The sequence below is a fragment of the Streptomyces sp. PsTaAH-124 genome (assembly GCF_000373685.1).
GTDB classification, from domain to species: domain Bacteria; phylum Actinomycetota; class Actinomycetes; order Streptomycetales; family Streptomycetaceae; genus Streptomyces; species Streptomyces andamanensis.
In genome coordinates this window covers 112,973-170,371 of record NZ_KB892166.1, presented here as the reverse complement: position 1 = coordinate 170,371, position 57,399 = coordinate 112,973, and the positions used below count along the sequence as shown (strand labels likewise).

The following is a 57,399-nucleotide window of genomic DNA, read 5'->3' as shown; positions in this document are numbered from 1 at the left end:
TACAGGGCCGGTACGCCACCGGTCGATCCGCTTCCGCATGTCTCCTGCCCGACCGATCCCGCGGAACACCCCCTGTTTCGTGCCACACGGGAAAGAAAGGAGGGGAAGGGGTCTGCGGAAGGGGACAGGGTGACGGCACCGCCGTCGGTTCAGCCGGTCCCGCCGGCCTCCCCGGCCCGTCCGGCCGCGCCGGATCCGCCCCGCTCACCGGCCAGCGCGTCGTCGAGCGTGGCGTGCACGGTGAACACCGCGTCCGCCCCCGTGATCTCGAACACGCGCGCCACCACCGGCAGCATCCCCGCGAGATGCACACCTCCCCCGGCCGCCTCCGCCTTCAGCCGCGCCCCCAGCAGCACGTTCAGCCCCGTGGAATCGCAGAACTCCAGGCGCGAGCAGTCCACCACCAGACGCGAGCGCCCCTTGTCTAGGCACTCCTCCAGCGGCTCGCGCAGAAGGTCGGCCGTGTGGTGGTCCAGTTCACCCGCCGGTGTCACGACGGCACTGGAGCCCTCTTGCCGCACCTCCACCAGAAGCCGGCCCGACTGTGCGCTGCCGACCGTCCCGCGGTCCATGCCGTCTCTCTCCCAGGAGTCGTGGCTGCTGACTGATGCCCTCGAACACTACGCCTTCCCCGACCGCCCCAACACCCGAACAACCGCACACAAACGGACATATACCGACAGAACGCACTTGCGATCGCCTCGGGAAAGCGGGTAGGGCTAGTAGGGACACGTAACCGACACGGCCGGCTTTGGAGGCGCCGCACACCGCAGTGCACGAATTGGCTTCGGCAGCCATATGCCGAGAACGATGGAGGACATCATGTCACCCCGGCTCGACGCCTCGCATACCCAGACGGCGACGTCGACACCCGCTCCGGAGTACCTGGACCCCCTCGCCGCGCTGGCCGGCCTCCCGGACATCCCGCCGTACGACGAAGTGGCCCCGGACGACGCCAGGGCCCTGTCCAAGACCCTCTTCGAGCGACTGGAGTGCCTTGAGGAAGGCACCCACGAGTACGCGTACGTACGCAACACGCTCGTCGAACTCAACCTGGCGCTGGTCAAGTTCGCCGCCTCCCGCTTCCGCTCCCGCAGCGAGCCGATGGAGGACATCATCCAGGTCGGCACCATCGGCCTGATCAAGGCGATCGACCGCTTCGAACTGTCCCGCGGCGTCGAGTTCCCGACTTTCGCGATGCCTACCATCATCGGCGAGATCAAGCGCTTCTTCCGGGACACCTCGTGGTCCGTGCGCGTGCCGCGGAGGCTCCAGGAGCTGCGGCTCGACCTGGCCAAGGCCGGCGACGAGCTGGCCCAGCGCCTGGACCGCGCGCCCACGGTGGGCGAGCTGGCCCGCCACCTCGGTCTGACCGAGGACGAGGTGGTGGAGGGTATGGCGGCCTCCAACGCGTACACCGCCTCGTCGCTGGACGCCCAGCCCGAGGACGACGACTCCGAGGGCGCCCTCGCGGACCGCATCGGCTACGAGGACCACGGGCTCGAAGGCATCGAGTACGTCGAGTCGCTGAAGCCGCTGATCGCGGAGCTGTCCGCCCGGGACCGGAAGATCCTCTCGCTGCGGTTCGTGGCCAACATGACCCAGTCGGAGATCGGCGAGGAGCTGGGCATCTCCCAGATGCACGTCTCACGGCTGCTGTCGCGCACGCTGGTGCGGCTGCGCAAGGCGCTGACGGTCGAGGAGTGAGCCCCGGGCGGGAGGGCCCGGCCAGCATCCTGCGGCCCGGGGCCTTCCCGCCTGTCTCCCGCCTGACGCCTCGGTGGCTCAGACCTCGCGCACGCCCCGACGCCACACCTGGTCCACCAGCGGCACGCCCGGCCGGTAGGCCAGGTGGACATGGCTCGGGGCGTCCAGGACGACCAGGTCGGCGCGGGCGCCGGGGGTGAGCCGGCCCACGTCGGTGCGGCGCAGCGCCGCCGCCCCGCCCGCCGTCGCCGACCAGACGGCCTCGTCGGGCGTCATGCCCATGTCCCGCACGGCCAGGGCGACGCAGAACGGCACCGAGGACGTGTACGAGGACCCCGGGTTGCAGTCGGTGGACAGGGCCACCGTGGCGCCCGCGTCCAGCAGGCGGCGGGCGTCCGGCCACGCGGCCCGGGTGGAGAACTCGGCGCCGGGCAGCAGCGTGGCGACCGTGTCGCTGTGCGCCAGCGCGTCGACGTCCGCGTCCGTCAGATGCGTGCAGTGGTCCGCGCTGGCCGCGTCCAGCTCCACGGCGAGCTGCACCCCGGGGCCGTAGGAGAGCTGGTTGGCGTGGATGCGCGGGTGCAGGCCCCTGGCCCGGCCCGCGGTGAGGATCGCGCGCGCCTGGTCGCCGTCGAAGGCGCCCTGTTCGCAGAAGACGTCGATCCAGCGGGCGTGCGGGGCGCAGGCGTCCAGCATCTCGCCGGTGACCAGGGCCACATAGGCCGCCGGGTCGTCGGCGTAGTCCGGGGAGACGATGTGGGCGCCGAGGTAGGTGACCTCGTCGGTGTGCGCGGCGGCGACGCGCAGGGCGCGGGCCTCGTCCTCGACGGTCAGGCCGTAGCCGGACTTCGTCTCGAACGTGGTGGTGCCCTGCCGCAGGGCCTCGGCCAGGTGGCGGGTGAGGTTGGCCTCCAGTTCCGCGTCGGTGGCGGCGCGGGTGGCGGCGACGGTGGTGCGGATGCCGCCCGCGCTGTAGGCCCGGCCGGACATCCGGGCGTTGAACTCCTCGGTGCGGTCGCCCGCGAAGACCAGGTGGGAGTGGGAGTCGACGAAGCCCGGGAGCACCGCGCGGCCACCGGCGTCGAGGCGGTTGTCAGTGGCGGGTGCTTTGCTTGATTCACCGGTCCACGCGACGCGGTCGCCGTCGATGACGAGCGCCGCGTCCCGGATCAGTCCGAGAGGGGAGTTGTCGCCGAGGGAGGGGTCGTTGGTGACCAGCGTGGCGATGTGGGTGATGACGGTGCTGGTGCTCATGGTGTCCTCGTGGGGGGCGATGGGGGTCAGCGCAGGGCTTCGACGGCGGCGGCCAGCGCCCGCGGCACGTCCGGCACGAGCGTGTGCGCGCCGTCGCGTACGACCTGCCGGCCGCCCACGACCGTATGCCGTACGTCGGCCGCGCCCGCCGCGAATACGGCCGTCTCGGCGCCCAGCCGGGGCTCGGGCCCCGCTGTCCTGACGGAGTCCAGCGCGACGGTGGTCAGATCGGCGGGCGCGCCGGGTTCGATCCGGCCGGCCTCCGCCCAGCCGAGGGCCGCGTGGCCGTCGGCGGTGGCGGCGCGCAGCAGGGCGGCGGCGGTCCAGTGGCCGCGGGTGCGGGTGCGCAGCCGTTCGTCCAGCTCCATCGCGCGGGCCTCTTCGAGCAGGTCGATGACGGCGTGGCTGTCGGAGCCCAGGGAGAGCGGGGAGCCGGCCCGCTGGAGGGCCGCGGCCGGTCCGATGCCGTCCGCGAGGTCCCGTTCGGTGGTCGGGCACATGCAGGTGCCGGTGCCCGTGGAGCCGAGCAGCGCGATGTCGTCGTCGGTCAGGTGCGTGTTGTGCACGCCGGTGGTGCGCGGGCCGAGCACGCCGTGGTCGGCCAGCAGCCGGGTGGGGGTGCACCCGTGGGCGGCGAGGCAGGCGTCGTTCTCGGCGGTCTGCTCCGAGAGGTGCACGTGCAGCGGGGCCCGCCGCTCCTCGGCCCACCGCGCCACGGTCGCCAACTGCCCGGCGGGCACCGCCCGTACGGAGTGGACGGCGGCACCGATCCGCGCGTGATCCCGTTCCTTGAGAACTGCACAGCGTTCGGCCCAGGCTTCGGCGCTGGTGTCGGAGAAGCGGAGCTGGTGGGCGTTGGGCGGCTCCCCGAAGCCTGCGGCGAGATAGCAGGTGTCCAGGAGGGTGATCCGGATGCCCGCCTCGGCGGCGGCCGCGATCAGAGCCTCGCCCATGGCGTTGGGGTCGGTGTAGCGGGCGCCACCGGGGGCGTGGTGCAGGTAGTGGAACTCACCGACGCAGGTGATCCCGGCGAGGGCCATCTCGGCGTACACCGCGCGGGCGAGCGCGTGGTAGGTGTCCGGGGTCAGCCGGTCGGCCACGGAGTACATGACCTCGCGCCAGGTCCAGAAGGTGCCGGAGCCGACCTGGACGGTGCCGCGCAGCGCCCGGTGGAAGGCGTGGCTGTGCGCGTTGGCCAGGCCCGGCAGGGTGAGCCCGCGCAGCACCTCGGCGCCGGGCGGCGGGGCGGCGGTGCCCGTGCGCACGGCGGTGATCCGTCCGTCCGCCGTCTCGACCGCCACGCCCGGCTCGACGCGGGTGCCGAGCCAGGCGTGCTCCAGCCAGTAGGTCGCCTCGGTCACGCGCACGCCAGTCCTTCCAGTACGTCGGCCAGTGCGCGCACCCCGGCCGCGCAGTCGTCCTCGGCGGCGGACTCGGCCGGGGAGTGCGAGACACCGGTGGGGTTGCGCACGAACAGCATGGCGGTAGGGACGCTTCCCGAGAGGATCCCGGCGTCGTGTCCGGCGCCGGTGCCGAGCACGGGCACCCGCAGTCCGGTGTCCCGGCCCAGGATGCGCCCGAGTTCGTCGCGCAGGGCGTGGTCGAACTCCACGACGGGCGTGAAGGACTCCCGGACGACGGCGAGGTCGATGCCGTGGGCGTCCGCGTAGGCGCGGGCCGCCTTCTCGACGCCGCCGACCACCGTGTCCAGGGTCTCCTGGTCGGCGGCGCGGGAGTCGAGCCAGCCGCGCACCAGGGACGGGATCGCGTTGACCCCGTTCGGTTCCACGGCGATCTTGCCGAAGGTGGCGACGGCACCGGCGAGTTCGGCCTCGCGGCGGGCGGCGAGCACCGTCTCGGCGTAGGACAGCATCGGGTCGCGGCGGTCGGCCAGGCGGGTGGTGCCCGCGTGGTTGGCCTCGCCGCGGAAGTCGAACCGCCACCGTCCGTGCGGCCAGATCGCGCTGGCCACGCCGACGGCGTCGCCGGTGAGATCGAGGGCGCGGCCCTGCTCCACATGGAGTTCGACGAACGCCCCGATGCGGGCGAGGCGCTCCGGGTCGGGGCCGATGGCGTCCGGGTCGTACCCGGCGGCCTCCATGGCCTGCGGCAGGGTGGTCCCGTCGCCGTCGGTGAGCCGGTGCGCCTGTTCGACGGTGAGCTGCCCGGCGGTCAGCCGCGATCCGACGCAGGCGAGTCCGAACCGGGCGCCCTCCTCGTCGCCGAAGTTGACGACGGCGAGCGGTCGGGTGAACCGCGCTCCCCGGTGGCGCAGTTCGTCCAGTGCCGCGAACGACGAGACCACGCCGAGGGGTCCGTCGAAGGCGCCGCCGTCCGGTACGGAGTCCAGGTGCGAGCCGGTGACGACGGCGTCCCCGGCGGCCGGGTCGCCGAGCCAGGCCCACTGGTTGCCGTTGCGGTCGGTCTCGTGGGCCAGACCGCGGTCCTCGGCCTGCTGCCGGAACCAGGCCCGGCAGTCGGCGTCGGCACCGGTCCAGGCGTAGCGGCGGTAGCCGCCGGAGGCGGAGCTGCGGCCGACCGGCAGCAGCTCCGCCCACATGCTGTGGAAGCTCACGCCTGGTCACCCTCGCGCATCGGGATCCGCACGCCCCGCTCGCCGGCCACCGACTCGGCGATGTCGTACCCGGCGTCCACGTGCCGGATGACGCCCATCCCGGGGTCGTTGGTGAGCACCCGGCGGATCTTCTCGCCCGCCAGCGCGGTGCCGTCGGCGACGGTCACCTGCCCGGCGTGGAGGGAGCGGCCCATGCCGACGCCGCCGCCGTGGTGCAGGGAGACCCAGGAGGCGCCGGAGGCGACGTTCACCATGGCGTTCAGCAGCGGCCAGTCGGCGATGGCGTCGGAGCCGTCGAGCATGGCCTCGGTCTCGCGGTACGGGGAGGCGACGGAGCCGCAGTCGAGGTGGTCGCGGCCGATGACGACCGGCGCCTGGAGCTCACCGCTCGCGACCATGTCGTTGAACCGCTCGCCGGCCTTGTCGCGCTCGCCGTAGCCGAGCCAGCAGATACGGGCGGGCAGCCCCTGGAAGTGGACGCGCTCACCGGCCAACTTGATCCAGCGGGCCAGCGACTCGTTCTCCGGGAAGAGGTCGAGGATCGCCTTGTCGGTCTTGGCGATGTCGGACGCCTCGCCGGACAGCGCGGCCCAGCGGAAGGGGCCCTTGCCCTCGCAGAACAGCGGCCGGATGTAGGCGGGGACGAAGCCGGGGAAGGCGAAGGCGCGCTCGTACCCGGCCAGTCGGGCCTCGCCGCGGATGGAGTTGCCGTAGTCGAAGACCTCGGCCCCGGCGTCCTGGAAGCCGACCATCGCCTCGACGTGCCGGGCCATGGACTCGCGGGCGCGGGTGGTGAAACCGGCCGGGTCCTTGGCCGCGGCGTCCGCCATGTCCTCGAAGTCGACGCCGAGCGGCAGATAGGCCAGCGGGTCGTGGGCGCTGGTCTGGTCGGTGACGATGTCGATGGGCGCGCCCATGGCGAGGAGCTGCGGGACCAGTTCGGCGGCGTTGCCGAGGACGCCGATGGACAGCGGCCTGCGCTGGTCGCGGGCCTCGGTGGCGAGCTGGAGGGCGTGGTCGAGGGAGTCGGCGCGTACGTCGAGGTAGCGGTGCTCGATACGGCGGTCGATGGCGCGCGGGTCGCAGTCGATGCAGAGGGCGACGCCGTCGTTCATGGTGACGGCCAGCGGCTGGGCGCCGCCCATGCCGCCGAGGCCGGCGGTGAGGGTGATGGTCCCGGCGAGGGTGCCGTCGAACTTCTTCGCGGCGACGGCGGCGAAGGTCTCGTAGGTGCCCTGGAGGATGCCCTGGGTGCCGATGTAGATCCAGGAGCCCGCGGTCATCTGCCCGTACATGGTCAGGCCGAGGGCCTCCAGGCGGCGGAACTCCTCCCAGTTGGCCCAGTCGCCGACGAGGTTGGAGTTGGCGAGCAGGACGCGCGGCGCCCACTCGTGGGTCTGCATGACGCCGACCGGGCGGCCGGACTGGACGAGCATGGTCTCGTCGGCCTTGAGGGTGCGCAGCGTGCGGACCATGGCGTCGAAGGAGCGCCAGTCGCGGGCGGCCTTGCCGGTGCCGCCGTAGACGACGAGCTTGTCGGGGTGCTCGGCGACCTCGGGGTCCAGGTTGTTCTGGAGCATCCGCAGGGCGGCCTCCTGCTGCCATCCCAGGGCGCTCAGTTCCGTACCGCGCGGTGCTCGAACAGGGCGGGGTCCTGACATGGGCTGCCTCCTGGCGGTTGCTCCCGAGGGATGTGTTACGGCTTCTATTCACATCCTGGACCGCTGAATAGAGCTAGTCAATACGCCGCGGTGACGCGGTGGCGGCGAGGGCGGGCGGCGGAGCGCACCCCGGGGCCCGGCGCGGGGGCGGGCGGGGGCTCAGCCGACCCACACTAGTTCCCGGGACGCATGTTCCACCGGAAAATGCCAGAACCCTCCATCGCCCCCGCACACCCTGCGTAGCGTCCCCCCTCACTCAGCCGAAACCGCAGGCGGGAGGGGAACGAGCGTGCCCGGAATCGACGAGTGCCTGTTGGAAGCCATGCGGCTGCCCGGTGCGCGGGGTGCCGCGCTGGTCGACTGGACGAGCGGACTCGCCCTGGGCGCGGTCGGGGAGCCGCCGGGCGGCGACCACGAGACCACGGCGGCCGAGGCGGCGGAACTGGCGCGGCTGGCCGCCGAACACGGAGCGTTCGCCGCCACCTCCACCGGCACCTCCACCGGCACCGGCACCTCCACCGGCACCGCGGACGACGGACGCCCGCCCGTCGAGGACCTGATCGTCAGCAACCGGGACAGCTACCATCTGCTGCGGTTCGTGGACACCGGCTTCGACAGCACCGTGTTCCTGCACCTGTGGCTGACCCGCGCCGAGGGCAACCTCGCGCTGGCCCGCATACGCCTGGGCGAGATGGCCGAGCGGCTGGTGCTGGGATGACCGCGGTCGACACCCCCGCCCCACCGCCGCCCCCGCCCCCGCTGCCGGTGCGGGACCGGACCCGCGGCGAGCGCGCCCCGGCCGGCCTCTCCCCGATGCTGACCCGGCTGGCCGCCGAACGGGCCACCGGCGTCCTCGTCCGCGAACACGGCACGCTCCACCTCGACGAGGGCCGCGTGGCGTACGCCGAGAGCCCGCTCGCCCCCGGCCTCGGCGTCCTGCTCACCACGCACGGCACACTGCGGCCCGAGATCTGGCAGGAGGCCGTCTCCCGGGCCGGCGGCCAGGGCGGCGCCGCGCGGGTCCTGCTGGCCGACGGCCGCCTCGCCGAGGGCGCCCTGCATCTGTGCTACCTGAGCGCGCTCTACGACGCCGCCTACTTCGTCCTCGCCCCGAGCAGCACCCCCGGCCGCTTCCGCTACGGCACCGGCCACCGGTCCGGCCCCTTCCCCCCGGTCCCGGTCGACGCCCTGGAGCGGGAGACCCTGCGCCGCCGGGCACTGCTGGACCGCATCTGGCCCGACGCCCGGCCGGACAGCGCCCCGCTGCTGCGCACACCCACCGCCGCCGCGCCGCGCCCCACCCCCCGCCGACAGGACCTGCTGGACCGGACCGACGGCGTCCGCACCGCCGCCGACCTGGCCCGGGACCTGGGGCGGCAGACGTTCCACACCCTGGTGGACGTGCGGCGCCTGGCCGCCGCGGGCCTCCTCGCCCCGCGCCCGGGACCGGAACCGCCGCCCGCGCGGGACCCCGCACCACCCCCTCCCGCTCCGTACGGCCGAGGAGACCGGGCAGGGCAGGGAGCCGGTCCCGCACGCGCGGACCCCTGGCCCCCCGCGCCGGACCAGGGCACCGAAGACCCCCACATCACGCTGCTGAAGAGGCTCAGGGATGCGCTGGAGGCCCTTTGAGAGGAGACACCGGATGGCGGCCGAGCCCGAGATCCTGGAGGAGCTGCGGCGGGTGCGGTTCCGCGTGCCGCAGCTCACCGGCGCCCTGGCCGCGAGCGTCGACGGCCTCGTCCTGGCCCACGACACCCCGGGCGTGGAACCGGAGGGCCTGGCGGCGCTCACCGCGACCGCGCTCGGCGTGGCCGTGCGCATGGCGGACGTGACCGGCCGGGGCGAGCTGCGCGAGGTACTGCTGCGCGGCGTCCACGGTTACGTCGCCACCTACGCGGCGGGCCGCGGCGCCGTGCTGACCCTGCTCGCCGAGGACCGCGTCAACGTCGGCCGCCTCCATCTGGAGGGCCGCCGGGCGGGCGCCCGCATCGGCGAACTCACCGACGTCCCGCGCACCACCGGCGGCGGGCACCCGGCCGCCGGACCTGACCACCGGCACCCGAGAAAAAGCCAGAGAAGCTGAGAACCAGAGAAGCCGAAGGAGACCGACCGGCCATGGCCAACACCGAGACCTGTCTGAAGGAAGCGCTCGCCTCCATCGAGGGCGCCACCGGAGTCGCGCTCGTCGACTACACCAGCGGTATGGCGCTGGGCACGATGGGCGGCAGCAAGACCTTCGACCTGAACGTCGCCGCGGCGGGCAACACCGACGTCGTACGGGCGAAGCTGCGCACCATGGAACACCTGGGCCTCAAGGGGGAGATCGAGGACATCCTGATCACCCTGAGCGACCAGTACCACGTCATCCGCCTGCTCGGCGGCCGCAGCGGGAACGGGCTCTTCCTCTATCTGGTCCTGGACGCGAAGCGGGCCAACCTCGCGATGGCCCGCCATCAGCTGAAGCGGATCGAACAGGACCTGGAGGTCTGAACCACGGCCACCCCGGGCTGCGGTGACGGCGGATCAGACGAGCGCGGCGGTGCGGCGGCGGGACCCTCCGGGGGCCGCGTCGCCCGCCGCGATGCCGGTACTGCGGTACGCCTTGACCGCCCTGCCCGCCGGACACCCGCCGCGTCGGCCGAGCCAGTCCACCCGCACCCACAGCAGCACGTCCCCGGACCGCTCCAGCCGCCCGAGCCAGGCGGCCTTGAGCCGCAGCCCCGCCCCGGCGCCCGCCAGGAGCATGCCGCCCGCCGCCGGCAGGGCGAAGGAGGAGCCGAGCGCGGCCGCGAACGCCGCCAGCAGCCACCAGCGGTGCCCGCGGCGCCAGGCGCGGGCGCTGACCGCCCGGTCCTGGAGCACGTCGTGCCGTCCGGCGCGGGCGGCCGAGCGGGCGAGGCCCGTGTAGCGGCGGCGCCGGACACCGGCGACGGCGGGCGCGGCCACCAGGAACAGCGCGGCGCCCGCGAGGACGCCGATCCGCCTCCCGGTCAGCCCCGGCACCAGCACCCCCGCGCCCGCCGCGACCACCCCGAGCCACCACATCGGCGCCGCCCCGGCCCGTACGACGACGGCCACCCGGGCCAGTCCCCTGCCTCCGCGGTCGCCTCCCCGGTTGCCCCCGCGGTTGCCTCCACCGTCCTCGCGCGTTCCGCGTGCCACGTGCTGCCTCCTCCGCTTCCCGGCACACTCCTGTCCGTCCGGGCGGGAGGCTAGCGAGCGTTCGTGAGACGAGTCTGAGAGCGCGTCCGGGCCGTCCGGACGTCCGTTCAGTCCTCGAAGAGGCCGCGTGTCAGTCCTCTCAGTCCTCGAAGAGGCCGCGCGCCGCCGCCTTCGCGTCGAACTCCTCCAGGCGCGCCTGCGCGTCGGGCAGGTCGTCGCACATGGCCTCCAGGAGCACCCGGCCCAGCAGCATCGGCGCGCAGGCGGTGTCGAAGGCGAGCCCGGTGCCGACGGCGGCGGGCAGCAGCAGGTCGCTGTGGCGGGCGACCGGGGCGAACGCCGAGTCGGCGACGGTGACGACGGCCAGCCCGGCCTCCTTGGCGTGGGCGAGGGTGTCCACCACCTCCCGCGGATGGCGCGGCAGCGCGAAGCACAGCAGCGCCGACGCCCCGGCCCGTACGGCGCCGTCGATACGGTCCTCGATCATCGAGCCGCCCTCGTGGAGCAGCCGTACGTCCGGGTGCACCTTGGCCGCGAAGTACGCGAAGCCGTACGCCTGGGAGGCCGCGGCGCGCAGGCCGAGGACGGGCAGCGGGCGCGAGGCCGCGAGCAGGCGCCCGGCCTCGCGCACCGGGCCCGGATCGGCCAGCGCCTCCGCCAGGTGCCGCAGGTTCTCGATCTCCGCCTCGACGGCCTGCTGGTACTCGTTGGCCGACTCCGCGCGCGCCGCCGGCTCGGCGGGCGCGACCTCGCGCAGATGGCGGCGCAGCGCCGGGTAGCCGTCGAAGCCGAGGGCGACCGCGAAGCGGGTGACCGACGGCTGGCTGACCCCGGCCAGTTCGGCCAGCTCGACGCTGGACAGGAACGGCACGTCGGCGGCGCGCCGCACCATGCTGTGCGCGATGCGCCGCTGGGTCGGTGTCAGCCGGTGCCCTTCGAAGAGCGCCTGCAACCGCGCGGCAGGACTCTCGGTCACGCTCATGACGTGCTCCCCCTCCAGAAGTCGTCGACGCCCCGGGAGAGTACTCCCCGACCAGTTCCTATTCAGACACCAAGAACTCTGCATGACCCCATACAGACGAGGCAAGGGAACCGCCAAGTGTCGCCCTATCGGCACGGAAAGCGACCGTTCGCATGCTAATCGTGACCGTACGCGGTGCACGCGACCCCTGTGCCCGCGCTCCGGCCCCCACCCGGGGCCGAGGTGACGGCCGCCGCCGTCGGTGCGCCCGCCGCAGCCGCAGTCCGGGTGGCACCGGCGGCGGACGGCCCCCGGGCGGGGCGGGGGGCTAGCACCAGTGCGGGCGCGCGGGCTCCTCTCTAGCCTGGTGCGCATGAGCGGAATGGACGCGCGGGACACCGACCTCAAGAAGGAACTCGACGCCACCTTGCAGGCTCGCAGGGAGCTGGGGTCGGAGTACGAGTCGGAGCTGGTCGACTCGTTCCTGGAGAAGGTCGACCAGCGCATCGACGGCGCTGTCGAGCGGCGGATGCGGCGCCATGTGGCCGAGCAGCAGATGGCGTCGACCCGCGACGCCCGCTCGCCGCGGCCCACGGACACCTTCGGTGAGCGGTTCGGCTTCGGGATCGTCTCGCTGGTGCTGGCCGTCCCGCTCTCCGCGATCGGCGGCGGGCTCGCCCATCTGCCCGGCCTGATCGCCGCCTGGGCCGGGATCGTCGGCGTCAACGCCGTGCAGGCGGCCCGGACCAACCCGGACCTGTTCCGGCGGCGGAGGCCCTCCTCGGACGACTGGAGCGACTGACCGGCCGACCGGCCGGGCCCCTCGGCAAGCAGAGCCCCCAGCTCCCGGCAAGGGGCGTAAGGGACGTACGAAGCGGGACGTACGGCGAAGGAGGTGTGCGCGGGGACCGCCGCACCCCCAGCACTGGGGGGCGGGACGACGGCGGTCCCCGCGAGGGACGCGGGCCGGGTCAGGCCGGGCCCTGCGTCCGGGGCGTCCATGGAGGTCCGGGAGCCGCTCCGGTTGTCCTTGACGCCGCTCGGGCGCCGGCCAGGAGGAGAGGTCCGGGGCGTGAATCCCGGGGGCTCCGCCTCCCTGCCGACGACCACCACTGTGGCGGACGCGTGTTAAGCGGGTGCTGCGGGCACGTGACACGCGCGTACCACTTGTACGACGGATGCTCGGCCGCAGGTCACCGCGTGTTCCCGCGGCGTCCGGCGGACACCGGGCGGCGGCCGGGCGCTACTGCTTGCCGCCCTTGGCCAGGAAGGCGAGCAGGTCCTGGCGGCTGACCACACCGGTCGGCTTGCCCTCCACCAGGACGATGGCCGCGTCGGCGGTGCCGAGCACGGTCATGAGGTCGGCCACCGGCTCACCGGAGCCGACCTGCGGCAGCGGGGCGCACAGGTGCTTCTCCAGCGGGTCCTCCAGCGAGGCCCGCTTGGTGAACAGCGCGTCCAGCAGCTCCCGTTCGACCACGGAGCCGACCACCTCGGCGGCCATGACGTCGGGGTGGCCCGCGCCCGGCTTCACGACGGGCATCTGCGAGACGCCGTACTCGCGCAGCACCTCGATGGCCTCGCCGACGGTCTCGTCCGGGTGCATGTGGACGAGCGAGGGAATGGAGCCGCCCGCCTTGTCCTCCAGCACGTCGCCGACGCGGGCGCTGGGGCCCTCGTCCTCCAGGAAGCCGTAGTCGGCCATCCACTCGTCGTTGAAGATCTTCGAGAGGTACCCGCGCCCGCTGTCCGGCAGCAGCACCACGACGACGTCGTCCGGGCCGAGCCGCTCGGCCACCTCCAGGGCCGCGACGACCGCCATGCCGCAGGAGCCGCCGACGAGCAGGCCCTCCTCCTTGGCGAGGCGGCGGGTCATCTGGAAGGAGTCCTTGTCGGAGACGGCGACGATCTCGTCGGCGACGTCCCGGTCGTAGGCGGTGGGCCAGAAGTCCTCACCGACGCCCTCGACCAGGTACGGCCGCCCGGAGCCGCCGGAGTAGACGGAGCCCTCGGGGTCGGCGCCGACGACCTTGACCCGGCCGTCGCTGGCGTCCTTCAGATAGCGGCCGGTGCCGGAGATGGTGCCGCCGGTGCCGACGCCCGCCACGAAGTGGGTGATCCGGCCCTCGGTCTGCTCCCACAGCTCGGGGCCGGTGGAGTGATAGTGCGAGAGCGGGTTGTTGGGGTTGGAGTACTGGTCGGGCTTCCAGGCGCCGGGGGTCTCACGGACGAGGCGGTCGGAGACGTTGTAGTAGGAGTCCGGGTGCTCCGGTGCCACGGCGGTGGGACACACCACCACCTCCGCCCCGTACGCGCGCAGCACGTTGATCTTGTCGGTGGAGACCTTGTCCGGGCAGACGAAGATGCACTTGTAGCCCTTCTGCTGGGCCACGATCGCGAGGCCCACCCCGGTGTTCCCGCTGGTCGGCTCCACGATGGTGCCGCCGGGCCGCAGCTCTCCGCTGCGCTCGGCGGCCTCGATCATGCGCAGCGCGATGCGGTCCTTCACCGAGCCGCCCGGGTTGAAGTACTCGACCTTGGCCAGGACGGTCGCCTTGATGCCCTTGGTGACGCTGTTGAGCCGTACCAGCGGGGTGTTGCCGACGAGGCTGATCATCGAGTCGTGGAATTGCACCGTTGTCTCCGGTCGCTGCACAGATGGGTCGGGGTGTGCCGCCAGCCTAAGGCCCGGGGACCGCCCGCGACGGGCGTTCACTCCCCGTCGCGATTGGGCGACGGTCGGTACGGGGCAAGGACTGGGTGGACGGCTATGCGGGAGGTGGCGGCGGCATGACGAGCATGTCGAGGGCGCGGGTGGCCCGGCGGATCGCGGCCGGCGCGGCGTACGGCGGCGGGGGGCTCGGACTGGCCGGCGCCGCCGCGCTCGGGCTGCTGGTGGCCGAGGCGCAGCTGGCCAGGCGCCAGGTGGCGGGCGGCACGGACCACCACGTGCCGGCCGCGGCCGGGCTGTACGGCCGGGAGTACGAGGCGCCCGGCCAGGAGCCGCTGCTGCTGGTCATGGCCGGGGACTCCACGGCGGCGGGGCAGGGCGTGCACCGAGCGGGCCAGACGCCGGGCGCGCTGCTGGCGTCCGGGCTCGCCGCGGTCGCCGAGCGTCCGGTGCGGCTGCGCAACGTGGCGGTGCCCGGCGCCCGCTCGGACGATCTGGACCGGCAGACGGCGCTGGTCCTGGCCGGGCCGGACCAGGTCCCCGACGTCTGCGTGATCATGATCGGCGCCAACGACGTGACCCACCGGATGCCGCCGACGCGCTCGGTGCGCCATCTGTCGGCGGCGGTGCGGCTGCTGCGGACGGCCGGTGCCGAGGTGGTGGTGGGCACCTGCCCCGACCTGGGCACGCTCGAGCCGGTGCAGCAGCCGCTGCGGTGGCTGGCCCGCCGCGCCTCCCGGCAGCTCGCGGCGGCGCAGACGATCGGGGTGGTGGAGCAGGGGGGCCGCACGGTGTCCCTGGGCGACCTGCTGGGGCCGGAGTTCGCGGCCAACCCGCGCGAGCTGTTCGGTCCCGACAACTACCACCCGTCCGCCGAGGGGTACGCGACGGCGGCGATGGCGGTGCTGCCGACGGTGTGCGCGGCGCTGGGCCTGTGGCCGGCGGAGGAGGAGCGGCCGGACGTGTCGCGGCGCGAGGGCTTCCTGCCGGTGGCGCGGGCGGCGGCGCAGGCGGCGTCCGAGGCCGGTACGGAGGTCACGGCGGCGATGCCGACCGGGCCGCGCGGCCCGTGGGTGCTGCTCAAGCGGCGCCGCAGGCGGCGGGTGCCGGAGCCGCAGCCGAACCAGATCACCCCCTCGCCCTGACACCGCCCGGCGGCGGTCCGGCGGAGGCGCCCGGCGGCGGCCCGGTGGCGGCCCGTCCCGGCAGGCCAAGCAAGCGCTTAGAAAACTGCGGCCAGGGTCACACCGCGATCCCCGTGACCCGGACCATACGGACCGGTAACTTCCCATCCAGCCCTGCCCGCCCTCCCCCTCGTGGAGCCGTGATGCCCGAAGCCGTCATCGTCTCGACCGCCCGCTCCCCCATCGGCCGCGCCGGCAAGGGGTCCCTCAAGGACCTGCGCCCCGACGACCTGACCGCGACGATCGTCCGGGCGGCACTGGCCAAGATCCCCGAGCTGGACCCGCGGGACATCGACGACCTGATGCTCGGCTGCGGGCTCCCGGGCGGCGAGCAGGGCCACAACCTCGGCCGGATCGTCGCCGTGCAGATGGGCATGGACCACCTGCCGGGCTGCACGATCACCCGCTACTGCTCCTCCTCGCTCCAGACCTCCCGGATGGCACTGCACGCCATCAAGGCGGGCGAGGGCGACGTCTTCGTCTCGGCCGGTGTCGAGATGGTCTCCCGCTTCGGCAAGGGCAGCTCCGACGGCCTGCCGGACACGCACAACCCGCTCTTCGCCGAGGCCGAGGCCCGTACCGCCGCCGTGGCGGAGTCCGAGGGCTCCACCTGGCACGACCCGCGCGAGGACGGCCTGCTCCCGGACGCCTACATCGCGATGGGCCAGACCGCCGAGAACCTGGCCCGCGCCAAGGGCGTCACCCGCCAGGACATGGACGAGTTCGGCGTCCGCTCGCAGAACCTCGCCGAGGAGGCCCTCAAGAACGGCTTCTGGGCGCGCGAGATCACGCCGGTGACGCTGCCCGACGGCACCGTCGTCGGCAAGGACGACGGCCCGCGCGCCGGGGTCACCATGGAGGGCGTGTCCGGCCTCAAGCCGGTCTTCCGCCCCGACGGCCTGGTCACCGCGGGCAACTGCTGCCCGCTCAACGACGGCGCCGCCGCGCTGGTCATCATGTCCGACACCAAGGCCCGCGAGCTGGGCCTGACGCCGCTCGCCCGGATCGTCTCCACCGGGGTGTCCGCCCTGTCCCCGGAGATCATGGGCCTGGGCCCGGTGGAGGCGAGCAAGCAGGCGCTGAGCCGGGCCGGTCTCACCGTCGGCGACATCGACCTGGTGGAGATCAACGAGGCGTTCGCCGCCCAGGTGATCCCCTCCTACCGCGACCTCGGCATCGACCTGGACCGGCTGAACGTCAACGGCGGCGCCATCGCGGTCGGCCACCCCTTCGGCATGACCGGCGCGCGCATCACCGGCACGCTGATCAACTCGCTCCAGTTCCACGACAAGCAGTTCGGCCTGGAGACGATGTGCGTGGGCGGCGGCCAGGGCATGGCGATGGTCGTCGAACGCCTCAGCTGACCCTCGCGCCCCGTGCGCACCACCAGTTGAGACACCGTCAGTGCCCGGCGTGGCACCCAGCGTGAACGAGCGGCCCGGAATCCGGAAAACTCCCGGATTCCGGGCCGTTCTGTGATCCAATCTCCCCCAGAGTGTGACCTATCTCCCTCGGGGAGGAGATCTCCGCAGGTCAGCGATAGCTCCACAGGGGGCACAAGCACCTCTCACGCCACATTCCTGTCCGTTTCGTGACGTTACGCACTGACAGCTTGATAGTCCACCCTTCAAGCTGATGTAGGAAGTCGGGGGTCGACCTTGAACCCGGGAGTACGTCAGTGAGCGCCATGCCCATCGCCCTGCTGCTCACCACGGCCGCCACCGGCGCCGTGGGCGTCGCCGTCCTGCGCACCCTCTTCACCCTGCGCCGCCAGGTCACGGCTCTGGAGCGGCAACTCGCCGAGAACCACGCCGCCACCGCGCGCGCCCTGCTGCCCGCCGCCCGCGGCCACGCGGACGCCGAGCAGATACGCACCGCCGTCGTGCAGGCACTCGCCGAGGAGCGGGAGCGGGAACTGGCCGAGGCGCGCGCCTTCTGGGCCGCCCAGGAGGCCCGGGACGCGGCCGACACGCCCTCCCTGCTCGGGCTGCCCGACAGCGAGCTGTTCCTGCCGCGCCAGGCCGATCTGGCCGGTCTCGAACACCTGGAGCCGGTGACCGAGTCGGGCGCCGAGGCCGACGAGTTCTCCGGTCTGCCCGGCAAGGACACCGCGGCCGGCACCGCCGCAGACTCCCCCGAACTGGCCGCGGCCCGCCGCCGCCACCCCTCGCACCCGGACTTCACCCCGCATCCGTCCCCGGTCGTGGGCGACCACGAGCGCACCGTCGCCACGCTGGAGGAACTGGCCGACGCCAAGGTGGCGCTGGCCGATGTGCGGCCCGGCCCGCTGGGCACCCTCGACGTCTACGTCTTCTCCGACGGCACGACCCTGTGCATGACCCCCGGCCACCGCGAGACCGCCGAACGGCTGGCCGCGGCCCTGCACGCGGGCGAGACCCCGGTGCTGCTGGGCGGTTCGGGCGTGTCCGGCGCCTACACCCTGACCTTCGCCTGCGGCGAGGAGAACGTGTACATCCTGGCGGACCGCGTCATCGCCTCGCTCTGACCCTCCGGTCCGGGCCCGCGCCCCGGCCTCTGGGGTCCGGTCCCGCTCAGGCCCGTCGACCGGGCCGGCCCGGCGTACGGACCGTTTCCCGCGCGCGGGCGCTCACACGCCCGCGCGTTTCTGCGCCTCCTCCACCAGCCGTACCGCCTCGGCGACCTCGGCGTCGGTGGTGAGGACGAGCGCCAGGTCGTGTCCGGCGACGGTGATCTGGTCCGCGGCGGCGAACATCCCGGCGTCGGGCATCTCGCGCGGTTCGGCCGCGGGGTCCTCCAGCAACTGCGCCCGCCGGGACAGCTCCCGGGCCAGCCCCAGCGCCTCGGTGGCGCCCGCCCGTTGCAGCCGGCTCTGCGGCGCCGCCCTCAGACGGTCGGCGAAGTGATCCACTGCCCGGGTCAGAGATGTCGTGTCAACCACGCCGCGAGACTACGCGTCGTCCCCGGACTGTTGCCAACGCGCCGACGCTCAGGCACGGTGACGTGAAGGACCGGCTTCACAGCGTCCGGAGGCGCCGATGTCCCAAGTCTTCTCCGAAGAGACCCACCGCAACCTGCTCGCCCGCATCCCCCAGTGCACCGGCCGTGAGCTCGCCGACTGGCTGCGCACCGTCGACGAAGGCCCCGCGCTCTGCTTCGAGGAGCGGCTCAGCTGGCTCCGGCAGGAACACAACCTCGCGTACGGGCACGCGAAGGCGATCATCCACGAGTACGACCTGCGCCGGGCCGCGCGCAGACTGCTCTAGCCGCCGCACCGGCCGCCCCGGCCCCGAGGTGCCGCTGCACACGCGAGGGCCCCGGCCGGAGCCGGGGCCCTCGCGTGTGCGGGCGTATCGCGGAGCGGTGCGGTGACCGCCGACCGTCGTCGCTACCGCTAGTCGTTGCTGTTGAGGATCGCGATGAGCCGCAGGAACTCCAGGTAGATCCACACCAGCGTCAGCGTGAGGCCGAAGGCGGCGAGCCAGGCCTCCTCGCGCGGGGCGCCGTAGGCGACACCGTCCTCGACCTGCTTGAAGTCCAGGGCGAGGAAGCAGGCGCCGAGCAGCACGCCGATGATGCCGAAGACGATGCCGAGGCCGCCGCTGCGGAAGCCGAGGCCGTCACCGCCGCCGAACACGGCGAACAGCGTGTTGACCACCATCAGCAGCACAAAACCGAGCGCGGCGGCCATCACGAAGCCGTAGAAGCGCCGGTTGACGCGGATCCAGCCCGCCTTGTAGGCGACCAGGACGGCGACGAAGACCGCCATCGTGCCGAGCACGGCCTGCATGGCCGCGCCGCTGGCGATGCGGTTGTCGACGACGCTGGAGAACATCCCGAGGAAGACGCCCTCGAAGGCGGCGTAGCTCAGGATCAGCGCGGGCGAGGCCGTGCGCTTGAAGGACTGGACGAAGCCGAGCACCATCGCGATCAGCGCGGCGCCGATCCCGATGCCGTAGGAACGGCTGAGGTGCGCGTCGTCGACCGGCAGCAGCGCCCAGGCGAGGGCGGCCGTGACGACCAGCACACCGAGCGTGGACGCGGTGCGCGCGACGACGTCGTCCATCGTCATCCGGCCGGGGGCGGCCGGGGCCTGCGGCGGCGTGCCGGTCTGCACGTCCTGCTGGCCGTAGGGGTTCTGAGCGTAAGGGTTCTGCGCGTAGGGGTTGCCGCTCGGCTGGGCGTACGGATTGCCCTGCGCGTACGGGTTGCCCTGCGTGCCGACTGCGGGACCCCCGGCCTGCGGCGCGGTGTTGAAGCCCGCGTAGCCGTTGTCGCGGCTGAACCCCCGTCGCGAGAAGACCGGGTTTCTGCTCCTCATCTCACTCCTCCATGGCCGCACGTCGCGGCCTTGGCTCAAGAGTAATGGAAAGGCAAAGGATCGACCCTACTACCTGGGAAGGATCTTTCCCTCCTTCTGCTGACGAACACGCTACGCGGACAGGTGATTCCCGGCCATGGCCGGGGCCTTTCCTGACCGAGCCGCGACCTGCCCGGAACCGGCCGGAGATCATCGGGCGCGCCGGCGGCCGGGACGCCCGCGCGTGTCAGCCGACCGGGAAGCCCGTGTACGCCTCGGCGAGGTCCGCCCCGGCGGACCGGCAGGTGGCGATCCGGTCGAGCCGGGCCAGGTGCAGCCGCTCCTCGAAGCCGTCCGCCTCCGGCGAGCGGTGCAGCATCGTCGTCATGTCGTAGCTGAAGTGCTCGGCCTGCCAGACGCGCCGCAGACAGGTGGCCGAGTAGGCGTCCAGCAGTTCGTCGGAGCCGGTGTCGCGCAGGTGGACCAGCGCCCGTGCGAGGGTGACGACGTCGCCGACGGCGAGGTTGAGCCCCTTGGCGCCGGTGGGCGGGACGATGTGGGCGGCGTCACCGGCCAGGAAGAGGCGGCCGTGGCGCATCGGCTCGTGGACGTAGGACCGCATCGGGGTCACCGACTTCTGCGTGATCGGCCCGCGCTCCAGACGCCGCCCGCCGGGGATCTCCAGCCGGCGGTCCAGCTCGTCCCAGATCCGCTCGTCCGGCCAGGCGGCCGGGTCGGTGTCCGCGGGCACCTGGAGGTAGAGGCGGGAGACGGCGGGCGAGCGCATGGACAGCAGGGCGAAGCCGCGCTCGTGGCGGGCGTAGACCAGTTCGTCGTGCGAGGGGGCGACGTCGGCGAGGACACCGAGCCAGGCGAAGGGGTACGTCCGTTCGAACACCTGGGAGAGCGCGGCGGGCACGGCCCGGCGCGCCACCCCCCAGAAGCCGTCGCAGCCGACGACGTGGTCGCACTCCAGGACGGACTCGCGGCCCTCGTGCCGGAACCGTACGGAGGGACGGTCGCCCTCGGCCCCCTCCACGGCCAGCGCCTCCGCCTCGAACAGCAGCGGGCCGCCGTCCTTCAGCCGGAGCGCGACGAGATCCTTGCAGACCTCCGTCTGCGCGTACACGAGCACGGACTTCCCGCCGGTCAGCGCCGGGAGGTCGACGCGGTGGCGGCGTCCGGCGAACCGCAGCTCGATGCCGTCGTGCCGCAGCCCCTCGCGGTCCATCCGCTCCCCGGCCCCGGCGGCGCGCAGTACGTCGGCGGTGCCCTGCTCCAGGATCCCGGCGCGCTGGCGCCGCTCGACGTAGGCGCGGTCGCGGCTCTCCAGGACGACCGAGTCGATCCCGGCGTTGTGGAGCAGCCGGGCCAGGAGGAGACCGGCCGGACCGGCTCCGATGATGCCGACGGTGGTGCGCATCGGTCGTCCTCTCGGGTGGGCGTCGTTGCCGCGGGGCGGGTCCTCGTGCCCTCGACGGGCCCGCGTGTTCGCCTGGTGAAGTTTTCTTCACCGATGCGGGACCGAGTTTCCGCCCGCCCCGAGGCGATGTCAATGGCCCCGGGGCGGGCGCGGACGGCTCCCCCGGTGAGCGTCGCCGTCACCGGACGGCGCTCACTCGGCGACGATCACGTGCCGGCCGGACACGTCCACGGCGGGGCCGGGCAGCGGGACACGCACCGGCACGGCGGTGCCGCCCGGGGCGTTCGGGGCGAGCGCCAGGCCGGAGCCCCAGCCCCACAGCCCGCCCTCGGTGTCGATGGCGTACCCGGTGAACTGGTACGCGGCGATCCGGCTGATCCGGGGCAGGCCGGCCACCCGGACCGGCCGCGCGGAGACGTGGTCGGAGGTGTCGCCGTCGCCCAGTGAGCCGCTCGCGCCCCGGCCCCACGCCCACACCGCGCCGTCGCGGTCCAGGGCGTACGCCACGTTCTCCCCGCCCGCCACCTGCACCGCCCCGCGCACGACCGGCACCCGCACCGGCCGCCCGCTCTGGCCGCCGCGCGGCTCGACGCCCAGCAGGCCGTGCGCGTTGTTCCCCCAGGCGCAGACCCGGCCGTCCGCCTTCACCGCGACCACGGCCTCGCCCGCCGAGGCGACGCCGACGGCGCCGGAGACACCGCGCACGGCCGTGAGGCGGGTGCCGTCCGTGTCCCCGAGCACATCGGTCAGGTTGACGCCCCAGCCCAGGACCCGGCCGTCGCCGCGCAGGGCGAAGGAGTTGAGCAGCCCCGGGCCCATCGCGACCACCCCCTTCACACCGGGGACCGACTGCGGGACGCTCACCCCGTCGTGGCCGCGCCGCCGCCCGGCCTCCACCAGGAACCGGTCGGCACCCCAGCCCAGGACCCGGCCGTCGCGCAGGACGGCGTAGAACGTCGAGCCGCTGTTGTAGACGGCGCGCGCCGGGCCGATCCCGGTCACCTGCCGGGGCGTCGCCTCGTACACGCGTTCGCGCGTGCCGTGCCCCAGGGAGCCCTCGACATTGACGCCGTAGGACCAGACGGTCCCGTCCGCCCGGACGGCCACGGTGGTGTATCCGCTGTCCGCGACCGAGACGACGTCGCTCCAGCCGGGCACCGCCCGCCGGGCGGGGGTGCCCTCGGGTGCCTGGAAGTGCGGCGCCCAGGTCCACACGGTCCCGGCCCGCGCCGGTGCCGGTGCCGGTGCCGGGCGCGCGGCCGGTCCTTCCGGGCAGCCCGGCGCGCCGAGCACCGCGCGGTCGGCCTTGCTGCACCCGGCCAGCGCGAGGACGGCGGCACCGGCGACGAGCACACGCAGCCAGGACATGGCAGCCATGGGACGCTCCTGTCTGGTTCCTGACCCGCACGGCGCGTGGCGTGCGGGCCGGGGGCGACCGCTCGCCCCTGCCGCCCACGGTGCCGCCCCCGGCCTGCCGGGCGGCAGCCGTACGCCCACTCATCCGCACCGGCCCGGTGCCCAGGCGGGGCTGAGCAGGTGCGCGGGGGTGCGCCGGGGCCGGTCTGAGTACGGCGACTCAGAAGCCGGGGCGGGAGCCCGTCAGTAGCCCGTCAGTGTCCGCCGCCGGTACGGTCGGCGCCGGTACGGGGGCGTTCCGGCCCGGGGCGGGAGCGGCCGAAGCGGGCCCCGAGAGCGGCCCCGATCTCTTCCGGCGTGCGGTCCTTGGTCTCCGGGACGAACCGGGCCACGAACAGCAGGCCGAGGAAGCAGATGACGGCGAAGACGAGGAAGGTCTCGCCCTGCCCGAGGACGGCGACCAGCGGCAGGAACGCCTGGCTGACGGCGAAGTTGGAGACCCAGTTGGCGGTGGTGGCCGTGCTGGAGCCCAGGGCGCGGGAGGCCGGCGGGAACACCTCGCCGACCAGGACCCAGAAGACGGGGCCGAGGCCGCCGGCGTAGACGGCGATGTACAGGAGCATGCAGAGCAGGGACAGTTCGGAGTTCCAGCCCGCCATGAAGCTGATCCCGAGCAGCGCGACCGTGAGCGCCATGCCGGACAGCGAGACCAGCAGCAGGGTCCGCCGCCCGGCGCGGTCGATCAGCCGGGACGCGACGACGGTCATCACCAGGTTGATGGCGCCGATGAAGACGGAGTAGAAGATCGAGTTCGAGGCGCTGAGCCCGGTCTGCTCGATGATGGTCGGGGCGTAGTAGATGATCGTGTTGATCCCGCCGAACTGCTGGACGACGGCCATGCCCAGGGCGACGACCAGGGCCGGCCGCATGCTCCGGTCCAGCAGCGTGCGCCGGTTCTGCGCCCGCGGGCGCCCCTGCGCTCCCCCGGCTCCCCCGTTCGGGCCGCGCCCCTGCCGCTCCTTCAGGTCGGCCACCAGCCGCTCCGCCTCCTCCCGCGGCATGACCCGGCACAGCACCGCGCGCGCCCGGTCCCACTGCCCGCCCCGGACCAGCCAGGGCAGCGACTCGGGGACCGTGAGGAGGACGCCGAGGCTCAGCAGGACGGCCGGGACGGCGCCGAGGGCGAACATGACGCGCCAGTCGCCCGCACGGGAGAAGGCCAGGTCGACCAGGTAGGAGACGAGGATGCCGGTGGTGATCATGAGCTGGTTGGCGCTGAGCACGCGTCCGCGGATATCGGTCGGGGAGATCTCCGCGAGGTACACCGGGACCGTGGCCGACGCCGCGCCGACCGCCAGACCGAGGACGACCCGGCCGACCAGCAGTTGCGCGTAGCCGGGCGCGGTGGCGGCGATGGCGGTGCCGACGACGAAGACGGCGCCCTCGACGGCGACCGCCTTCCTGCGGCCGAGCCCGTCGGCGAGCCGCCCCGCCAGCAGCGCGCCGGTCATCGCGCCCAGCAGCAGGACGCTGACGATGCTGCCCTGCTGGGCGGCGGACAGCCGGAAGTCCCTGGTGACGAAGAGCAGGGCGCCCGAGACGACACCGGTGTCGTACCCGAAGAGGAATCCGCCGACCGCGATCGTCCCGGCCCACCGGTAGATCTTCCGCTTCCCCCCGGCCTCCAGGCGGACGAGCGGCCCCTGCGTCCCCGGCTCACGGGAGAAGCCCTGCATCTGACCGCCCCCTGTCCTGAGTGCGCAGCACGGTGCGAGCCAAGGCATTCCGTACGCGGACCGGACGGAAACAGCCGTCACCCGGACGCGCTGCGGCTCGGCGGACGACGCGGGGGCGGGCGCGGGCCGGGTTCCGGCTCTTTCTGGTATATGTGATGGGCATATGCACGCGCCGGGGGCACGCCGAAGGCGGCCCCCGAGGGGCCGGTGACACGTGTGACGGGCAGCACCGAACGGCCGTTCCACCGTGTCGGCGCCGCTGCTGCGGTGGTGCCCGGAACCGGACTTGAACCGGTACGCCCGCGAGGGGCAGCGAGGTTTAAGCTCGCCGTGTCTGCATTCCACCATCCGGGCAGGCCATGGGCACCGCGCTGAGGTTCCGAGCCTATCGGGGAGCACCCTTCGGGCATCGGGCAGGCGGACCGATGTTGTCTTATTTTATTGGCGTCTGAGGGTGCATCAGCACACGGAAGACGCCATCGGCACTTGCCAACAGCGTTACGGCCGACAAGCGCCCGTGCATGCGGAATGACGGAATTTCACCGTCCGAACAAGGACGCTCCACCTGTTCCTGACCTCCCCCTTCCGGGCGAAGCGTCCGGATCGCTCTCGGGGGCCGGCGTCATCCCCAGGTATGACGCGGGCGACCGCGGTGCGACCCGAGTCGCCCCCCGGAACCGGAACAGCGGCTGACTTCACGGACCGGATCGGCGGGAACCATGGAAGACATCCCCGGGAACGGGGAAACCGAGAACCCACAGCCGAGTATCTCCGTCCCGACAGGAGCAGCCCCCGTGACCACCTCTTCCATCGCCGGACGCGCCACCGCAGTGGCCGCGCGCGCCACGGATCTGTCGAAGATCTACGGACAGGGCGAGACCCAGGTGGTCGCCCTCGACCGGGTCTCCGTCGACTTCGCGCAGGCCGAGTTCACCGCGATCATGGGCCCCTCCGGGTCCGGCAAGTCCACGCTGATGCACTGCGTCGCGGGCCTGGACACCTTCTCCTCCGGTTCGGTGCGCATCGGCGACACCGAGCTGGGATCCCTGAAGGACAAGCAGCTCACCAAGTTGCGCCGGGACAAGATCGGGTTCATCTTCCAGGCGTTCAACCTGCTGCCGACGCTGACGGCGCTGGAGAACATCACGCTGCCCATGGACATCGCGGGCCGCAAGCCGGACAAGCAGTGGCTGGACACCGTCATCAACATGATCGGGCTGTCCGGGCGCCTGAGCCACCGTCCCTCGCAGCTCTCCGGCGGCCAGCAGCAGCGTGTCGCCGTGGCCCGTGCCCTGGCCTCCAAGCCGGACATCATCTTCGGTGACGAGCCGACCGGGAACCTCGACTCGCGCTCGGGGGCCGAGGTCCTCGGCTTCCTGCGCAACTCCGTGCGCGAGCTGGGCCAGACCGTGGTGATGGTCACCCACGACCCGGTGGCGGCGGCGTACGCGGACCGCGTGGTGTTCCTGGCCGACGGCCGGATCGTCGACGAGGTGTACGGGCCGACGGCGGACTCCGTGCTGGACCGCATGAAGCAGTTCGACGCCAAGGGCCGCACCAGCTGACGCGCCCCGCCCCCGGCCGGACCGGCCTGGACGCCCGGGGCCGCACCCCCGCCGGCCCGCCCGGGGCGGCGCCGGCCGGCACGGTCCCGCCCGCGGGCCCGCCGCACCCCCACCTCGTACACCTGGACTGGACAACCATGTTCCGCACCGCCTTGCGCAACGTACTCGCGCACAAGGCCCGGCTCCTCATGACCGTGCTCGCCGTGATGCTCGGCGTCGCGTTCGTGTCGGGGACCCTGGTCTTCACCAACACCATCTCCGACGCCTACCAGAACAGCTCCGCCAAGGGCTTCGGCCATGTCGACGTGGCCGTCGAGCCGAAGCACCAGGACAGCAAGGGCGACCGGGTCGGCACGACGCCGGACCTCACGCAGGCGCTGCTCAACCGGAGCGCCCGGGTGCCGGGCGCGGACTCGGCGCTCGGCGTCGTGCACGGCTTCACCGCGATCGCCGACAAGGACGGCAAGCTGATCGGCGGCGGCTACCAGTCCCAGGGCGGCAACTACTGGGGCGCGAAGGACCCGCGCTACCCGCTGGTCTCCGGCACCGTCCCGCACGGCAAGGACCAGGTGCTGATCGACTCCGACACCGCCCGCCGGGCCGGCTACAAGGTCGGCGACACCGTGCGCGTCTCCGTCGACGGCCCCGTCCTCACCCCCACCGTCAGCGGCATCTTCAGCACCGACGACGGCAACGTCGCCGCCGGCGGCAGCCTCGCCCTGTTCGACACGGCCACCGCGCAGCAGCTGTTCGGCAAGCCGGGCACGTACGACGAGATCGACGTGAAGGCGAAGGCCGGTGTCAGCCAGAGCACGCTGAAGGCGCAGCTGGACGCGGTGCTGCCGAAGGGCAGGACCGAGACCACCACGGCCGAGAAGCTCGCCGACGACCAGGCGAAGACGATCTCCTCGGCGATGAGCAGCATGAAGCAGGGCCTGCTGGTCTTCGCCGGGATCGCGCTCTTCGTCGGCACCTTCATCATCGCCAACACCTTCACCATGCTGGTCGCCCAGCGCACCAAGGAGCTGGCGCTGCTGCGCGCGGTCGGCGCCTCGCGCCGCCAGGTCACCCGCTCGGTGCTGGTCGAGGCGTTCGTGGTGGGCGCGGTGGCCGCCGTGACCGGTCTGCTGGCCGGTATCGGCATCGGTGCGGGCCTGAAGGGTCTGATGGGCACGTTCGGCGCCACCGTGCCCGACGGGCCGCTGGTCATCACGCCCGGCACGGTCGTCGCCGCGCTCGCCGTCGGCGTCCTCGTGACCATGCTGGCCGCGTGGCTGCCCGGCCGCCGGGCCGCGAAGATCCCGCCGGTGGCGGCGATGAGCAGCCTGCACGCCCAGGCCACCACCAAGTCGCTGGTGCTGCGCAACACGATCGGCGCGCTGTTCGCGGCGGCCGGTGTCACGGTGGTGATCGCGGCCACCACGATGGACACCGACGCCGCCCAGGCCCCCATGGGACTCGGCGCGGTGCTGCTGATCATCGGCGTGTTCGTCCTGACCCCGCTGCTGTCCCGGCCGCTGATCGCCGCCGCGGCCCCGGTGCTGCGCCTGTTCGGTGTCTCGGGCAAGCTGGCCCGGCAGAACTCGGTGCGCAACCCGCGCCGCACGGCGGCGACCGCGTCCGCGCTGATGATCGGGCTGACCCTGATCACCGGGATGACGGTGATGGCCGGCAGCCTCCAGCACGCGATCGACAAGCTGGCCGCCTCCGCGATCCGCGCCGACTACGTGGTGTCGATGGCCAACGGCAACGGCCTCTCCCCGGACGTCGACAAGAAGCTGAGCCGCGCCGAGGGCGTCACCGCCACCAGCCCGCTGCGCAACGCGCCCTCCCGGATCGGCGGGCAGACCGAGTACCTGACCGGTGTCAACGGCTCCGCCATCCGCAAGCTGACCGACCTGGACGTCGAGGAGGGCGCGTTCACCGTCGGCGGCGACCGGGTCGTGGTGGACGACAGCACCGCCAAGGACCACCGCTGGAGCGCGGGCTCCGCCTTCACCGTCTCCTACGAGGACGGCAGGAAGCAGCAGCTCACCGTCGCCGGGGTCTACAAGGGCAACGCCATGATCCGCGGGATCATGCTCGACAACGCCACCCTCGCCCCGCACCTGCGGGCCGACGCCACCGACATGCAGGTCATGGTCAAGACCGCCGACGGCACCTCCGCCGCCGCCAAGGACAAGCTGGTCAAGGCGCTCGGCTCCAACCCGGCCATCAAGATCCAGGACAAGAAGGACATCTCCAGCGAGATCGCCCAGGCGTTCACGCTCATGCTGAACATGCTCTACGGCCTGCTCGCCATGGCGGTGATCGTGGCGGTCCTCGGGGTGATCAACACCCTGGCGATGTCGGTCTTCGAGCGCTCGCAGGAGATCGGGATGCTCCGCGCGATCGGCCTGGACCGCAAGGGCATCAAGCGGATGGTCCGCCTGGAGTCCCTGGTGATCGCCCTGTTCGGCGGTGTCCTCGGCATCGGTCTCGGCGTGTTCTTCGGCTGGGCGACCGGTCAGCTGGTCGGCTCCAAGATGGCGACGTACGAGCTGATCCTGCCGTGGGGCCGGATGGCGGTCTTCCTGCTGCTGGCGGCGCTGGTCGGGGTGCTGGCCGCCCTGTGGCCCGCCCGCCGCGCGGCCCGGCTGAACATGCTCCAGGCCATCAAGGCGCAGTGATCCGCCCCGCGGACAGCCGCGGGAGGGGCCCGTTCCGGCGCGGAACGGGCCCCTCCCGCGTCCTGGCCCGGCGGTTCCTAGGCGTCCGGCGCGCCCCAGGTGCGGGCGCGCAGCGGCATCCCCGAGGCACCGGAGTCGGGGGTCTTCACCGCGAGCACCTGGTTGACGCCGATGCGGTTGCGTTCGAAGGCGAGCGCGGAGGCCGCCATGTACAGCTGCCAGACGCGGGCGCGGCCGGGGCTGGTGAGCCGTACGGCACGGTCCCAGTGCTGCTCCAGGTTGGCGACCCAGCGGCGCAGGGTGAGCGCGTAGTGCTCGCGGATCGACTCCACGTCGCGCACCTCGAACCCGGCGCGCTCCAGCTGCGTGACGGTGGTGCCGACGGGCGCGAGTTCGCCGTCCGGGAAGACGTAGGCGTCGATGAACTCGTCCACCCGGTACGTCGACTCGTCGCGCTGCGGGCGGCGGCCGATCTGATGGTTGAGCAGCCGACCGCCCGGCTTGAGCAGGGCGTGGAGGTCGGCGGCGTACTCCAGATAGCGTTCGGCGCCGACGTGTTCGGCCATGCCGATGGAGGAGATGGCGTCGTACGGTCCGTCGCTCACGTCCCGGTAGTCCTGGACGCGGATCTCCACCCGGTCGGTCAGCCCCTCGTCGGCGACGCGCTTCCTGGCGTAGGCCGCCTGCTCCTGGGAGAGGGTGACGCCGACGACGCTCACGCCGTGCTCGCGGGCCGCGTGGACGGCCATGGAGCCCCAGCCGCAGCCGACGTCGAGCAGGCGCCGGCCGGGCTTCAGGTCCAGCTTGCGGGAGACGAGTTCGAGCTTGTCGTGCTGCGCCTGTTCGAGGGTGGCGCCGGGCTCGGGGGCCGGCCAGTAGGCGCAGGAGTAGACCATGGACGGGCCGAGGACGAGCTCGTAGAAGTCGTTGCCGACGTCGTAGTGGTGGCTGATGGCGCGCTTGTCGGTGCGCTTGGTGTGCAGGTGGCCGGGGCGGCGGACCTCCTCGGCGGGCGGGGCGGGCGGCAGCGGCGGGCCCGCCATCCTCACCAGGCCCGCGACCGCGGAGCGTACCGACGGGTCGCGCAGGGCGGCGGCCAGGCCGCGGCTGTCCTCGCCGCGGTCCCAGATCAGCCCGGAGAGCAGGCCGAGGGCGGTGTAGAGGTCGCCGTCCACGGTGAGGTCACCGGCGACCCAGGCGCGGGCCAGGCCCAGTTCGCCGGGCTTGAACAGCAGGCGGCGCAGGGCGCGGCGGTTGCGGACGACGAGCACGGGGGCGCCGGGCGGGCCCGCCTCCGTGCCGTCCCAGGCGCGGATGCGCACCGGGAGCGGTGCTCCCAGCAGCTGTTCGAGGAGTCTTGTGAGCCGCAGCGCGGCGTCGGGCATGGTGCACACCTCCGTGACGGCGAACGCCGGATGTCATCCACCACGTAAACACCGCGAGAGCCCTGGCGCAGTCCCGCACGCGGGTCATGAACGGGCAAAGTAGTTGCAGCGACCACGTATTGGGGGCGGCGCCGGGCGGCCCGGGGCCGGACACGCCGAAGGGGCCGCCCGCACCACGGATGGCGGGCGGCCCCTTCAGTAGAGGGTGTTCGGGCCTGGCGTCAGGACGCCTTGGCCTTCTCCTCGGTCTTCTGCGCGGGGACCGGGGCGGGCTTGGCGGCCTCGTAGAACTCCTCGCGGGGGTTCTCCATGGCGCCCAGCGAGACGACCTCGCGCTTGAGGAACATGCCGAGGGTCCAGTCCGCGAAGATGCGGATCTTCCGGTTCCAGGTCGGCATGGCCAGACCGTGGTAGCCGCGGTGCATGTACCAGGCGAGACGGCCCTTGAGCTTGATCTTCATCTTGCCCATGACGATCATCGCGACGCCCTTGTGCAGGCCGAGGCCCGCGACCGCGCCCTTGTTGGCGTGGCTGTAGTCCTTCTGCCGGAAGCCCCGCATACCGGAGATCACGTTGTCGCCGAGGACCTTGGCCTGGCGCAGCGCGTGCTGGGCGTTCGGCGGGCACCAGGCGTTCTCGTTGCCCGCCTTGCGGCCGACCAGGTCCGGCACCTGGGCGTTGTCGCCCGCGGCCCAGATGTAGTCGGTGCCCTGCACCTGGAGCGTCGGCGCGCAGTCGACGTGACCGCGCGGGCCGAGCGGCAGACCGAAGCGGGACAGCACCGGGTTGGGCTTGACGCCGGCCGTCCACACGATGGTGTTGGAATCGACCTCCAGGCCGTTCTTCAGCACCACGTGGCCGTCGACGCAGGAGTCCATGGAGGTGGAGAGGTAGATCTCCACACCGCGGCTCTCCAGGTGCTCCTTGCCGTACTGGCCGAGCTTGGGGCCGACCTCGGGGAGGATCTTGTCGGCGGCGTCGACCAGGATGAAGCGCATGTCCTCGCGGGACACGTCGGTGTAGTACTTGGCCGCGTCCCGGGCCATGTCCTCGACCTCGCCGATGGTCTCCGCACCGGCGAAGCCGCCGCCGACGAAGACGAAGGTGAGCGCCTTGCGGCGGATCTCCTCGTCGGTGGTCGAGGCGGCCTTGTCGAGCTGTTCGAGGACGTGGTTGCGCAGGCCGATGGACTCCTCGATGCCCTTCATGCCGATGCCCTGCTCGGCGAGGCCGGGGATCGGGAAGGTGCGGGAGACCGCGCCCATGGCGATGACCAGGTAGTCGAACGGCAGCTCGTACGCCTCGCCCACCAGCGGGGCGATCGTGGCAACCTTGCGGTCCTGGTCGATGGTGGTGACCCGGCCGGTGAGGACCTCCGCCTTGGGGAGCACGCGCCGCAAGGGGACGACGACGTGCCGCGGGGAGATGCTGCCGGCGGCGGCTTCGGGGAGGAAGGGCTGGTAGGTCATGTACGACCGGGGGTCGACGACCGTGACGGTCGCCTCTCCGTAGCGCATCTTCTTGAGAATGCGCCGAGCTGCGTACAGGCCTACGTACCCACCGCCTACTACGAGGATCCTGGGACGCTCCGTGGTGCTCATGGCATCGAGTATCCACCTGTTCCCGGGGGGTGCCTCGTGCGCCCCTTCACAAGCTTCGGGAGGGCCTGTGTTAAACTCCGCGCCCCTCGTGACGCAGATCATGATCGTGGAAGCGAACCGATGGGCGACTTGGGACGTTGTCAAGGGCGCGTGAGCTGCCGCTCCGATCCCCGGAAGGCTCCGGAGGGCCGCCGCAGGACCCTCTCACGGGACCCCGTCCGGACACGACCCCGAACACCTTCCGCACCCCGTAAACCCCCTCCACGGGGCCGCCGGAGGGCCCGGATCGCCCTGCCGGACCGAATTCCTTGTGAAGAACTTCACGAAGTTTTCCGACGGCGCGTCATCCGTCCGCCCGGAACCCCCGCCCCGGCCCGCTCATGCGTTGTCGCGCCTGCTCAGCAGAGGTTACCAATGGGTAGGAACGGGGGTGCGCCGGGCCGCCCCGGACGGTGCGCGCGGTGCCCCGGCGGCCTCCGCCGCCGGGACCGCGGTCCAACCGGGCTACGCCACGGACCAGGCGATCCCGTCGAGGATGTCGTGCTCGCTCACCACGACCTCCGTGGCACCGACGCGCTCCATCACGGCCAGCAGGACCAGAGCGCCCGCGCCGATGACGTCGACGCGGCCCGGGTGCAGCGAGGGGATGGCGGCGCGCTCGGCATGGGTGGCGCGGAGCAGCGCACTTGTGATCTCGCGGACCCGGTCCAGGGAGACGCGGGAGTGGTGGATGCGGGCCGAGTCGTAGGCGGGCAGCTCCTGCGCGACGGCCGACACCGTGGTCACCGAACCGGCCAGGCCCACCAGGGTGCGCGCATCGCGCAGCGGCACCGACCGCTCGGCCAGGTCCAGGGCCGCCTCGATGTCGGCCCGTACGGCGGCGATCTGCTCCTCGGTGGGCGGGTCGGTCACCACCCCATCACGGACCAGGTGACGCTCGGTCATCCGCACACAGCCCACGTCCACCGAGCGGGCGGCGCGCACCCGGTCGTCGCCCACGACGAACTCCGTGGAGCCGCCGCCGATGTCCACGACCAGGAACGGGGTGGCCAGATCCGTACGCCCCGCCAGCTCCTTGGTCGCACCCGTGAACGAGAACTCCGCCTCCTGGTCGCCGGAGATCACCTCGGGCTCCACGCCCAGGATGTCCACCACGCCGCGCACGAACTCGTCCCGGTTCTCCGCGTCCCGGGAGGCGGAGGTGGCCACGAACCGCAGCCGCTCGGCGCCGTACTCCTTGATGACCTGCGCGTACTCCCGGCAGGCCGCGAAGGTGCGCGCCAGCGCCTCGGGGGCGAGCCGGCCGGTGCGGTCGACGCCCTGGCCGAGCCGCACGATCGTCATACGCCGGTCGAGGTCGACCAGTTCGCCGGTTTCCGGATTCGCGTCCGCGACGAGCAGACGGATGGAGTTCGTCCCGCAGTCGACGGCGGCCACCCTGGTCATGCGTCCCCCTCCGTGCGGGCCGTGCGGTCCGCGTGATCCGTGCGGTCCGCGTGATCCTCGGGCACGGTCACGCACGGGCCCTTGCGCCACCACTCGGGCAGCATCGCGATGGCCTCGTCGCCCAGCGGGTTCACGCCGGGTCCGGCGGCCAGCGAGTGGGCGACCAGGACGTGCAGGCACTTGACCCGGTCGGGCATGCCGCCCGCGCTCGGAAAGCCCGTCAGCTCCTCGATCTCGTCCCGGCGCCGGATGTAGTCCTCGTGCGCCGCCCGGTAGGCCGCCGCCAGCTCCGGATCGCTCGCCAGCCGCTCGGTCATCTCCTTCATGACGCCGTCGGCCTCCAGCGTGCCGATCGCCGAGGCCGCCCGCGGGCACGTCAGGTAGTACAGCGTCGGGAAGGGCGTGCCGTCGGGCAGCCGGGGGGCCGTCTCCACGACGTCCGGCTGCCCGCACGGGCAGCGGTGCGCGATGGCGCGCAGTCCGCGCGGCGGCCGGCCGAGCTGCTGCCGGAAGGCCGCGACGTCCGCGTCGGTGGGTTCGGTGCGCTCGGTGGGCGGCGGGGGCGTTTCCATGCCTGTGGGGAAGTCTCTCTGTCGGTTCACTGGCGGGCGGCGTCGGACTTGTCGACCCCGTACCAGACGTTGGTGTACCAGGGGCGGCGGGCCGACCCCTGCTCGGCGCGGGACTGCTTGGCCGGGCCCGGGTCGACGACCGTGAAACCGGTCTCGCCGGGCAGTACGTAGTGCAGCCGCTGCCGGATCTGCTGCTGGGCGTAGGCGTCGTCCTGCCAGCGCGCCTTCTGGTCGCGCAACTGCTCGACCCGCTCGCGGGCCTGCTGCTTCTGCCGCCTCAGATCGGCGATGTCGGCGCGCTGGGCGACGTACTGGCGCATCGGGTACGCCAGGGCGACCACCAGCGAGCAGACGACGAGCGCGAGCAGCGCGGCGCGCCCGGTGAGCCGGGAGCGGCGGGCCTGCCGCCGGGTCTGGGAGCGGTAGACCCGGGCCGCGGTCTGCTCACCGAGCAGCCTGAGCCTGGTCGCGGTGGAGAACCGGTCCCGGTCCTTCACGGCCATCGTCGCGCCTCCCGTTCCTGCCCCGCGCATGCCGTCCATGCCCGCTCACACGTGCGTACGTCCCCGGACACGGTACGGGACCGGGTGCGGGGACGTACGGACGACTGGCTCGGCCTCACCTTTTTACGGGCTCGGCCGGCGCGCGGCTCAGCCCTTGAAGCGCGGGAACGCGCTGCGGCCGGCGTACACCGCGGCGTCGTCGAGGATCTCCTCGATGCGCAGCAGCTGGTTGTACTTGGCGACGCGCTCGGAGCGGGCCGGGGCGCCGGTCTTGATCTGGCCGCAGTTGGTGGCGACGGCGAGGTCGGCGATGGTGACGTCCTCGGTCTCGCCGGAGCGGTGCGACATCATGCACTTGAAGCCGTTGCGCTGGGCCAGCTCGACGGCGTCCAGGGTCTCGGTGAGCGAACCGATCTGGTTCACCTTCACCAGCAGGGCGTTGGCGCTGCCCTCCTCGATGCCGCGGGCCAGGCGCTCGGGGTTGGTGACGAACAGGTCGTCACCGACGATCTGGACCTTCTCGCCGAGGCGGTCGGTGAGGACCTTCCAGCCGGCCCAGTCGTCCTCGAACAGCGGGTCCTCGAGGGAGACCAGCGGGTAGGCCGCGACCAGCTCCTCGTAGTACTCCGTCATCTCGGCGGCGGAGCGCTCCTTGCCCTCGAAGAGGTACTTGCCGTCCTTGTAGAACTCGGAGGCGGCGACGTCGAGCGCGAGGGCGATCTGCTCGCCGGGGGTGTAGCCGGCTTCCTTGACCGCTTCCAGGATCAGGTCCAGGGCCTCGCGGTTGGAGCCCAGGTTCGGGGCGAAGCCGCCCTCGTCGCCCAGACCGGTGGCCAGACCCTTGTTCTTCAGGACCTTCTTGAGGGTGTGGTAGACCTCGGCGCCCCAGCGCAGGGCCTCGGAGAAGGACTCCGCGCCGATCGGGGCGATCATGAACTCCTGGATGTCCACGTTGGAGTCGGCGTGCGAGCCGCCGTTCAGGATGTTCATCATCGGCACCGGGAGCAGGTGCGCGTTGGGGCCGCCCAGGTAGCGGAAGAGCGGGAGGTCGGACGCCTCGGAGGCGGCGTGCGCGACGGCGAGGGAGACGCCGAGGATGGCGTTGGCGCCGAGCGAGCCCTTGTTGTCGGTGGCGTCCAGGTCGAACATGGCCTGGTCGATCAGGCGCTGCTCGGTGGCGTCGTAGCCGACGAGCTCCGGGCCGATCTGCTCGATGACGGCGAGGACGGCCTTCTCGACACCCTTGCCCTGGTAACGGTTGGGGTCACCGTCACGCAGCTCGATGGCCTCGAAGGCGCCCGTGGAGGCGCCGGAGGGGACGGCGGCACGACCCGTGCTGCCGTCGTCGAGGCCGACCTCGACCTCGACCGTGGGGTTGCCTCGGGAGTCCAGGATTTCCCGGGCTACGACGACGTCGATGGACGGCACGAGCATCTCCTTCGTGGATGTGACGCTGAAAGTGCGGGGCTTGTGAGCCGTGCGACTAGAGCCTAACCGTCCCGGGCCGCCGACCGGCCGACCGACCGTCCCGTGGACAGAGTGACCGTACACATTGTTTCAGCACGGAACAAAGAAGACGGGAACGGGGGTCCGAACGGAAGGTGAAATGCCCCCGCCCCGGCGCGTACGGGGGAGAACGCGCCGGGGCGGGGAGCCCGTGGGGACGGGGGGGGTGGGGCGGTGGCCGCCGCGCCTTACTTCAGGTGCAGCTGCTGGCCCGGGTAGATGAGGTCGGCGTCGTCGACGATGTCCTTGTTCAGCTGGAAGAGCTTCTCCCAGCCGCCCTGGACGTGGTGGGCGGCGGCGATGGAGCTGAGCGAGTCGCCGACGGTCACCTTGTACTCGCCGTCGCCCTTCTTCACCTTCTTGCCGGTGGGGGTGGTGACGGTCTTCTTCGGCGCCGGGCGGTCGGCGGAGCGGCCCGCGGCCTGCTGCTCGGTGGAGCGGGTCGTGGTGCTGCTCTTCTTCGACGAGGACGACGAAGAGGAGGACGACGACGAAGAGGAGGAAGAAGACGAGGAGGACGAGGAAGAGGAGGACGACGAGGAGCTGCCGCCCGAGTACGCGGCGCCGGACAGGCCCTTGCCGCACACCGGCCAGGCGCCCTTGCCCTGGCCCGCGAGGACCTTCTCGGCGATGGCGATCTGCTGGGACTTGCTGGCCAGGTCGGCGCGCGGGGCGTAGGCGGTGCCACCGAAGGCGGCCCAGGTGGAGTTGGTGAACTGGACGCCGCCGTAGAAGCCGTTGCCGGTGTTGATCGACCAGTTGCCGCCGGACTCGCACTGGGCGACCGCGTCCCACTCGGAGGCGGTGGCGGCGGAGGCGTTGCCGGCCGCCATCAGCGGGCCGGCGACGGCGACGCCGGTGACACCGGCGAGTGCGATGGCGCGAGTGGCCTTGGACGGACGACGGTGCTTGCCCTTGCCGGAAAACAGCATGGAAGGATCCCCTCACCGACGCCTGCGAGGTGAGCTGTCGGGTTCGGGCCGGTTGAGTTGCCCGGCCGTGCCTTCCGAGAGGCACGGCTTCACCCCCAGCCGCTCCGGTCAACTGCCCGGCGCGGCACTTACCTTGGGTCCCCCGCTCCTGCCTGCGGCGCTTGACGCGACGACTGTTCCCGTACGGCCGCTGGCAGGATTCGGCGTTGCGGCAGCCGGGGCTCGCGGTGGCGAGCGGTCATGACCGTAGACAGGTGATCCGCCGGATTTCAAAGACGATCAGGGCTTCTGAGACTCATCCCACACTTTCACCGAATAGGACATACAAGGCGAAGTATGACGCGAACTCCCGCTACTTTTGGGCGTTTTCGGTGGGGACATCCAGGCTCTGACCGGCGACGATGTGGTCCGGGTCGGCCCCGATGGCGCCCTTGTTGGCGTCATAGAGCGTGTGCCACCCGCCGTGCAGGCCGAAGGAGTCGGCGATGGACGTGAGCGAGTCGCCGGTGCGCACGGTGTAGGAGTCGGCGGACGAGGCGTGCGCGCCGCCGCCCCGGGAGGCGTGCCGCCCGCCCGTGGCGTCCGCGGCGCCGTCCGTCGCGCCCTCGTCGGCGCTGCCGCCGCGGTGGCGGCCGCCGGAGCCGAGCGCGCCGGTGTCGACGAGCGCCGAAGAGCCGACGTCCTGGACGTAGTTGTCCGCATCGCCGGAGTTGTCACGATCCTGGTCCCCGGTGCCGGTGCGGGTGCCCGTGGACGAGGTGGCATCGGGCGTGCCGGTGCCGTGAGAGGTGCCGGACCCGGCCGGACCGCCCGTCGTCGCGGGCGAGGAAGGGCCGCCGGACGGTCCGGTGGTGGCGCCGTGCGACGCATCGGTCCCGTGCGAGGATCCGGGCGTTTGGGTGGTGTCCGGCGAAGAGCCGGACGAACCGGATGAGTTGTCGGCGTCCTGGGGCGAGTCGGACAGACCGCCCTCGCCCGTACGAGGCTTCCCGGACGCGTCGGAGCCGCCGGAGTCGCCGCCCTTGCCCGTGGAACCGGAGGTTCCGGACGAGGTGGAGCCCTTGTCGTCCTTGTCTCCCTTGCTCCCCTTATCTCCCTTGTCGCCCTTGCCGTCCTTGTCCGACGAGGTGGATCCGTCCGCGCCGGACGCCGAGGAGTCGCCGCCCACGCCCGTGTCGACGTCGGCCGTACCGGAACTCTTGGTGAGCCCGGCCAGCAGCCCGCAGGTGTGCCAGGCGCCGGGCCCCTTGTCGGCGAGGATCTTCTCGGCCACGGCTATCTGCTGGGAGCGGCTGGCCTGGTCGGCGCTGGCCGCGTAGGAGAGGCCGCCGTACGCCTCCCAGTCGTCCTGGGTGAGCATCAGGCCGCCGTAGTAGCCGTGGCCGTTGTCGGCGCTCCAGGAGCCGCCGGTCTCGCACTGCGCCACCTTGTCCCAGGTGGTGCCGTCGGCGGCGCTGGCGCCGGACGCGGCGACCAGCGGGATGGCGATGGCCGAGCCGGTCACTCCGGCGGCGACGAGGAGGGCCGGAGCCTGGCGGGGGCGACGGTGACGACCGTTCCCGGAGAGCATCTGGAGACCTTTCGCACGACGGCAGTGACGGCGCGGCGGCGGGACGGGAGGGCCCCGGCGTCACGCTGATGGGTGAAAGTATCGGGTGACGATCACTTGTCACAAGTTCATGCCGCGCAGATCACATCAACATCACATAGTTGAACACGCGTCATGTTCACCGCCGTCAGCGCCCGGGAACGGGGCCGTTCCCGGTGGTCGTCCCGGGGGCGGGGGCCGGCCCGGGGGCGGGGGCCGGCCCGGGGGCGGGGGCAGAGGCGGGAACCGGGACGGGGGTGAAGCCGACCGGGAGGGTCCGCAGTCCGCGCATGATGAGCCCGCCGCGCCAGCGCAGTTCGGCCGGTTCCGCGTCGAGGCGGAGGTCGGGCAGCCGGGTCAGCAGGGTGGCCAGCGCGGTCTGCCCCTCCAGGCGGGCGAGCGGGGCGCCCAGGCAGTAGTGGATGCCGTGCCCGTACCCCAGGTGCTGGTTGTCGCCGCGGGCGAGGTCGAGCGTGTCGGGGTGGGAGAACCGCTCCGGGTCGCGGTCGGCGGCGGCCAGCACCACCAGCACCGGATCGCCCGCGGCGATGTCCTGTCCGCCGAGCGTGAGCGCCCGGGTGGCGAACCGCCAGGTGGCCAGCTCCACCGGCCCGTCGTAGCGCAGCAGCTCCTCGACGCCGGTCTCCAGCAGCCCGCTCTCCCCCGCGGCCAGCGACTCCTGGAGCCGCGCCCGCTGACCGGGGTGGGTGAGCAGGGCGTACATGCCGTTGCCGATGAGGTTGACGGTCGTCTCGAAACCGGCGAAGAGAAGGATGAACGCCATCGCGGCGGCCTCGTTCTCCGTGAGGTGCTCGCCGTGGTCAAAGGCGCGGATGAGCCCGGAGATGAGGTCCTCGCCCGGCTCCGGTTCGGCGGGCAGGGCGGCCCGCTTGCGGTGGATCAGCTCGGCCAGATAGCCGCGCATCTTCTTCACCGACCGGGCCACTCCGCCCCGGGGCCCCTTGCCGTGACGGATCATCATGCCCGCCCAGTCCCGGAAGTCGTCCTGGTCCTCGCGCGGGACGCCGAGCAGGTCGCAGATGGCGTAGATGGGCAGCGGGAACGCGAACTCGTGGATGAGGTCGGCGGTGCCGCGCCCGGCGAAGGACGCGATGAGGCCGTCCGCCAGCTCCTGCACGCGCGGCGCGAACTCGGCGACCCTGCGGGGGGTGAACGCCTTGCTGACCAGCCGCCGCAGCCGGGTGTGGTCCGGCGGGTCGATGTTGAGCAGATGCGTCATCAGCTCGGCCTTGCGCTCGCCGGGGATGCCGGTCTTGCCCTTGGCGTGCGCGGGCTCGTCGTGGTGGGCCGGGTTCTTGGAGAGCCGGGGGTCGGCCAGGGCCTGCCGGGCGTCGGCGTACCGGGTGACCAGCCATGCCTCCACTCCGCTGGGCAGCCGGGTGCGGTGCACGGGCGCGTGCTCCCGCAGCCAGGCGTACGCCGGGTACGGATCGCTCGCGAACTCCCAGGTGAACAGGGGCGGCGGGAGATCGGACGGGGTGGAGGAGGCGGCGGGCGGCTGGTCGTGCATGGGGCGACAGTAGCCGCCGGGGGCGGGTGGAGACGGGTGGGGTGGAGGCGGGTGAAGTGGAGACGGGGAGGCCTGGGGTCCGGAAGCCGGTGGCCGGGGCGCGGTCGGCGGCGGGCGGCTGCCGGGGCCGGGCCGGGGGCTCAGGCGGTCTCCTTCTGCTTGATGGCGTCCCGGTACGCTCGGGCCGCCGCTCTCAGGGCCGCCTCCGGGTCGACGCCCTCCGCCTCGGCGCGGGCGGCCAGGGCCAGCAGCTCGTAGCCGATGCCCTCGCCCCGGGGCAGCGGCACGTCCAGACCCGCGGTGCGCACCCGGGACGCCAGCTTCGCCGCGAGGGCCAGGCCCGGCTGGTGGAGGGGGACGCCCTCCGTGACGGAGGTGCGCTGCTTCTCCTCGGCCTTGGTGCGCAGCCAGTGCTCCTTGACCTCCTCCGGGGTCGCGGCCGTCTCCTCGCCGAAGACATGCGGATGGCGGTGGATCAGCTTGGCGACGATCCCGCCCGCCACGTCGTCGACGGAGAACGGCTCCTCCGGGTCCTCCTCGGCGATCCGGGCGTGGAAGACGACCTGGAGCAGGACGTCGCCCAGCTCCTCGCGCAGCTCGTCCCGGTCGCCGTCCTCGATCGCCTCCACCAGCTCGTACGCCTCCTCGATGGCGTACTTGGCCAGGCCCCGGTGGGTCCGCTGCGCCGACCAGGGGCACTCCACGCGGATGCGGTCCATGACCTGGACGAGGTCGAGCAGCCGGGCGCCGGGCAGGTCGTAGGAGGCGGGCAGCAGCTCCAGCTCCGGCATGGAGACGCGACCGGATCCGGCGAGCCGGGCGAGCCCGTCGGTGAGCGCGGGCTCGCCCTCACCGCCTGCGACGACCACCGCCGTACGGCCGCCGGCGCAGGCGGCCACCAGCTCCTCGGCGGTCGGGGACGCCTCGGCCACGGTGATGCCCGCCTCGCGCAGATACGGCAGCTGCGGGTGCGCCGCGTCCGCGCACAGCACCCGGTCGGCGGTGCGCAGCGCCTGCCAGGCGGGCCAGGACAGCAGTCCGGGGGCGACCCGGTGGCTGGTGGTCAGCAGGACGATGCGGCCGGGTGCGGCGGCGCCCGGCTCGGCGGCGGGGGCAGAGGTCGTGTTCACGCTTCGAACGTAACGCACCCCGCCGACGGCCCCGGAAGTTGTCCACAGGCGGTTGTCCACAGGTCCGGGGGCGCACCGGCGCCCGTGCCGCGGCAAGGGCGCCGGTGCGGTCCCGGGATCAGGCCGGCTGCTGGGCGGCGGACGCCGAGACGTCCCGCAGCCACGGGGTCTTCGCGGCGACGCCGCCCTTCCGCACGTCCCAGGCCCCGTAGCGCGGATTCAGGTCGACGCCCAGTTTCCCGGAGGTGGCGGACAGCGCGTTCCAGAACTCGGGGCGGCTGGGGTCCGTGTGCAGCTTCGCCGCCACCTTCTGCGCCTCCACCTGGAGGCGGAGGTTGTCGTCCAGGCGCTGCGGCGGCACCCCGTACTGCTGGAGCCAGGCCGTCTCCAGCGCCTTGGCGCCGCCCGCCTGCTGTTCGAGTCCGGAACGCAGCTGCTGCACCTCGCGCGGGGTGACGGTGACGCCCTCGTCCCGCGCCGTGCGGTCCAGGACCCGGTCGAGCACCATCTGGTGCAGGGTGTCCCGGTTCAGCGTGCCGGTGCGGGCGACGGCCTGCTGGTACTGCGTCTCGTCGGCCACCGCCGCCCGCTGCGCCCGGCGCACCTCGTCCACCCGGCTCTGGAGCTGTGCGACGGTGATCCGCTGCCCGCCCACCACGGCCGCGGCGCCGGGATGCGCCTCGCTGCCGCAGGCGGTGAGGACGGGGGCCGCCGCGACGATCGCGGCGGACAGGGCGAGCGCGGTGCGACGGCGGCGGTGCAAGGGGGCCTCCCTGGGTGGGGATTGTGCGACGGTGCACAAAGTCTTGCGGTGATCGATAGTAGGCAGCGGCCGTGCTCCGGCCAAGCCATTGGACCAACGATTCACCGCCACTTCGGGCACCGTCGCGCCGCTCTCCCCCGGCCGGCGGATCAGCCGGTGATCGCCACCGGGGCGTCCCACGCGTCGCGGTCGACGGTGAGGGTGTAGCCGCGCCGGGTCTCCTTGCTGTTCACCAGGTACTGGTGGGCGCGGCTGTGATCGGTGAACTGCGTCCTGCCCCAGGGCCAGTCCGCGGTGGTGGTCTCCTTCTTGTCCCACAGCGCGTACCAGAGGTTGCCGGGCAGGTCGGTCTTGTCGCTCGCGGTGGCGATCGCCTTGGCGCTGGAGCTGCTGAAGCCGTAGAAGCCCGAGCGGTACGTCTGGGCGCGCAGTTGCTTGCCGAAGGCGCGGACGTAGGCCAGCACCGCGTCGTTGCACGCCTTGTCCGTGACGGCGTACGGCTCCATGTCCAGGTAGACCGGGCTGCCGGCCTTCATCCCGAGGGCCTTCGCCTTGGCCACGGCGTCCTTGGCGTCGGCGGTGCCCAGCGTCCTGGCGTTGGCGGCGGTGAGCTTCTCCGGGTTGGCGCTCTTCTGGCAGGGCGGCTGGGCGCCGACGTAGAGCGGGATGAGCTTCCAGCCCGCGGAGCTGACCGACTTCACCCAGGAGGCGGTGAGGTTGGGCTGGGCGCAGCCGCGGTTCTTGCCGCCGATGTAGACGGCGGCGGCGCCGTAGTAGCCGTCGGTGCGCCACGCCTTCATGGCGTTCAGCGAGGGCGCGGTGCAGGTGTCGAAGGCGCGGCCGGTGTACGTCTTCTGCGCGGGCCAGCTCGTCGCGGCCATCGAGGTCTGCGCCGCGATCCCGCCGCCCGCGACGACGGCGGCCCCCGCCACCGTCCATGTGAGGTATCTGCGCTTCCTGGACTGCCGGTGTCCGGCCATCCCCCACCCCTGTTCTGCGCGCGGGCGCGTAGGTGCCCGGACCGCGCGTGTGTGTCCTGCGGAGCAGAGTACGGGTGCCGTTCCGTGGCTTAATCTTGCCCCCTGTTTCGTGGCCGCCCGATCGCGGCGGATGGGTGGGGGGTTGGGATGGAAAAGCGTCTGGAGGCGGGCTGGGTCCAGCGGATCGCCTGGTCGGTGCTGGTCTGGGGTTCGCTGGGCCTGCTGGTGTGGGTGCCGTTCCTGTATGTGGCGATCCGGCGGCGGCGCGGGTCGGACTGGGCCGCGTTCGCCGCCTTCGCCCTGTACGAGGGGGTGACGGTGACCTGGATGAGCGTCCTGCCCGACCAGGACGACGGCGACGCGGTGCTCGGCATCGTCATCATCCTGTGCCTGCTGGCGGCGACGCTGATGCTGCTCCTCGCGATGTTCGACCGGCGGGCCGCGGGCGCGGCTCCGGCACCGCAGGCGCACGGGGCCGGGGCCTACGGGGCGGTGCCGGGGGGTGCCGCGGCCCCGGGCCCGTACGGGAACCCCTACCGCGGTCCGTACGGGCCCTGAGTCCGCGTCACGCGCGCCCCGGCTCCCGGGGCCGGGGCGCTGGCGCTCACGCGGCCGGGCTCAGCCGCCGCACTGCTTCAGCATCATCTGCTTGTCGGCGGTCGTCACCGGCAGCTTGTACTTCAGGGAGACCTGCGCGAACCGCACGCTGTACGAGCACCGGACGTCCTTGCTCGGCGGCAGCCAGGTCGCCGGGCCTGAGTCGCTCTTGGAGGAGTTGGCCGGGCCGTCGGCCGGGATGAGGTTGAGCGGGTCGTTGGCGATCTGCTCGCGCTTGTCCTTCGTCCAGTGCGCGGCGCCCATCTGCCAGTCGTAGGACAGCGGCATCACATGGTCGATCTGGACGGTGGTGGCGTGCGCCTTGGTCCACTGGATGGTCTTGCCCGTGTACGGGTCGTGCAGGGTCATGGAGACGACCACGCAGTTGGAGCCCTTGCGGTAGCTGAGGTTCTGGCCGTCGCGCTTGAGCAGGTCGTTGCGCGTGTCGCAGCCGTTGTGCGACCAGGGGACGCCGTCGGCCGTGTCCATCCAGGCGTACCCGAACTTGTCGCGGGAGTAGCCGGTCTTCGGGCCGCGGCCCTTCGTCGTCACGGTCTGGATGAGCTTGCGGGCCGCGGCCCGGTCGCTGTCGCTGGTCAGCGGCGCCAGGCCCGGCTTGGTCCCGTCCGGGTTGGCCAGCGGGCTGACGGAGTGTCCGTCCGATGACGGGGCCGGGGCCGCCGGTGCGCCGCTGCGCGTGGCGGGCCCGGCGCTGTGCGCGTCGTCGCTCTTGCAGCCGGCGACGAAGGTGAGGGCCGCGACGGCGCACACCGCCGCGCCACCGCGCACGAGCGGACGGGATATCGCCCGGCCCGCTCCCCTCCGACCGGCTTCCCGACACACCTCTACGCCCATGGGCCCTCCCCTTGCCTTGTCCTGCGCGGCCCGCCCCTGGTCCGTGCGGGCCTGACTTGTCTGTGCCCAACGTAACCAGGAAGATGTGCGCCCCACTTGGGGCGCACAGAGGCAAAAGGAGCAGATGGGGCGTATCGCGTGTTACGACCCGAGCACGGAGGTCAGGAACTCGCCCACCCAGGCCAGCAGTTCCCGGCCGACCAGCGGCTTGCCGCCGACCTTCGCGGTCTTCGGGCGCGGGACGAGCACCTGGTGGGCGGCCGGTTTGAGCAGCGCGCCCGGGTAGAGCCGCTTCAGCCGCAGCTCCTGGGACTCGCGCAGTTCCACCGGCGCGAAGCGGATGTTGGCGCCCTGGAGCACGATCTCACCGACCCCGCAGGCGCGGGCGAACATCCGCAGCCCGGCCACCAGCAGCAGGTTCTCCACCGGCTCGGGCAGCTTGCCGTAACGGTCGGTCAGCTCCTCGCGGACGGCCTTGATGTCCTCCTCCGTATCGGCCGAGGCGATGGCCCGGTACGCCTGGAGGCGCAGCCGCTCGCCGGGCGCGTAGTCATGCGGGACGTGCGCGTCGACCGGGAGCTCGATCTTGACCTCCAGCGGCGCCTCCTCCTCGGTCTCACCGGTCTCCAGCTGCCGCCGGTAGTCCGCCACCGCCTCCCCGACCATCCGCACGTACAGGTCGAAGCCGACGCCCGCGATATGGCCGGACTGCTCGCCGCCCAGCAGGTTTCCGGCGCCGCGGATCTCCAGGTCCTTCATCGCCACGTACATGCCCGCGCCCATCTCGGTGTGCTGGGCGATGGTGGCCAGCCGCTCGTGCGCGGTCTCGGTGAGCGGCTTCTCCGGCGGGTAGAGGAAGTAGGCGTAGCCGCGCTCGCGGCCGCGGCCCACCCGGCCGCGCAGCTGGTGCAGCTGGGAGAGGCCGAAGTTGTCGCCGCGCTCCACGATCAGGGTGTTGGCGTTGGAGATGTCGATGCCGGACTCGACGATCGTCGTGGAGACCAGCACGTCGAACCGCTTCTCCCAGAAGTCCACCACGACCTGCTCCAGGGCCTGTTCGGACATCTGGCCGTGGGCGGTGGCGATCCGCGCCTCGGGGACGATCTCGCGCAGCCGGGCGGCGGCCCGGTCGATGGACTCCACCCGGTTGTGGATGTAGAAGACCTGGCCCTCGCGCAGCAGTTCGCGGCGGACGGCCGCGCCGATCTGCTTCTCCTCGTACGGCCCGACGAAGGTCAGCACCGGGTGGCGCTCCTCGGGCGGGGTGGTGATCGTGGACATCTCGCGGATGCCGGTGACCGCCATCTCCAGGGTGCGCGGGATCGGGGTCGCGGACATCGTCAGCACGTCGACGTTGGCGCGCAGCTTCTTCAGCTGCTCCTTGTGCTCGACGCCGAAGCGCTGCTCCTCGTCGACGATGACCAGGCCCAGGTCCTTGAACTTGGTCTCGGAGGCGAACAGCCGGTGGGTGCCGATGACGACGTCGACCGAGCCCTCGCGCAGCCCTTCGAGGACCGCCTTCGCCTCGGTGTCGGTCTGGAAGCGGGAGAGCGCCTTCACCTTCACCGGGAACTGCGCGTAGCGCTCGGAGAAGGTGCCGAAGTGCTGCTGGACCAGCAGGGTGGTGGGGACCAGGACCGCGACCTGCTTGCCGTCCTGGACGGCCTTGAAGGCGGCGCGGACCGCGATCTCCGTCTTGCCGTACCCCACGTCGCCGCAGATCAGGCGGTCCATCGGGACCGACTTCTCCATGTCCTCCTTGACCTCGGCGATGGTGGTCAGCTGGTCGGGCGTCTCCGCGTACGGGAAGGCGTCCTCCAGCTCGCGCTGCCAGGGCGTGTCGGTGCCGAAGGAGTGCCCGGGGGCCGCCATCCGGGCGGAGTACAGCTTGATCAGGTCGGCGGCGATCTCCTTGACCGCCTTCTTCACGCGCGCCTTGGTCTTGGTCCAGTCGGCGCCGCCGAGCCGGTGCAGCGTGGGGGCCTCGCCGCCGACGTACTTGGTGATCTGCTCCAGCTGGTCGGTGGGGATGTAGAGGCGGTCGCCGGGCTGGCCGCGCTTGGCCGGGGCGTACTCGACCACCAGATACTCGCGGGTGGCGCCCTGCACGGTGCGCTGCACCATCTCGATGTAGCGGCCCACGCCGTGCTGCTCGTGCACGATGTAGTCGCCCGCCTCCAGGGTGAGCGGGTCGATGGTCTTGCGGCGGCGGGCCGGCATCCGGGCGCCGTCCCGGCCGGCGGTGCGCTGTCCGGACAGGTCGGTCTCGGTGAGCACGGCCAGCTTCAGGCCGGGGTCGAGGAAGCCGTGGTCGATGCAGCCGCACGCCACGTGCACCACGGACGGGGACACCGCGCCGAGGTCCGTGTCCAGGCGGGCGGCGATGCCCTCGCCGCCCAGCACCTCCACCGTGCGGGCGGCCGGGCCGTGGCCCTCGGTGACGAAGACGGTGCGCCAGCCCTCGGCGAGCCAGCCCTTGGTGTCGGCGAGCGCCTTGGCGGTGTCGCCGCGGTAGGTGTCGGGCGCGTGCATGCCCAGCTTGAGGGTGTCGCCGTCGCCCTCGGCGTCGTAGGCGCTCTCGTCGGCCGCGAACGGCGAGACGGACCACCACATCATGTCCAGCTCGCGCGCCCGGTCCCGGACGTCGGCGAGGGACCACAGGGAGGCCGCGCCGACGTCGATGGGGGCCTCGCCGCCGCCCGCGGTGGCCGCCCAGGACGCCTGGAGGAACTCCTGCGAGGTGGCCACCAGGTCGAAGGCGCGGGTGCGCACCCGCTCCGGGTCGCACACCACGGCCATGGCGCCCTTGGGCAGCACGTCCAGCAGCAGCTCCATGTCGTCCACGAGGACCGGGGCGAGCGACTCCATGCCCTCGACCGCGATGCCCTCGGCGATCTTGCCGAGCAGCTCGCCCAGCTCAGGGTGGCGCTCGGCCAGGGCACGCGCGCGGGTGCGGACGTCCTCGGTGAGCAGCAGCTCGCGGCAGGGCGGGGCCCACAGGCCGTGTTCGGCGACCTCCAGGGAGCGCTGGTCGGCGACCTTGAAGTAGCGGATCTCCTCGACGTCGTCGCCCCAGAACTCGATGCGCAGGGGGTGTTCCTCGGTGGGCGGGAAGACGTCGAGGATGCCGCCGCGCACGGCGAACTCGCCGCGCTTCTCGACCAGCTCCACGCGCGCGTACGCGGCGGCGGCCAGGGCTTCCACCACCGCGTTCAGGTCGGCGCTCTCGCCGGTGCGCAGGGCGACGGGCTCCAGGTCGCCCAGGCCCTTGACCTGCGGCTGGAGCACCGAGCGCACGGGGGCGACGACGACGGAGACCGGGCCGGTCCCGGGGTCGTCGGGCCGCGGGTGCGCCAGGCGGCGCAGCACGGCCAGGCGGCGGCCCACGGTGTCGCTGCGCGGGCTGAGCCGCTCGTGCGGCAGCGTCTCCCAGGAGGGGTACTCCGCGACGCCCTCTTCCGGAAGCAGCGAGCGCAGGGCGGCCGCCAGGTCCTCGGCCTCGCGGCCGGTCGCCGTCACCGCGAGCACCGGGCGGCCGGACTCGCGGGCCAGCGCGGCGATCGCCAGGGGGCGGGCCGCGGGCGGGCCGACGAGGTCGACGTGCGGGCGATTGCCGTCCGTGGCCGCGGTGATCGCTTCCGCGAGGGCGGGGTCCTTGACGACGGCGTCGAGCAGACCGTGCAGGCTCATGGAGGGGCTTTCCGTCCTGGGGTGGGCAACACGAAGGGCCCGGCTCGGGGGACGGGCCGGGGATTCCTTCAGCGTACGTCGCCGGGGCGGGGGCGGTCGGGCCTGTGGACAACGTGGCGGATATCGAACGGGTGTATGACACGAGCACCGGGCGTACGACACGGACGGGGTCCGCGGGCGGCGGGCGCACGCACCCGGGGGCGGGAAGCCCCCATGGCTTCCCGCCCCCGGGCGGCTCTCCCCGTGACCCCCGTGCACGAGGGGTCCGGTGCGCGGCCGTCAGGATCCGTGTCCGTCCTGGTCGGTCGCGGTCATCCGCAGTCGTCCTAGTCGGTCGCGATCGCGTTGAGCACGTTCATCCGGCCCGCCCGGAAGGCGGGGACCAGCGCGGCGAACAGGCCCACGAAGGCCGAGCCGACGAAGACTGCGATGATCGTCGGCCAGGGGATGTCCAGCACGCCCAGGCCCTCCAGGGCCAGCAGCTTCTGGGCGGTGGCGCCCCAGCCCATGCCCAGGCCCAGGCCGAGCAGCGCGCCGAACAGGGCGATGACCACGGACTCCATGCGGATCATGCGCCGCAGCTGCCGGCGGGACAGGCCGATCGCCCGCATCAGGCCGATCTCCCGGGTCCGCTCGACCACGGAGAGGGCGAGGGTGTTCACCACGCCCAGCACCGCGACGATGATCGCGAGGGCGAGCAGGCCGTAGACCATGTTCAGCAGCTGGCCGATCTGGTCCTTCAGCTCCTGCTTGTAGTCGGTCTGGTCGCGCACCTGGTACTGCGGGTACTGCTCCAGGGACTTCTTCAGGGCGGCGTACGCCTGCGTCTCCTTGCCGTCCTCGGCCTTGGCGAACATGATCATGTTCGGCGGGACGCGGTCCGCGGGGACGTACTTCTCCATGGTGGCGATGGACAGGTAGCGGGCGCCCTGGTCGATGGCGGTGTCGTCGCTGGTGATCGCGGCGACCTTCAGCCGGGCCGTCTTCCCGCCCTTGAAGGCGACGGTGAGGGTGTCGCCGACGTGGACGTGGTGCTTGTCGGCGTAGTCGGAGCCGACCGACATGGCGCCGGGGGCGTAGGCGTCCTTCAGGGTGCCCGCGGTGACCGGGCGGCGCAGGTCGTCGGCGTAGGACGGGTCGGCGGCCGTGACACCGCCGGTGTCGGTCCTGCCGTCGGGCGAGGTCAGGGTGGCGTCGAGGTCCTTGTAGCGGGTGACGTGCGCCAGGCCGGGCGACTGCCGCATGGCCTGCTCCGCCTGCGGGACGATGCGCTGGTTGCCCTGCACGATGAAGTCCGCGCCGACCGACTTGTCCAACTGGTCGGTGGCCGAGGCCACCATCGAGGAGCCGACCACCGACAGGCAGGCGACCAGGGCGAGGCCGATCATCAGGGCGGCGCCGGTGGCGCCGGTGCGGCGCGGGTTGCGCAGCGCGTTGCGCTCGGCCATGCGGCCCACCGGACCGAAGGCCCGCAGCAGCACCGCGCTGATCACCCGGACCACCCCGCCCGCCAGCAGCGGGCCGATCACGACGAAGCCGATCAGGGTGAGGACCACGCCGAGACCGAGGACGGCCGAGCCGTCGCTCGCCTTGTCCGCGGTGGCCGCCGCGTACAGGGAGGCCGTACCGGCGCCGGTGAGGACCAGGCCGATCGCCGCGCGCACCCAGCCGGCCCGGCCGTCGGCCGGGGTGCCGGCGTCGCGCAGGGCGGCCATCGGGGAGATCTTGCCGGCGCGGCGGGCCGGCAGATAGGCGGCCAGGACGGTGACGACGACACCGAGGACGAGACCGGCCACCGGGGTGGTCGCCTTGATCGTCAGGTCCTTGGTGGACAGGTCCATGCCCGCCGCGCCCATCAGCTTCATCAGGCCGATCGCGATGCCGACGCCCGCGCCGACGCCGAGCACCGAGCCGACGAAGCCCAGCAGCAGCGCCTCGACCAGCACCGACCGGTTGACCTGCTTGCGGGAGGAGCCGATGGCCCGCATCAGGCCGATCTCCCGGGTGCGCTGGGCGACCAGCATGCTGAAGGTGTTGATGATCAGGAAGATGCCGACCAGGAAGGCGATCCCGGCGAAGCCGAGCATGGCGTACTTGATGACGTCCATGAACGACCCGACGTCCTTGCGGTTCTCGTCGGCGTTCTCCTTGGCGGTCTGGATCTTGTACGCGCCGGCCTTCGCCCCGGCTGCCGCGGCCAGGGTCCGCGTCACGTTCTGCTTGAGCTGCTCGTCCGAGACGCCGGGGGCGGCGGTGACTGAGATCTGGGTGAACCGGCCGGTCGTGCCGAGCAGTCCGCGCTGGGCGGTGGCGGTGTCGAAGTAGACGACGGAGGCGCCCGGGTTGGTCACCTTGAAGGTGGCGACGCCGACGACGCGTGCCGTGAGGTCGCCGGTCTGCGCGATGGTGCGCAGCTCGTCGCCGAGCTTCAGGTCGTGCTTGTCGGCGGTGTCGGCGTCCACCAGCATCTCGCCCGGCCCGTGCGGGGCGTGGCCGGAGGTGATCTCCATCGACCGCAGGCCGGCGGAGGTCCAGTTGCCCGCGATGGTCGGGGCGCCGTTGGAGGAGCCCATGTTCTTGTTGTGCCGGTCGACGACCGTCACGTTCGGCGAACTGACGCCGCCCTCGACCGACTTGACGCCCTCGGCCTGCCGGACCCGGTCCAGGGTGGCGGCCGGCAGCGTCTCGGGGACGCCGTTCTGCGGGGTGTCGCTGTTCTTGGCGGCCTTCGGCGCGACGGTCACGTCGGACGCGGTCACCGCGAACAGCTTGTCGAAGGTGGTGTTCATGGTGTCGGTGAACACCAGCGTCCCGCAGACGAAGGCCACCGAGAGGAGCACCGCGACCGCGGAGAGGGCCATCCGGCCCTTGTGCGCGAAGAAGTTGCGCAGGGAGGTTCTCAGGACGGTCATGACGTACGCCCCCGGGCGTCGAAGTCCTTCATGCGGTCCAGGACCTGCTCGGCCGTCGGCTGGTACATCTCGTCGACGATCCGGCCGTCGGCGAGGTACAGCACCCGGTCGGCGTAGGAGGCGGCCACCGGGTCGTGCGTGACCATCACGATGGTCTGGCCCAGCTCGTCGACCGAGCGGCGCAGGAAGCCCAGCACCTCGGCGCCCGCCCGCGAGTCCAGGTTGCCGGTCGGCTCGTCACCGAAGATGATCTCCGGCCGGGCCGCCAGCGCGCGGGCCACGGCGACGCGCTGCTGCTGGCCGCCGGAGAGCTGGTTGGGCCGGTGCTTGAGCCGCCCGGCCAGGCCCACGGTCTCCACCACCCGGTCCAGCCAGGCCCGGTCCGGCTTGCGGCCGGCTATGTCCATGGGGAGGGTGATGTTCTCCAGCGCGCTCAGCGTCGGCAGCAGGTTGAACGCCTGGAAGATGAAGCCGATCCGGTCCCGGCGCAGCTGGGTGAGCTTCTTGTCCTTCAGACCGGTGATCTCGGTCTCGTCCAGGTAGATCTGACCGCCCGACACGGTGTCGAGACCGGCGAGGCAGTGCATCAGCGTGGACTTGCCGGACCCCGAGGGGCCCATGATCGCGGTGAACTGGCCGCGGGCGATGTCCACGTCGACGTGGTCGAGGGCGACGACCCGGGTCTCCCCGGAGCCGTACGCCTTGACGACCTGCCGCGCCCGTGCGGCGACGGCCGTCGGCCTTCCAGTGCCCCCGTGCCTGGGAATGGTCACAGCCGTTGTCACGGTAAATCTCCTATGTCGGTCCTGCTGCGGGCGGAGCGGTGCCCCGCGCGGGGTGAACCGCGGTGGCGGTATCGGTGCTCGGGTGGCGGTGCTCGGGTACGGGGACGAGTCTGCTGTGCGCGGGCCCCCGGGCGCGCTGGTGCTCAGCGCAGTCTTCCGCTGGGGAAAACCCCACCCCCCTCGGTGCGGTCCACCGCCCCCCAGCGGCGTAAAGCCAGACTAAGGACGGCTCGCGGCCATCTCGTCCTCCGCCGGTACGAGCCCTCCCCGACCCCGAGTACGGAGCTACCCCTAGGGGCCGTCCCCCGGCAGGCGGAGACCGTCTCAGGGTTGTCTCCACCCGTCGGCCCACCGAGCCTCCACCCTCCCGCCGCGTGAGGGGCAAGCCGCCGCCCCGCGCCGCCCGTGCGGGACGGGCCTCCTACTCCACCCGTGCCCGGCCGGTCAGCGTGGTGATGTCGCTCTGCACGGTGTCCATCTGGGCCCTGACGCCGTCCCAGAGTTCACCGTGTTCGCGCAGCACCCGCTCCGTCTCCCGGGCGATCCGCTCCGCGCTCAGCCGGGCGGCGTCCAGCACCTCGGCGGCCCGCGCCCGCGCCTCCCCCGGCGCCCGGCGGGCGGCGTCCTGAGCCTCCGTCAGCGCCCGCTCCGCCACGGCGAGCGCCGCTTCGGCGGCCGACAGCCGCCGGGTGTGGTCCGCCTCCAGCGCCGCCCGCCGCGCGTTCTCCTCCCGCTCGGCCGCGGCCAGCCGGACCGTGTGCTCGCGGGCCTGTCCGGCGAGCGCCCCCTCGGCGCCGCGGCGCGCCTCGCGCAGCGCGGCCAGCGCCTGGCCGCGGGTCTGCTTCACCTCGCGGCGGACCGCGATGCGCAGCGCGTCCGCCTCGGCCCGCGCCGCCTCGGTCCGCCGCCGGGCCTCCTCCTCCGCCGCCCCGCACACCGCGTCGGCGTACGCCCGCGCGTCCTGGAGCAGGCCGTCGGCGTACGCCCGCGCCGCCTCGTACTGCTCGCGCGCCTCCCGGAGGGCGCGTTCGCGCACCGCCCGCGCCTCCTGCTGCCCGTGCTCGTGCAGGCTCCGGGCGCCCTCGCCGAGCGAGGCGTAGGTCTGCTCGCCGAGCCCGGCGGCCCGCTCGCGCAGGGCCGCCAGCTCCGCCTCCATGTTCCGGGCCAGGACCGTCAGCCGCGCCGCGCGCTCCCAGGCCGCGTCCCGGTCGGCGAAGAGGGCGTCCACCTGGGTGTTCACCTGATCGGGGCGGTAGCAGCGCCCCCGTACGACCGCGAAGCCGTGGAGCGAGACCGATGACGCCGTGCTGCCCATCCTGAACCCCTCTCCGTCGTGCACCGCCGGACACCGCCGAATGGATGCGACACGATGATTGCGGGCACATCCTCAGCTATAGGGACGAGATGTTCATAACGCGACACTCCGGGTGCGGGTCCGGTCAGGAGTGAACGAAAGAGGGCCGGGCCCGGTCACGCGACCGGGCCCGGCCCTCATCCGCCGTCAGGCGCTCACGCACTCACGCACTCACAGCAGTCCGTCCCACATCTGCTCCAGCAGCACCGACCACCAGCTCTCCGGCGAACCGAGCGCCGCCGGGTCCAGGGCGACGAGCTGGGCCTGGAAGTCCACGGTCCAGCGGCCCGCCTGCTCCTGGTTCAGACCGTGCCGCAGCCGCCACATCCGGCCCAGCAGCGCCAGGCAGCGCGCGAACTCCGGCAGCCCGGTGTTCACGAACTGCGGCGGCGCGGACGTACCGCCGGGACCCGCCTCCACCGGCACGGCCACGATGTTCGCCGTGCCGTACTGGACGCAGAGCGCCTTGCCGAAGTCACTGCCCATGACGAGGTACGAGCCCGCGTCCGGGGCCGGCTGCACCCCGCGCTCGGCCGCCAGCTCCGCCAGCGTCGGCACCGGGCGGCCCGGCTGGGCCTGCGCCCAGAAGAAGGGCCCCATGTCCATCGGCAGCCCCGCCACCACCAGCGTGTGCGCCACGACCGGCGGTACGCCCTGGCGGGACACGGCCGCCTGCTCGAACCGGAACACCCCCGGGCCGAAGGCCGCGCCCAGTTCCTGGGCGATGCCCTCCGGCGGGAGCGGCGGCGCGGGCTGCACCGGCGGCAGCGGCGCGCGCACCGGCGCCGGGCGCGCGGGACCGTCCGCCACCTGGTGCAGCTCCCCCTGGTGCGCCAGGAGTTGCCGCATGCCCTGCTGGCGGCTGGCGTGATCGGTGCCGTACGGCGCGATCGAGGTGATCCGGGCCTGCGGCCACTGCTCGCGGATCATCCGCGAGCAGTAGGCGCCCGGCAACTGGCACGACTCCAGCTCCGTGTGCAGCTCCAGCACCTGATCCGGAGGCACGTTCATGCCGCGCAGCTCGTGGAAGATCTGCCACTCCGGGTGCGGGGTGCCCGGCGCCGAACGCCGGATCAGCTGCTGCTCGGAGCCGTCCTGTGCGCGGTAGCGCAGCACGGCCTGGTAGCCGGGACCCACGGTCGGCTGCCCCTGCGGGGGATAGCCGTAGGCCGGGGGCTGCGCGCCGGGCACGGGCGGTCCGGGCACGGGGGGCTGACCCGGCGGCGGGGTCGCGCCCGGGGGCGGGGGCGGCGGCGGGGGCACGGCCGGACCGCCGGGCGGGGGCGGGGCCAGCATGGTCGCCGCGTGGTGCACACCGCCCTGCCCGCCGCCGGGCACGCCGGGCGCACCGGGAGCGGCGGGCGCCTGCGGCGGACCGGGCACGCCCGGCGCGGCGGGGGCGCCCGGCGCGGGCGGCGGCTTGGGCGCGCCCGGGGCACCGGGGGCGCCGGGCGGACCCGGCGGCTGCGGGGCGCCGCCGCCGGTGCGGCCGGGGTCGGCGAGCATCGTGGCGGCGTGGTGGACACCGCCCGGGGGCGTCGTACCGGCGGGGGTGCCCGGAGCACCGGGGGCGGCCGGGGGCTGCGGGGCGGCCTCGGGGCCGTCCGGACCCAGGGACGAGACGAGCTGCGTCGGCGCGTAACCGCCCGGTGCGGCCGGTGCGGCCGGTGCGCCCGGTGGCGGTACGGCGGGGTCCGGGCCGCCCGGACGCGCTCCCGGGGTGCCGGGCGCGCCCGGCGGCGGAGGCGTCGGCGCGGCGGAGTGCCCGCGGCGCGGCGGGGGCCCGGCCTTGCTGGTCGCCGCGTCGGCGATGTCACCGGCGTTGGGCGCGAGCGGGCGCCCGGGGGCGGGGGCCGCGGGGGTGTACGGCGCACCGCCCGGCGGCGGAGGCGGCGGCGTGCCCGGGACCCCGGGGTTCTGCGGATGGCCGTACGGCGCTCCCGCCTGCGGAGGCGGCGGGGGCGGGGGCGTACCGCCCGCGGGCGGGGGCGTGCTGCCCACCGGCGGCGGAGGCGGGACTCCGGGACCCGCCGGAGCACCGGGCGCGCCGGGCGCCGCCGGGTAGCCGTACGACGCGCCGGGCGGCGGGGGCGGAGGCGGCGCCACCGGACCGGCGGCCGGGGACGGCGGGGGCGTGCTGCCCGGAGGCGGCGTGCTCCCCGGAGGCGGCGTGCTGCCCGGGGGTACCGGCGCGGGGGCGCCGGTCGCGTCGAGTGCCGGGGTCACCGCCGTGCGGGGGAGCCGGCTGCCGCCCTCCATCAGCGCCGTCTTGGCGTCGGACGCGGCGGACGGCGGCGGCGGGGTGTCGTCGGCACCGCTCAGCGGCGGTGCGAACACCGTCACGGGCAGCGGGACCGAACGGTCCTCCTCCGCGTCCGCGTTGGTGTCGGTCCCGGCCCACGGGGTGGCACCGGGCGGGACGTCCGGCGCCCCGGGAGCCCCGGGCCCCGCCCCGCCGGCCGCGCCCACCGGCACCCCGGCCTGCGTCTGCGGCAGCGACTCGTCCCGCGCAGGGCCCACGCCGGGACCGGCACCCGCGTCCGCACCGGCACCGGCGGCCGGGCCGCCCGGCGTGCCGCCGCTCTCGCCCCGGCGGTCCGGAATGCCCAGCTTGTCCGCCGCTTCCTGGAGCCATTCCGGCGGACTGAGCAGGAACGACGTCTGGTTCAGGTCCACCCGGGCGGGCGGGGCCGCCGCGGCGGGCTCCGCCGCCGCCTCCGGACGGCCGTACTCCTCCTCGTACCGGCGGATCACCTCGCCCACCGGCAGCGCGGGCCACAGCGTGGCCTCCCCGCTGTCCCGGGCGATGACCAGCCGCTGCCGGCCGCCGTCCGAACGCGGCCCCTCCGCGCGGTCCTCGGCCCACACCACGAAGCCCAGCTCGAACTCCCGTACCCGCACCTCCCGGTGCTGGTACGACGGCACGTCGCCGTTGATCCACTCCTCCGCGCGCTCCTGCGCCTGCGCGTACGTCACCATCGCCGAGTCACTCCCCCACGGAAGAGGCCGGAACGGCATGCGCGAATCCGCCGTCCACCATCAGGTTCGCCACCGTCTCCAGCTCCGGCGGGGAGCCCGCCAGCCGGGACAGGAAGGCGTCGAAGTCCTCACCGCACGGCAGCAGCAGCCGCTCGACGCGCTCCGGCTGCGGCCACGCCGGATCCACGTCCCGTACGTCGTCGTACGCGCAGAACCACACCGAACCGATCCGCTCGCCCTTCACCTTCACCGCGAGCAGCCCGCCCTGGACGAAGCCGACGCCCAGGTAGTCCTTGGTGAGGTGGTCGCGCAAGCACTTGTTGACGTACACGAGGTCGTTGACCGCGGCCTCCTCGCGCACCGTGAAGAACGGCTGGTCGACCAGGAGTCCCAGTTCCGCGTCGAGCGCGGTGCCCACCGGGGCGCAGCCGCCCGCCGCCTTCAGGAAGGAGCGGTAGGCGCCCGGCAGCCGGTACCCGAGGTCCTCCTCGACGCCCTGCACCTGCTGCTCGGAGACCGCGGCGCCGGACTTGGGCAGCCCGAAGTGCGCCGGGCGGGTCTCCTGGAGCGGCCGGGTGCCGCGCTTGGCCTGGTCGACGTTCGCGGTCGCGATCCCGCCGTGGTGGCGCAGCAGCGCCTTCACCTCCACCGGGACCAGTTCGAGGCGGCGGCCGCCCGCCACGTGGTGCCAGGTCCAGCCGTGCGGGGTCGCCACGCTGGGCACCGTGTCCCACAGTTCGTGGCCGGTCGCCGCCAGCGCCGCGTTCGCCGAGACGTAGTCGGTCAGCCGCAGTTCGTCCACGCCGAAGCCCTCCGGCGGGTCCGCGATCTGCGCCGCGGCCCGCGCGTACGGCGAGAAGTCGGGGTAGCCGTGCTCGTCCACCCGCACCCCTCGCGGGTGGCGGGCGGCCCGGACCGGGTCCGGGAAGTGCACGACCTGTCCGGCGTAGGCCGCGTTGGGCGGCGCGGCACCCTGCCCACCACCCCGGCGGCCGGGTGGTACCCCCAGCCCGAGCCGACCTGTCGTCATGGCGGTTGCCCCCTGCGGCACTCTGTACGGCCCGCGGCGGCGGCTTCCTGTGCCGTCCGCCGGGATCCGTATCGACTACTTCTCTCCAACGCGTCGGCCGCGCGAGCGCGGCGTGCCGACAGCCTATGCGGTAGCGCGACACCGGTCACCGGGCCACCGCGCACCGCCCGCACCCGGCCCGGCCGCCGCCGCCCGGCCGGTCCCGGCCGGCCGTGACCTGGCGTCACCCTGCCGTGACGCACCGCCCTCCACCGGGCGTGTCGCGCCGCCCCAGCTTCCACACGGGGCATGCGATTTGGCACTCTGTGTCCTTCGGGGGGATGCTCGGGAGGGGAATGATGATCATGAACGCGACGCAGGCGGGACCGCACACCAGCGGCACCGGCGACCCGCGGATCGGCTGGAGCAGCAGCGAGGGACCGCTCGCGCCCACCCTCCGTCACCGCCGCGACGGCATACTCCCGACCATCGCCGCCGCCCTCTCCGTACGCGGCGCCACCCTCACCGGCACGGCCGCGCGCAGCGAGGAGCCCCCGGCCCTGCACCCGCTCGTCCAGGACTTCCTGGACACGCTCACCAGCGCCCAGCGGGACCGCTTCACCGGCCGCTGCGCCGAGACCATCCTCATCTCGCGGCACATCAGCGCCGTCGACGCCACCCGCAGCAAACGCGCCTCGCGCAAACCCATGACCAACAGCGAGGCCCGCAAAGCGCTCAAACAGGCCAAGCTCACCACCCGCCGCATCCGCGAGGACGGCGACCCGCTGCACGGCAGCTTCGCCGCGCCGTGCCGCGCCTGCACCGCGCTCAGCGCCCACTTCGGCGTCTACATCGTCGATCCCGCCGGCGGCAGGGCCTGACGGCCGCACACCCGACCCGCACGCCTTCCGCCCGCGCACGCCATCCGCGCACGAGACGAACAGGACGAACGAAGGGCCCATGCAAGCCGACCGCCGCGCCGCCGCCAAGCGCCCCACCAGACTCTCGGCGAAGCTCTCCTCCCCGGCCGGACCCGCCGAGCCCGAGGAGGCCCCCGGGACCGCCCGCTTCGCCG

General features: G+C 73.1%; 47 protein-coding genes, 1 tRNA gene and 1 riboswitch (1 of these 49 running past the window's edge). Of the genes, 15 read left to right on the top strand and 33 right to left on the bottom strand.

What is annotated here, in order from left to right; all coding sequences use genetic code 11:
* Nucleotides 1-149: 149 nt before the first annotated feature.
* The gene (locus B086_RS0113615; RefSeq protein ID WP_018566967.1) at nt 150-572 is read right to left on the bottom strand and encodes an STAS domain-containing protein; all 423 of its coding nucleotides are present in this window, start codon (nt 570-572) and stop codon (nt 150-152) included.
* 238 nt (nt 573-810) lie between these two features.
* Here B086_RS0113615 and B086_RS0113610 point away from each other — a divergent pair, with 238 nt between their 5' ends.
* Nucleotides 811-1,707, top strand: a complete 897-nt coding sequence (locus B086_RS0113610) for an RNA polymerase sigma factor SigF (RefSeq protein WP_018566966.1) — start codon at nt 811-813, stop codon at nt 1,705-1,707.
* Nucleotides 1,708-1,785: 78 nt separating this feature from the next.
* Here the strand turns inward: B086_RS0113610 and hutI are convergent, their stop codons facing one another.
* From hutI to hutU, 4 genes are read right to left on the bottom strand one after another with little or no spacing between them, the layout of a single operon-like run.
* On the bottom strand, nt 1,786-2,961 hold the full coding sequence (hutI, locus tag B086_RS0113605) for an imidazolonepropionase (protein ID WP_018566965.1): 1,176 nt from the start codon (nt 2,959-2,961) through the stop codon (nt 1,786-1,788).
* A gap of 26 nt (nt 2,962-2,987) precedes the next feature.
* On the bottom strand, nt 2,988-4,322 hold the full coding sequence (locus B086_RS0113600; RefSeq protein WP_026252392.1) for a formimidoylglutamate deiminase: 1,335 nt from the start codon (nt 4,320-4,322) through the stop codon (nt 2,988-2,990).
* A complete protein-coding gene (locus B086_RS0113595) occupies nt 4,319-5,536 on the bottom strand; it encodes an allantoate amidohydrolase (RefSeq protein WP_018566963.1) in 1,218 nt (405 codons plus the stop codon). The genes B086_RS0113600 and B086_RS0113595 overlap by 4 nt, the downstream gene beginning before the upstream one ends.
* Nucleotides 5,533-7,197: a urocanate hydratase gene (hutU, locus tag B086_RS0113590; protein ID WP_026252391.1), complete on the bottom strand. Its 1,665-nt coding sequence runs from the start codon at nt 7,195-7,197 to the stop codon at nt 5,533-5,535. Before hutU ends, B086_RS0113595 begins: the two co-directional genes overlap by 4 nt.
* Nucleotides 7,198-7,486: 289 nt before the next feature.
* Between hutU and B086_RS0113585 the strand changes: the two genes are divergently transcribed.
* The 4 genes from B086_RS0113585 to B086_RS0113570 are packed head-to-tail and all read left to right on the top strand — an operon-like array spanning nt 7,487 to nt 9,690.
* Nucleotides 7,487-7,915: a hypothetical protein gene (locus B086_RS0113585; RefSeq protein ID WP_026252390.1), complete on the top strand. Its 429-nt coding sequence runs from the start codon at nt 7,487-7,489 to the stop codon at nt 7,913-7,915.
* Nucleotides 7,912-8,829, top strand: coding sequence for a hypothetical protein (locus B086_RS0113580; RefSeq protein WP_018566960.1), 918 nt, complete (start codon nt 7,912-7,914; stop codon nt 8,827-8,829). The genes B086_RS0113585 and B086_RS0113580 overlap by 4 nt, the downstream gene beginning before the upstream one ends.
* Nucleotides 8,830-8,842: 13 nt before the next feature.
* The gene (locus tag B086_RS0113575; RefSeq protein WP_018566959.1) at nt 8,843-9,283 is read left to right on the top strand and encodes a roadblock/LC7 domain-containing protein; all 441 of its coding nucleotides are present in this window, start codon (nt 8,843-8,845) and stop codon (nt 9,281-9,283) included.
* 32 nt (nt 9,284-9,315) lie between these two features.
* Entirely contained in the window at nt 9,316-9,690 is a 375-nt protein-coding gene (locus B086_RS0113570) for a hypothetical protein (RefSeq protein WP_018566958.1), read from the top strand.
* A 33-nt stretch (nt 9,691-9,723) separates the two neighbouring features.
* On the opposite strand, the gene B086_RS0113565 is transcribed toward B086_RS0113570, so the two are convergent.
* Nucleotides 9,724-10,245 (bottom strand): hypothetical protein, encoded by a 522-nt coding sequence (locus B086_RS0113565; RefSeq protein WP_234029312.1) that lies wholly within the window; start codon nt 10,243-10,245, stop codon nt 9,724-9,726.
* A gap of 256 nt (nt 10,246-10,501) precedes the next feature.
* Nucleotides 10,502-11,344: a MurR/RpiR family transcriptional regulator gene (locus tag B086_RS0113560; RefSeq protein ID WP_018566956.1), complete on the bottom strand. Its 843-nt coding sequence runs from the start codon at nt 11,342-11,344 to the stop codon at nt 10,502-10,504.
* Between the two features lie 361 nt (nt 11,345-11,705).
* Between B086_RS0113560 and B086_RS0113555 the strand changes: the two genes are divergently transcribed.
* Nucleotides 11,706-12,125, top strand: coding sequence for a membrane protein (locus B086_RS0113555; RefSeq protein ID WP_018566955.1), 420 nt, complete (start codon nt 11,706-11,708; stop codon nt 12,123-12,125).
* Nucleotides 12,126-12,566: 441 nt separating this feature from the next.
* On the opposite strand, the gene B086_RS0113550 is transcribed toward B086_RS0113555, so the two are convergent.
* The gene (locus tag B086_RS0113550; protein WP_018566954.1) at nt 12,567-13,958 is read right to left on the bottom strand and encodes a cystathionine beta-synthase; all 1,392 of its coding nucleotides are present in this window, start codon (nt 13,956-13,958) and stop codon (nt 12,567-12,569) included.
* Nucleotides 13,959-14,113: 155 nt separating this feature from the next.
* On the opposite strand from B086_RS0113550, the gene B086_RS0113545 reads away from it, so the two are divergent.
* From B086_RS0113545 to B086_RS0113535, 3 genes are all read left to right on the top strand, one after another.
* Nucleotides 14,114-15,139: an SGNH/GDSL hydrolase family protein gene (locus tag B086_RS0113545; RefSeq protein ID WP_018566953.1), complete on the top strand. Its 1,026-nt coding sequence runs from the start codon at nt 14,114-14,116 to the stop codon at nt 15,137-15,139.
* 182 nt (nt 15,140-15,321) lie between these two features.
* Nucleotides 15,322-16,542 (top strand): acetyl-CoA C-acetyltransferase, encoded by a 1,221-nt coding sequence (locus tag B086_RS0113540; protein ID WP_018566952.1) that lies wholly within the window; start codon nt 15,322-15,324, stop codon nt 16,540-16,542.
* A 314-nt stretch (nt 16,543-16,856) separates the two neighbouring features.
* The gene (locus tag B086_RS0113535; protein WP_018566951.1) at nt 16,857-17,684 is read left to right on the top strand and encodes a hypothetical protein; all 828 of its coding nucleotides are present in this window, start codon (nt 16,857-16,859) and stop codon (nt 17,682-17,684) included.
* 102 nt (nt 17,685-17,786) lie between these two features.
* Here the strand turns inward: B086_RS0113535 and B086_RS0113530 are convergent, their stop codons facing one another.
* Nucleotides 17,787-18,098 (bottom strand): hypothetical protein, encoded by a 312-nt coding sequence (locus tag B086_RS0113530; RefSeq protein WP_199785690.1) that lies wholly within the window; start codon nt 18,096-18,098, stop codon nt 17,787-17,789.
* Between the two features lie 97 nt (nt 18,099-18,195).
* On the opposite strand from B086_RS0113530, the gene B086_RS0113525 reads away from it, so the two are divergent.
* Nucleotides 18,196-18,423 carry a DUF4287 domain-containing protein gene (locus B086_RS0113525; protein WP_018566949.1) on the top strand — a complete coding sequence of 76 codons (228 nt, stop codon included), beginning with the start codon at nt 18,196-18,198 and terminating at the stop codon, nt 18,421-18,423.
* 128 nt (nt 18,424-18,551) lie between these two features.
* Here the strand turns inward: B086_RS0113525 and B086_RS0113520 are convergent, their stop codons facing one another.
* The 5 genes from B086_RS0113520 to B086_RS0113500 form a co-directional block, all read right to left on the bottom strand.
* Nucleotides 18,552-19,478, bottom strand: coding sequence for a Bax inhibitor-1/YccA family membrane protein (locus B086_RS0113520; protein WP_018566948.1), 927 nt, complete (start codon nt 19,476-19,478; stop codon nt 18,552-18,554).
* A gap of 226 nt (nt 19,479-19,704) precedes the next feature.
* Nucleotides 19,705-20,880 (bottom strand): 4-hydroxybenzoate 3-monooxygenase, encoded by a 1,176-nt coding sequence (locus tag B086_RS0113515; RefSeq protein ID WP_018566947.1) that lies wholly within the window; start codon nt 20,878-20,880, stop codon nt 19,705-19,707.
* A 192-nt stretch (nt 20,881-21,072) separates the two neighbouring features.
* Nucleotides 21,073-22,257 (bottom strand): RCC1 domain-containing protein, encoded by a 1,185-nt coding sequence (locus B086_RS0113510; RefSeq protein ID WP_026252389.1) that lies wholly within the window; start codon nt 22,255-22,257, stop codon nt 21,073-21,075.
* Between the two features lie 233 nt (nt 22,258-22,490).
* Nucleotides 22,491-23,972 (bottom strand): sugar porter family MFS transporter, encoded by a 1,482-nt coding sequence (locus B086_RS0113505; protein ID WP_018566945.1) that lies wholly within the window; start codon nt 23,970-23,972, stop codon nt 22,491-22,493.
* Nucleotides 23,973-24,240: 268 nt separating this feature from the next.
* Nucleotides 24,241-24,326, bottom strand: a tRNA-Leu gene (locus B086_RS0113500).
* A gap of 440 nt (nt 24,327-24,766) precedes the next feature.
* Between B086_RS0113500 and B086_RS0113495 the strand changes: the two genes are divergently transcribed.
* Both B086_RS0113495 and B086_RS0113490 read left to right on the top strand, forming a co-directional pair.
* A complete protein-coding gene (locus B086_RS0113495; RefSeq protein WP_018566944.1) occupies nt 24,767-25,537 on the top strand; it encodes an ABC transporter ATP-binding protein in 771 nt (256 codons plus the stop codon).
* Between the two features lie 137 nt (nt 25,538-25,674).
* Nucleotides 25,675-28,206: an ABC transporter permease gene (locus tag B086_RS0113490; RefSeq protein ID WP_018566943.1), complete on the top strand. Its 2,532-nt coding sequence runs from the start codon at nt 25,675-25,677 to the stop codon at nt 28,204-28,206.
* Between the two features lie 77 nt (nt 28,207-28,283).
* On the opposite strand, the gene B086_RS0113485 is transcribed toward B086_RS0113490, so the two are convergent.
* The 12 genes from B086_RS0113485 to B086_RS0113430 form a co-directional block, all read right to left on the bottom strand.
* On the bottom strand, nt 28,284-29,591 hold the full coding sequence (locus B086_RS0113485) for an SAM-dependent methyltransferase (protein ID WP_018566942.1): 1,308 nt from the start codon (nt 29,589-29,591) through the stop codon (nt 28,284-28,286).
* A 221-nt stretch (nt 29,592-29,812) separates the two neighbouring features.
* On the bottom strand, nt 29,813-31,192 hold the full coding sequence (locus tag B086_RS0113480; RefSeq protein WP_078531079.1) for an NAD(P)/FAD-dependent oxidoreductase: 1,380 nt from the start codon (nt 31,190-31,192) through the stop codon (nt 29,813-29,815).
* A 504-nt stretch (nt 31,193-31,696) separates the two neighbouring features.
* Nucleotides 31,697-32,638, bottom strand: coding sequence for a Ppx/GppA phosphatase family protein (locus B086_RS0113475; protein ID WP_018566940.1), 942 nt, complete (start codon nt 32,636-32,638; stop codon nt 31,697-31,699).
* Entirely contained in the window at nt 32,635-33,210 is a 576-nt protein-coding gene (locus B086_RS0113470; protein WP_018566939.1) for a DUF501 domain-containing protein, read from the bottom strand. Before B086_RS0113470 ends, B086_RS0113475 begins: the two co-directional genes overlap by 4 nt.
* A gap of 26 nt (nt 33,211-33,236) precedes the next feature.
* Nucleotides 33,237-33,713 (bottom strand): FtsB family cell division protein, encoded by a 477-nt coding sequence (locus B086_RS0113465; protein WP_018566938.1) that lies wholly within the window; start codon nt 33,711-33,713, stop codon nt 33,237-33,239.
* Nucleotides 33,714-33,860: 147 nt separating this feature from the next.
* On the bottom strand, nt 33,861-35,141 hold the full coding sequence (gene eno, locus B086_RS0113460) for a phosphopyruvate hydratase (RefSeq protein ID WP_199785692.1): 1,281 nt from the start codon (nt 35,139-35,141) through the stop codon (nt 33,861-33,863).
* 266 nt (nt 35,142-35,407) lie between these two features.
* Nucleotides 35,408-36,151 carry a transglycosylase family protein gene (locus B086_RS0113455; protein ID WP_018566936.1) on the bottom strand — a complete coding sequence of 248 codons (744 nt, stop codon included), beginning with the start codon at nt 36,149-36,151 and terminating at the stop codon, nt 35,408-35,410.
* 4 nt (nt 36,152-36,155) lie between these two features.
* Nucleotides 36,156-36,321, bottom strand: a riboswitch (cyclic di-AMP (ydaO/yuaA leader).
* A 182-nt stretch (nt 36,322-36,503) separates the two neighbouring features.
* A complete protein-coding gene (locus B086_RS0113450) occupies nt 36,504-37,721 on the bottom strand; it encodes a transglycosylase family protein (RefSeq protein ID WP_018566935.1) in 1,218 nt (405 codons plus the stop codon).
* Nucleotides 37,722-37,887: 166 nt separating this feature from the next.
* A complete protein-coding gene (locus B086_RS0113445) occupies nt 37,888-39,270 on the bottom strand; it encodes a cytochrome P450 family protein (RefSeq protein ID WP_018566934.1) in 1,383 nt (460 codons plus the stop codon).
* 140 nt (nt 39,271-39,410) lie between these two features.
* A complete protein-coding gene (locus tag B086_RS0113440) occupies nt 39,411-40,400 on the bottom strand; it encodes a nucleoside triphosphate pyrophosphohydrolase (protein WP_018566933.1) in 990 nt (329 codons plus the stop codon).
* Nucleotides 40,401-40,518: 118 nt separating this feature from the next.
* Nucleotides 40,519-41,163 carry a SurA N-terminal domain-containing protein gene (locus B086_RS0113435; RefSeq protein ID WP_018566932.1) on the bottom strand — a complete coding sequence of 215 codons (645 nt, stop codon included), beginning with the start codon at nt 41,161-41,163 and terminating at the stop codon, nt 40,519-40,521.
* Between the two features lie 149 nt (nt 41,164-41,312).
* The gene (locus tag B086_RS0113430; RefSeq protein WP_026252388.1) at nt 41,313-42,143 is read right to left on the bottom strand and encodes a glycoside hydrolase domain-containing protein; all 831 of its coding nucleotides are present in this window, start codon (nt 42,141-42,143) and stop codon (nt 41,313-41,315) included.
* A 147-nt stretch (nt 42,144-42,290) separates the two neighbouring features.
* Between B086_RS0113430 and B086_RS0113425 the strand changes: the two genes are divergently transcribed.
* Nucleotides 42,291-42,701, top strand: coding sequence for a hypothetical protein (locus tag B086_RS0113425; RefSeq protein ID WP_018566930.1), 411 nt, complete (start codon nt 42,291-42,293; stop codon nt 42,699-42,701).
* Nucleotides 42,702-42,761: 60 nt separating this feature from the next.
* Here B086_RS0113425 and B086_RS0113420 read toward each other — a convergent pair whose 3' ends face one another.
* The 7 genes from B086_RS0113420 to B086_RS0113390 all read right to left on the bottom strand — a co-directional run bounded on the left by B086_RS0113420 (nt 42,762) and on the right by B086_RS0113390 (nt 56,345).
* The gene (locus B086_RS0113420) at nt 42,762-43,544 is read right to left on the bottom strand and encodes an HNH endonuclease family protein (RefSeq protein ID WP_026252387.1); all 783 of its coding nucleotides are present in this window, start codon (nt 43,542-43,544) and stop codon (nt 42,762-42,764) included.
* Nucleotides 43,545-43,736: 192 nt separating this feature from the next.
* Entirely contained in the window at nt 43,737-47,285 is a 3,549-nt protein-coding gene (mfd, locus tag B086_RS0113415) for a transcription-repair coupling factor (RefSeq protein WP_018566928.1), read from the bottom strand.
* A 326-nt stretch (nt 47,286-47,611) separates the two neighbouring features.
* On the bottom strand, nt 47,612-50,197 hold the full coding sequence (locus B086_RS0113410; RefSeq protein WP_018566927.1) for an ABC transporter permease: 2,586 nt from the start codon (nt 50,195-50,197) through the stop codon (nt 47,612-47,614).
* Nucleotides 50,194-50,982, bottom strand: coding sequence for an ABC transporter ATP-binding protein (locus B086_RS0113405; protein ID WP_026252386.1), 789 nt, complete (start codon nt 50,980-50,982; stop codon nt 50,194-50,196). Before B086_RS0113405 ends, B086_RS0113410 begins: the two co-directional genes overlap by 4 nt.
* Nucleotides 50,983-51,403: 421 nt before the next feature.
* Nucleotides 51,404-52,297 (bottom strand): hypothetical protein, encoded by an 894-nt coding sequence (locus B086_RS0113400; protein WP_018566925.1) that lies wholly within the window; start codon nt 52,295-52,297, stop codon nt 51,404-51,406.
* 210 nt (nt 52,298-52,507) lie between these two features.
* Entirely contained in the window at nt 52,508-55,315 is a 2,808-nt protein-coding gene (locus tag B086_RS0113395) for an SUKH-4 family immunity protein (protein ID WP_018566924.1), read from the bottom strand.
* 7 nt (nt 55,316-55,322) lie between these two features.
* Complete coding sequence (locus tag B086_RS0113390; RefSeq protein WP_026252385.1) at nt 55,323-56,345, bottom strand: SMI1/KNR4 family protein; 1,023 nt, start codon at nt 56,343-56,345, stop codon at nt 55,323-55,325.
* A 335-nt stretch (nt 56,346-56,680) separates the two neighbouring features.
* Between B086_RS0113390 and B086_RS0113385 the strand changes: the two genes are divergently transcribed.
* The gene (locus B086_RS0113385; protein ID WP_018566922.1) at nt 56,681-57,205 is read left to right on the top strand and encodes a YwqJ-related putative deaminase; all 525 of its coding nucleotides are present in this window, start codon (nt 56,681-56,683) and stop codon (nt 57,203-57,205) included.
* Nucleotides 57,206-57,284: 79 nt separating this feature from the next.
* A protein-coding gene (locus B086_RS0113380) for an SUKH-3 domain-containing protein (protein WP_018566921.1) crosses the window boundary here: on the top strand, nt 57,285-57,399 show its start. It continues 464 nt past the right edge of the window; only the first 115 of its 579 coding nucleotides appear in the window; the start codon lies at nt 57,285-57,287; its stop codon lies beyond the right edge, outside the window.

Bases quoted from the DNA above. Each gene is read 5' to 3' on its own strand.
- B086_RS0113615 (WP_018566967.1), bottom strand. From the start codon at position 572: ATGGACCGCGGGACGGTCGGCAGCGCACAGTCGGGCCGGCTTCTGGTG.
- B086_RS0113610 (WP_018566966.1), top strand. From the start codon at position 811: ATGGAGGACATCATGTCACCCCGGCTCGACGCCTCGCATACCCAGACG.
- hutI (WP_018566965.1), bottom strand. From the start codon at position 2,961: ATGAGCACCAGCACCGTCATCACCCACATCGCCACGCTGGTCACCAAC.
- hutU (WP_026252391.1), bottom strand. From the start codon at position 7,197: ATGTCAGGACCCCGCCCTGTTCGAGCACCGCGCGGTACGGAACTGAGC.
- B086_RS0113580 (WP_018566960.1), top strand. From the start codon at position 7,912: ATGACCGCGGTCGACACCCCCGCCCCACCGCCGCCCCCGCCCCCGCTG.
- B086_RS0113575 (WP_018566959.1), top strand. From the start codon at position 8,843: ATGGCGGCCGAGCCCGAGATCCTGGAGGAGCTGCGGCGGGTGCGGTTC.
- B086_RS0113570 (WP_018566958.1), top strand. From the start codon at position 9,316: ATGGCCAACACCGAGACCTGTCTGAAGGAAGCGCTCGCCTCCATCGAG.
- B086_RS0113565 (WP_234029312.1), bottom strand. From the start codon at position 10,245: ATGTGGTGGCTCGGGGTGGTCGCGGCGGGCGCGGGGGTGCTGGTGCCG.
- B086_RS0113560 (WP_018566956.1), bottom strand. From the start codon at position 11,344: ATGAGCGTGACCGAGAGTCCTGCCGCGCGGTTGCAGGCGCTCTTCGAA.
- B086_RS0113555 (WP_018566955.1), top strand. From the start codon at position 11,706: ATGGACGCGCGGGACACCGACCTCAAGAAGGAACTCGACGCCACCTTG.
- B086_RS0113545 (WP_018566953.1), top strand. From the start codon at position 14,114: ATGACGAGCATGTCGAGGGCGCGGGTGGCCCGGCGGATCGCGGCCGGC.
- B086_RS0113540 (WP_018566952.1), top strand. From the start codon at position 15,322: ATGCCCGAAGCCGTCATCGTCTCGACCGCCCGCTCCCCCATCGGCCGC.
- B086_RS0113525 (WP_018566949.1), top strand. From the start codon at position 18,196: ATGTCCCAAGTCTTCTCCGAAGAGACCCACCGCAACCTGCTCGCCCGC.
- B086_RS0113520 (WP_018566948.1), bottom strand. From the start codon at position 19,478: ATGAGGAGCAGAAACCCGGTCTTCTCGCGACGGGGGTTCAGCCGCGAC.
- B086_RS0113515 (WP_018566947.1), bottom strand. From the start codon at position 20,880: ATGCGCACCACCGTCGGCATCATCGGAGCCGGTCCGGCCGGTCTCCTC.
- B086_RS0113510 (WP_026252389.1), bottom strand. From the start codon at position 22,257: ATGGCTGCCATGTCCTGGCTGCGTGTGCTCGTCGCCGGTGCCGCCGTC.
- B086_RS0113505 (WP_018566945.1), bottom strand. From the start codon at position 23,972: ATGCAGGGCTTCTCCCGTGAGCCGGGGACGCAGGGGCCGCTCGTCCGC.
- B086_RS0113490 (WP_018566943.1), top strand. From the start codon at position 25,675: ATGTTCCGCACCGCCTTGCGCAACGTACTCGCGCACAAGGCCCGGCTC.
- B086_RS0113485 (WP_018566942.1), bottom strand. From the start codon at position 29,591: ATGCCCGACGCCGCGCTGCGGCTCACAAGACTCCTCGAACAGCTGCTG.
- B086_RS0113480 (WP_078531079.1), bottom strand. From the start codon at position 31,192: ATGAGCACCACGGAGCGTCCCAGGATCCTCGTAGTAGGCGGTGGGTAC.
- B086_RS0113475 (WP_018566940.1), bottom strand. From the start codon at position 32,638: ATGACCAGGGTGGCCGCCGTCGACTGCGGGACGAACTCCATCCGTCTG.
- B086_RS0113470 (WP_018566939.1), bottom strand. From the start codon at position 33,210: ATGGAAACGCCCCCGCCGCCCACCGAGCGCACCGAACCCACCGACGCG.
- B086_RS0113465 (WP_018566938.1), bottom strand. From the start codon at position 33,713: ATGGCCGTGAAGGACCGGGACCGGTTCTCCACCGCGACCAGGCTCAGG.
- B086_RS0113455 (WP_018566936.1), bottom strand. From the start codon at position 36,151: ATGCTGTTTTCCGGCAAGGGCAAGCACCGTCGTCCGTCCAAGGCCACT.
- B086_RS0113450 (WP_018566935.1), bottom strand. From the start codon at position 37,721: ATGCTCTCCGGGAACGGTCGTCACCGTCGCCCCCGCCAGGCTCCGGCC.
- B086_RS0113445 (WP_018566934.1), bottom strand. From the start codon at position 39,270: ATGCACGACCAGCCGCCCGCCGCCTCCTCCACCCCGTCCGATCTCCCG.
- B086_RS0113430 (WP_026252388.1), bottom strand. From the start codon at position 42,143: ATGGCCGGACACCGGCAGTCCAGGAAGCGCAGATACCTCACATGGACG.
- B086_RS0113425 (WP_018566930.1), top strand. From the start codon at position 42,291: ATGGAAAAGCGTCTGGAGGCGGGCTGGGTCCAGCGGATCGCCTGGTCG.
- mfd (WP_018566928.1), bottom strand. From the start codon at position 47,285: ATGAGCCTGCACGGTCTGCTCGACGCCGTCGTCAAGGACCCCGCCCTC.
- B086_RS0113410 (WP_018566927.1), bottom strand. From the start codon at position 50,197: ATGACCGTCCTGAGAACCTCCCTGCGCAACTTCTTCGCGCACAAGGGC.
- B086_RS0113400 (WP_018566925.1), bottom strand. From the start codon at position 52,297: ATGGGCAGCACGGCGTCATCGGTCTCGCTCCACGGCTTCGCGGTCGTA.
- B086_RS0113395 (WP_018566924.1), bottom strand. From the start codon at position 55,315: ATGGTGACGTACGCGCAGGCGCAGGAGCGCGCGGAGGAGTGGATCAAC.
- B086_RS0113390 (WP_026252385.1), bottom strand. From the start codon at position 56,345: ATGACGACAGGTCGGCTCGGGCTGGGGGTACCACCCGGCCGCCGGGGT.
- B086_RS0113385 (WP_018566922.1), top strand. From the start codon at position 56,681: ATGATGATCATGAACGCGACGCAGGCGGGACCGCACACCAGCGGCACC.